The following is a 55,741-nucleotide window of genomic DNA, read 5'->3' as shown; positions in this document are numbered from 1 at the left end:
TACAGGCTGGTCGAGCGCTCGGCGGCGCCGAGGTGCAGCTCGGCGTAGTTCGGCAGCTGCGCGGTCAGCACGGTTCCCACGAACCAGAACCAGGAGACACCGAGGATCGCGTTGCGCACCGCCAGCGTGCGCCGGGTCAGCTTCCAGATGCGGACCGACTCCGGTACAGGGTTCCAGTTGACCTTGAGCCCGGGCGCACCCGCATCGACGCGCGGGATCGTGCGTGCGACCACGTTGCCGATGACCGCCAGCGCGATCACCGAGGCCGCGGCCGCTTCCGCGCCCCACGCGCCGGCGATCTGGAAGACCAGCCCGCCGTAGATCATGCCGGCGAGGATCGACAGCGAGGTGCCCATCTCCACAAGGCCGTTGCCGCCGGTGAGTTCCTCGGGCTTCAGCACCGCCGGCAGGATCGAGTATTTCACCGGCCCGAACAGCGTCGACTGCATGCCGGTGGCGAACAGTGCGACCAGCAGCAGCGGCATGTTGCCGAGCAGGAAGCCGATGCCGGCCAGGGTCATGATCGCGATCTCCATCGTCGTGGTGATCACGATCAGGCGCTGCTTCTCCAGCTTCTCGGCGAACTGGCCTGCGATGGCGGAAAACAGGAAATAGGGCGCGATGAACAGCGCCGGCGCGAGGTTGGTGTAGAGCGTGCGCTGCTCGCTGTCCACGCCCAGGTAGAACAGCAGGCCGATGATGGCCTGCCGGTAGACGTTGTCGTTGAAGGCACCCAGTGCCTGCACGGCGAAGAAGGGCAGGAAGCGCCGCTCGCGCAGCAGCTGGAACTGGGAATAGGCCATGCGGACCCCGGACGGTGTGCGGCGAGCCTAGCGCAAGCCCGCGGAACCGGCCATCGCCCCCGCCCGTCGCTGCTGTGGGGCCAGATACCGACGTCCTTGTGGGGGTAGCGACAGTGAAACATTGATCGCAGCTATAGCTGCTCCCGCAAAGACAGCTGCTCCCGCGGGGGAAACGTTGGTTTCTAGAGGGTGGCGGCGATTTCGGATATCGCCTTGAACGAGCGCAGGCGATGGTCGAAGTCGAACACGTCGGAGACGATCATGAGCTCGTCTGCAGCGGTGCGATCGGTGAGCGCGCGCAGGCCTTCGCGCACGGTGTCGGGGCCGCCGTAGATGCTGTGCGCCAGCATGTGCGAGGCCTGGGCCTTTTCCTGCGGCGTCCAGTACTGCTCGATGTCGTCGATCGGCGGCTTGGTGAGGTCGCGCGCGCCGCGGAAGATCCCGGCGAACGACATCTGCTGCGAGGTGGCGAGGAACTTCGCCTCGTCATCGGTCGGCGCCGCGATCACGTTGACGCCCACCAGCGCATACGGTGTGTCGAGCTGTGCCGAGGGCTGGAAGCGGCTGCGGTAGATCGACAGCGCCTGGTCCAGCATCTGCGGCGCGAAGTGCGAGGCGAAGCCGAAGGGAAGACCGAGTTCTGCCGCGAGCTGGGCGCCGAACAGGCTGGAACCGAGGATCCACAACGGCACTTCCGTGCCCGAGCCGGGCACGGCCTCCACGCGCTGGCCGGGGCGCGTCGGCGACAGCCAGGCCTGGAGCTCCTGCACGTCCTGCGGGAAGCGGTCGCTGCTTGCGGGGTCGCGGCGCAGGGCGCGCACGGTGACCTGGTCGGTGCCGGGCGCGCGGCCCAGGCCGAGGTCGATGCGTCCCGGGAACAGCGTGGCCAGCGTCCCGAACTGTTCGGCGATCACGTAGGGCGCGTGGTTGGGCAGCATGATGCCGCCGGCGCCGACGCGGATCTTCGAACTGCCGCCGGCGACGTGCGCGATCACCAGCGAGGTCGCCGCGGTGCTGACCGCCGGCATGTTGTGGTGCTCGGCGATCCAGAAGCGCTCGTAGCCCCAGCCTTCGGCCTGGCGGGCGAGCTCGCGGGCTTCGTCGAGCGCGGTGCGGATGTCGCCGCCCTCGCGCACGCGGCCGAGTTCGAGGATCGAGAGTCGGGGCATGGCTGGAGTTTCCGTCGCAATACAGGTGGAACGAGCCTAGCGCATGCACACGCACGGCAACGCGACATCACTGCAACGCTGCACCGCCGCGGACTGGCCGTTCAGCCTTGCTCGCGCTCCACCGCCCGCCAGCCGATGTCGTGGCGATGGAAGCCCCCGCGCCACGAGATGCCGGTAACGGCCGCATAGGCCCGCGCCTGTGCATCGGACACGCTGTCGCCCAGTGCGCAGGCGCAGAGCACGCGCCCACCGGCGGTCACCGCGCGTCCGTCCACGAGGCGGGTGCCGGCGTGGAACACCTTCGTGTCGGCGGTCTCCACAGGGGCGATTCCGTCGATGGCGTCGCCGAGCCGTGGCGAGTCGGGATAGCCCTCGGCGGCCATCACCACGCCCAGGGCCGGACGCGGATCCCAGTCGGCTTCGACGCCCGCCAGCACCCCGTCGATCCCGGCTTCGACGAGCGTGGCGAAGTCCGAGCGCAGGCGCATCATGATCGGCTGCGTTTCCGGGTCGCCGAAGCGCACGTTGAATTCGATGACCTTCGGCGCGCCGTCGGCGTCGATCATCAGGCCGGCATAGAGGAATCCGGTGAACGGCACGCCGTCGGCGGCCATGCCCGCGACGGTCGGTTCGATGACCTCGCGCATGATCCGCGCGTGCACCTCGGGCGTGACCACCGGTGCCGGCGAATACGCGCCCATGCCGCCGGTGTTGGGGCCGATGTCACCGTCGCCGACGCGCTTGTGGTCCTGGCTGGTGGCCATGGGCAGCGCGGTGCGACCGTCCACCATGGCGATGAAGCTGGCTTCCTCGCCGTCAAGGAATTCCTCGATCACCACGCGCGCGCCGGCTTCGCCAAAGGCGTTGCCGCCGAGCATGTCGCGCACCGCGTCCTCGGCTTCGTCCAGCGTCATCGCCACGATCACGCCCTTGCCCGCGGCCAGGCCATCGGCCTTGACCACGATCGGCGCGCCGGCCTCGCGCAGGTGCACCAGTGCGGGCTCGACCTCGGTGAACACCGCGTAGTGCGCGGTCGGGATGCCGTGCCCGGCAAGGAAGTCCTTGGCGAAGGCCTTGCTGCCCTCCAGCTGGGCGGCCACGGCGGACGGCCCGAAGATGCGCTGGCCCTCGGCCTGGAAGCGGTCGACGATGCCCGCCACCAGCGGCGCCTCGGGCCCGACCACGGTGAAGGCCACGCCCTGGTCGCGGGCCAGCGCCAGCAGCGCATCGATGTCGGTCGCATTCACCTCGACGTTGCGGCAGCCGGCCTCGGTCGCGGTGCCGGCATTGCCCGGCGCGACCAGCACCTCGGACACCCGCGGCGACTGCGCCAGCCTCCACGCCAGCGCGTGCTCGCGCCCGCCCGAACCGATCACAAGGATTTTCATGTCTTCAGCCCGCCTGCTGGAAAACCTGTTCGAATGGAGGTGTGGCAGCGCAGGGCGGGGCCCGGAGTTCACGCAGCGAACTTCGGGATCGATGCCAGGCGCAGCCGGGAATCAATGCCTGAAGTGTCTGACGCCGGTGAACACCATCGCGATGCCATGCTCGTCGGCGGCGGCAATCACCTCCGCATCGCGCATCGAACCACCCGGCTGGATCACCGCTCGGATGCCCGCCTCGCCGGCGGCATCCAGGCCGTCGCGGAAGGGGAAGAACGCATCGGACGCCATCACCGATCCGGGCACCACCAGGCCCGCGTCCGCGGCCTTGATGCCGGCGATGCGAGCGGAGTACACGCGACTCATCTGCCCGGCGCCGACGCCGACGGTGGCGCTGTCCTTCGCGTATACGATGGCGTTGGACTTCACGTACTTGGCCACGCGCCAGGCGAACAGCAGGTCGCGCAGTTCGGCCTCGGTGGGCGCGCGCCTGGTCACCTGCTTCAGTTCGCCCGCCGTCATGCCTCGGTTGTCCGACGACTGCAGCAGCAGGCCGGAGCCGATGCGCTTGCTGTCGTAACTGTTCATGCCCTCGCCGTGCGGGATGCGCAGCACGCGCACGTTGGCCTTCTTCGCGCAGTACTCGAGCGCCCCTGACTCGTAGTCCGGCGCGATCAGCACCTCGACGAACTGGCGGTCCAGGATCGCCTTCGCCGTGGCCGCGTCCAGCGTGGTGTTGAATGCGAGGATGCCGCCGAATGCCGAGGTCGGGTCGGTGGCATATGCGCGCTCGTAGGCCTCGCCGCAGCCCGCTGCGGTGGCCACGCCGCAGGGGTTGGCGTGCTTCACGATCACGCAGGCGGGCGCGTCGAACTGGCGCACGCACTCCCAGGCCGAATCGGCGTCGGCGAGGTTGTTGTAGCTGAGCTCCTTGCCCTGCAGCTGGGTGAAGGTGGCCAGCGTGCCGGGCACCGGATACATGTCGCGGTAGAAGGCGCCGGACTGGTGCGGGTTCTCGCCGTAGCGCAGGTCCATCACCTTCACGAATGCGGTGCCCATCTGCGCCGGGAATTCGGCGCGCGCCGGCACGTCCGCGGTCGCGTCGCCGATCGCCGACAGGTAGTTGCCGATGGCCGCGTCGTACTGCGCCACGCGGTTGAACGCCGCCACCGAGAGTGCGAAGCGGGTGGCCGCGGACAGCGTACCGTCGTGCGCGTCCAGTTCGTCGGCGATGCCGGCGTACTGCGCCGGATCGGTCGCTACCGCCACGCGCGCGAAGTTCTTCGCCGCCGAGCGCAGCATCGCCGGGCCGCCGATGTCGATGTTCTCGACCGCGTCGGCGAGCGTGCAGTCCGCCTGGGCGGTGACCGACTCGAAGGGATAGAGGTTCAGCACCAGCAGGTCGATGGCGCCGATGCCGTGCTCGGCCATCACCGCATCGTCGACGCCGGCGCGACCGAGCAGGCCGCCGTGCACCACCGGATGCAGGGTCTTGACCCGGCCGTCCATCATTTCCGGGAAGCCGGTGGCGTCCGAGACGTCGCGCACCTCGAGGCCGGCCTCGCGCAGGGTGCGGGCGGTGCCGCCGGTGGAGAGCAGCTCGACGCCGCGCGCCGCAAGGGCCTTGGCGAGTTCAACCAGGCCGGTCTTGTCGGACACGGACAGCAGGGCCCGGCGCAGGGGCAGGCGATCGGTGGTCATTGCACGTGGGGGCAGCGGAGAGGCCCCGATTATACGGCGCGCCGACGACCCGCCCCGGCGTTGCGGGGATCAGACGATCCCGTAGTCGCGCAGTTTGCGGCGCAGGGTCGCGCGGTGGATGCCGAGCATGGCGGCGGCGCGGCTCTGGTTGCCTTCGCAGTGGTTGAGCACTTCCACGAACAGCGGGATCTCGAGCTCGCGCAGGGCGATGCCGTACAGGTTTTCCGCATCGCAGCCGTCGAGGTCGCGGATGTAGCGGCGCACGGAATTCGCCACGTGCTCGCGCAGCGGCGCCCGTTGCGTGCCGCGTGCCTGCGGCTCGTTGCTGTCGGCGGCGTTCAATCGGACCCCTGGACCATGTCGCGCAAGCGCGCGATCGGAAACGAGTCTAACGCGCGGCGCCCGCGCCTGCCATTGGCGCGGGCCCGTCGCGGAAATCGAAGGCGAAGCTGACCGCGCCGGGACCGGGCTCGAGCACGTCCATCCGGATCACGGCGCCCTGGCCGCTGGCGAGCAGGTCCGAGGGTGGCCTGCCGCCCAGGTACTCCGCCGCGGTGAATTCGCGCGTGCCGAGCGGGCGGCCGTCGATGTCGGACAGCGTCAGCACGATCCCCGGCCAAGGCTGCGCCCAGGCGGCGTCGTTGCGGAAGCTGGCGGCGATGCGCAGCGCGTTCGCGGCCCGGGGGTGCGGACGCACGTCGCGTTCGAGCAGGGTGAACGCACCGGCCTCGCGCCAGGGCGGCACGGTGCAGCGCAACAGGCCGCAGGCGCCAGCGACCACCGGCCGCCAGCCCGGGTCGCCGGCCAGCCGCGCGCGATCGGCCAGCAGCCATTGCAGTGCCAGCAGCAGCGCCAGGGCGATGACGGCGGCGGGCAGCGCCCATCCGTGGCCGGCTCGTGCGTCGGGCGCGTCGCCGCGACGGGCGCGGGCGAAGCTCGGGGCCGCACGACTGGCGGCGCGCTGCGTCTTTGGCGGCGGCGGAGCGGCGGTTGGCTGGGCGGCTCCGGCTGCCGGGTCCGGGATGACGGGCTGTCCGGCGTCCGCGGCCGGGTCCCCGGTGGCTGGCTGAAGCGGGCTCGTCGGTGCCGCGTTCGTGGATGGCAGGCCATCCCGGTCCGCCGCAGGTGTCGCGGCGTCATCCGCGGGCACCGGAACCTGCACTGCGCCCCGCGACGCGGCCGGTCCGGGCTCCGGCTTCGGTTCGGGGTCGGGCTCCGGCTCCGGCTCGGGGCCGGCCGGCGGCGGTGCCGGTACCTGCAGCAGCGTGGCGATCGAGATCGCGGGCTGCGCAGCGCCATCGTCCGCCGGATCCGCGGCGCCGGTTCCCGGCATGTCGAATGCCTCCGAGATCGCCGCGGCCACGCCGCTGCGGGCGTCGTCCACCGTGGCCGCCGCGCCCGCGGGAAGGTCGCGCAGCGGCGCCGCGCAGCGGGGGCAGCGTTCCGGGGGCAGGTCGGTGGCCGGGTCGGTGGCGACCAGGCCGCGACAGGAGGGGCAGTTGACGAACATATGCCCTATTCAAGCACGCGCGCTTCGCGGCGGGCAGCCGTCAGCGGCGGCGGATGCCGTCAATGCGAACCCAGTCACCATCGACCGTGACCGAGAGCCCGTCGAACCACTCGCCGTAGCGCGCGAGCAGCGCGTCCTGCTGGCCGACGAGGATGCCTGACAGCGCCAGGCGGCCGCCGGGTCCGACGCGAGCGGCCAACTCGCCGGCGAGCGCATCCAGCGCCGAAGCGAGGATGTTGGCGACCACCACCGGCCAGGTGCCGGCGGGCGCGTCAGCGGGCGCGTGCACCGCCAGACGTTCGCCTACGGCGTTGCGCGCGGCGTTGTCGGCGGTCGCCAGCAGCGCCTGCGGGTCGTTGTCGATGCCGGTGGCGTGGGCGGCGCCGAGCTTGAGCGCGGCCAGTGCGAGGATGCCGCTGCCGCAGCCGAAGTCGAGCACGCGCACGCCGTCCAACAGGCCGTCGCTGGCCAGTCCGTCCAGCCAGCGCAGGCACAGCGCCGTGGTGGGATGGGTGCCGGAGCCGAAAGCCAGACCCGGGTCCAGGCGCACGATGGCGGCGGCGTCGTCGCTCGCGGCGCCGTCGGGCAGCTCGTGGTTCCAGGGCACGATCCAGGTGCGCTCGCCGAAGCGCAGCGGCGCGTACTGGTCCATCCATGCGCGCTCCCAGTCCTGGTCCTCGACGTTGCGGAACGACACCCGGCTCCAGTCCAGGCCGGAGTCGAAGCTCTCCAGTGCAGCGAGCAACAGCAAGGGGTCGGCGTCGTGCGGAAACAGCGCGCTCAGCGAAATCGCCGCCCAGAGGGGTGTCTCGCCGACGCCGGGCTCGAGGATCGCGCGTTCGTTGCCGGTATCGGCGTCCGCATCGAGCATGGTGACCGCCAGCGCGCCGACGTCGTCGAAGGCGTGCTCGTAGCGGGGCTGTTCGGATTCGCGGCAGTGCAGGGTCAGTTCAAGGAAGGGCATCGCGCGGGGCCGGACCGGGGACGCATCATGGTACCGGCCCTCGTGCGGGGCTGCCGGCCCGGGATCGCCCCGGGCCGGCAACGGGCTCAGCCGCCCGGCACCAGGGTCTGGACCTGGAAGGCGGTGCCGCGGCCGGTGCCGTCGGCGCGCAGGGTGGCGGTGCCGCCCACCGGCGACTTCGTGGAAAGCACGGTGAAGGAGTACAGCTCGCCCCAACCCAGCGAGCGGCCGCCGGAACCCGCGCGCCACTCGATGCCGTCGGCGCCGGCCTCGAAGGCCCAGTCGTTCGCCGCATCCAGGTCGCCATCGCGGACCGTGGTGCCGGTGACGAACGCGCCCGAGCCGGTGGCCAGGGCGAAGGCGTCGAAGCCCTGCGTCGAACGGATGCGCAGGTTGGGCGAGTTGCCTTCGGTGTCGGCGAAGGCGAAGTCGAAGTTCATCAGCGCGTAGTGGTACTGCCAGGTGCCCCCTGGCAGGCGCTTGACCTTGACCCCCAGCTTGGCGTGCGAGTCCCCGGACACCAGCTCGGTCATGAGCTTGCGTTCCTTGGTCGGGTTCATGTGCGGGTTGCGCGGGTTCAGCGGCGCGCTGCCGCTGGCGAACCAGCGGTCGATCGCCGAGCCCAGGCGCTCCACGCTGGTCCCGATGTTCCAGATGCTGCCCGTCCACGACGGCGTGGTGAGCTTGGTGGACATCGAGTTGTAGATGTCGATGTCCTTGCGCGCGACGTACCAGGACTCGAACATCCAGGTGGCGCCGGGGTTGGCGGTGGCCGACACCTGCGATTCGCCGACCAGCATGCGGTGGGAATAGTTGTCGCCCGGCGCGGTGTTCTGGGCGCCGTTGCAGTCGGGGTCGAAGATCGAGCCGCAGCGGCCCCAGAGGCCCGGGCCGGGCAGGATCTCGTCGCGCGAGGTCATGCCCTGGGTGTAGTCGTTGTTGCCGACCGAGTAGGTGTCGGTGCAGCCGCGGCCGAGCGCGTGTCCGTGGTGGTCGTTGCTGTCCAGGCAGCTGCCGTTGGTGGTCAGGTAGGCGTGCTTCACGCCGGAGCGGCCGACCTGCTCGAAGCTGCCGTCGGCGTTGGTCCGGTACATGTTCCAGATCAGGTAGGGATGCTGGTCGTTGTTGTACGGCGCCGAATTGCCCGAGAACTTCTGGTGCCAGGGGATGCTGGCCGTCCACATCGCGCGGCTGGTACCCAGAGGGTCGTTGGGCACGGTGGCGTTGATGCTGCCTTCGTTGACGTTGTTCTTCAGCGTGGCCGACGGCGCGATGGCCATGGTCCCGTTGCCCGCGGGCCCGCTGCAGCCCTGGCAGCGCAGGTACTGCGCGAAGGTGCTGAGCATGAAGATGTCGTTCTGGTAGGTGCCGCCGTCGGGCGCGGGATCGCCGTCCCAGGTGATGTGGTTGGCCATCGGCCGGAGGTCGCCGCTGCCGCGCACCTGCACCGGCACGTCGAGCTGCAGCTCGGCGATCGCCATGCCCGCGGCATACGGCGCGCCGATGCGTTGCGCCAGCCGCTCACTGATCCGGATGTCGGAGGAGCCGATGGTGAACGACGGCGGATCGTCCAGCAGTTCGTGCATCACATGGTCGACGTGGAACCAGGCCACGCCCTTGGCGTCGACCAGGTCGAACTCGGGTTCGGCGCCGCGCTTGACCGCGCGCGGGACCAGGCGGAAGCCGTCCAGGTCGATGCTGCCGCCCTTCAGCTGCATCACGTAGCCGCCGCGGGCCTGCAGTGCGCCGCCGGCCATCTGCCGTGCATAGCCGTTGTCCACGAAGAAGCTCATCTGCAGGGCGTCACGCAGCGCGAAGCGCTCGGAGCCGTCGGACGTGAGCTGGCCGTGGACGGAGCCGGGCACGATGCGCATGCCGAGGTCTCCGGCAAGGTCATGGTTCCAGCGGATGCCGATGTCGCCGCCGCCGATGCTCCATGGCCTCGCGGCCTTTTCGGTGGTGGCGCCCTCGGGCGCGGGTGCGGCGGTACGTGGCTGTGCGACTACGATCCCGGCGGTGGCCGTGGCCAGAAGGCCGCCCAACACGACGGTTGCGACCCTGCTCTTGCGAACGCGCATCGATCCTCTCTCCCTTGTCGTTTGTACCGGCCCCCGTGCCCGGTGAACGATCGAGCATATGCGAGCTGGCCGGAGCCACCAAGGTGCGGTGCGACATGGCGCCGCCGCTGGACACGGCGGCGCCTGTTCAGGAGCGACGCTCAGAGAATCGAGAGCGAGGTTTCCTTGCGCTCGGTCAGGCGCTTCTCGAGGTAGTGGATGTTGCGCCCGCCTTCCTCGAAGCCGCGGTCGGCGAGGATCCGCTGCTGCAGCGGGATATTGGTGCGGATGCCGTCGACCACCATCTCGCTGAGCGCGACGCGCATGCGGCAGATCGCCTGCTCGCGGTCGGCGCCGTGGACGATCAGCTTGCCGATCATCGAGTCGTAATTGGACGGCACCCTGTATCCCTCGTAGACGTGGCTGTCCACGCGCACGCCGGGGCCGCCGGGTGCGTGGAAGTGCTGGATCAGCCCGGGCGAGGGCAGGAAGCTGTCCGGGTCCTCGGCGTTGATCCGGCATTCGATGGCATGCCCGCGCAACACCACGTCTTCCTGCCGGATCGACAGCGGGCGGCCGGCGGCGATCAACAGCTGCTCGCGGATCAGGTCGATGCCGGTGACCATCTCGGTGACCGGGTGCTCGACCTGGATGCGGGTGTTCATCTCGATGAAGTAGAAGCGGCCGTCCTCGAACAGGAACTCGAAGGTGCCGGCGCCGCGGTAGCCGATGCGGATGCACGCGTCCACGCAGACCTGGCCGATCTCCGTGCGCATGGCCTCGGTGATGCCCGGTGCCGGCGCTTCCTCGACCACCTTCTGGTGGCGGCGCTGCATCGAACAGTCGCGCTCGCCCAGGTGGATGGCCTTGCCCTGGCCGTCGGCCAGCACCTGGATCTCGATGTGGCGCGGGTTCTCGAGGAACTTCTCCATGTAGACCATGTCGTTGCCGAAGGCCGCCTTGGCCTCCTGCTTGGTGGTCGCCACGGCGCCCGGCAGCGCGGCCTCGGTGTGGACCACGCGCATGCCGCGGCCGCCGCCGCCGCCGGCCGCCTTCACGATCACCGGATAGCCGATCCCGCGCGCAAGCCGGATGTTCTCCGCGGCGTCGTCGCCCAGCGGGCCGTCCGAGCCGGGCACGCAGGGCACGCCGGCGGCCTTCATGGCCTTGATCGCCTCCACCTTGTCGCCCATCAGCCGGATGGTGTCGGCCTTGGGGCCGATGAAGGTGAAGCCCGACTGCTCCACGCGTTCGGCGAAGTCGGCGTTCTCGGCCAGGAAGCCGTAGCCGGGGTGGATCGCCTGGGCGTCGGTGACCTCGGCGGCGGCGATGATGCTGGCCATGTCCAGGTAGCTTTGCGGCGAGGGCGCCGGGCCGATGCACACCGATTCGTCCGCCATGCCGACGTGCTTGAGGTTGCGGTCGACGGTGGAATGCACGGCGACGGTGCGGATGCCCAGCGCGTGGCAGGCGCGCAGGATGCGCAGCGCGATCTCGCCGCGGTTGGCGATGACGACCTTGTCGAGGGGCATGTCGTCCGGCCTCAGCCGATCACGAACAGCGGCTGGTCGAATTCGACCGGCTGTCCGCTCTCGCCGACGATGGCCAGGACCGTGCCGGCGACATCGGCTTCGATCGGGTTGAACATCTTCATGGCTTCGATGATGCCCAGCGTGTCGCCGGCGCTGACCGCCTGGCCGACGGTGACGAAGGGCGGCTTGTCCGGCGCCGGCGACGAGTAGAACGTGCCGACCATCGGCGAGCGCACGACGTGGCCGTCGGGAAGCGCGGGGCCGGTCGGCTCGGCCGGCCGTCCGCCGGTGGCGGCCTGGACGGGCGATTGCATCGGCATCACCGGCTCGGGCTGCGCGCCGGCCTGGATGAACTGGGCCGGTGCCTGCGGCCCATAGCCGCGCGGCGTGCGTGCGAGGCGCACGGATTCCTCGCCTTCCTTGATCTCGATCTCGGCGAGGTTGGAGTCCTCGAGCAGGTCGATCAGCTTCTTGATTTTTCTCAGGTCCATGCGGGCCTCTCAGGTGGTGCCGGCAGGCGCCGGCAGTGGCAATCGGGAAATCGCGGGTCGTGGACGGTGAAACCGGAATCCGGCTCAGTCCGCCCGCGCCAGGCGGGGGAGGGCGGCATCCAGGGCAAGCGCGTAGCTGGCGGCGCCAAAGCCCGCCACCACGCCCACCGCCAGGTCGCTGAAGAAGCTCTGGCGGCGGAAGGGTTCGCGCGCGTGCGGGTTGGACAGGTGCACTTCGATGAAGGGGATCGCGACCGCGGCCAGCGCGTCGCGCAGCGCCACCGAGGTATGGGTGAAGGCGGCCGGGTTGAGCAGGATGAAGCGGGTGCCGTCGCCCGCGGCGGCCTGGACCCGGTCCACCAGCACGTGCTCGGCGTTGGACTGCAGGCTCTCGAACGCCAGCCCCGCCGACTCCGCGCGCGCGCGCAGCCCGGCGTCGATCGCGGCCAGCGTGTCGCGGCCATAGATCTCCGGCTCGCGGCTGCCGAGCAGGTTGAGGTTGGGGCCGTGGAGGACCAGAAGCCTGTCCATCTCCGGTGCGGATCCGCCGTCACGAAAACGGCGGCCAGTCTGCGGCAAGCGGTCGATCGTGTCCAGATCGCCGAAGTTTTGCGAATTAGCGCAGTTTTAAACGTCCGTTTGATCAGTCGCCGCTGCGGGCCCAGGCGTCCAGCTCGCCGTGCACGAACGGGCCGATGCGCTGCTTGAGCAGCCGGCCGTCGGCGGAGACCAGCACGGTATACGGCAGAATCCCGCGCTGGTTGCCGAGCTGGACACCGGAATCGCGCGGACCCGCGGCGTCGATCAGGATCGGATAGCGCACCGGGATGCGCTCCAGGAACTCTTCCACGGCTGCCTGGTCGTCGAGCGCGATGCCGATCACCTGCACGCCGCTGCCACCCTGTTCGGCGGTGAAGCGGTCGAGTTCGGGCATCTCCTCGATGCAGGGGCCGCACCAGCTGGCCCAGAAGTTCACCAGCAGCGGACGGCCGGCAAACTCCGCCGGCAGGGTGCGCGGCGTGCCGGACAGGTCGGGCAGGGTAATGGCGGGAACCTGTTCGCCGCGGCGGGCCACCACGAGGTCGGCGGGCGGCGGCGGCGCCACGGCGTCCATCGCCTGCTGCACCGCGCGCTGGCCGAGCTCGGTGCGCAGCAGGGGGCCGGGGCCGTTGACCGCCAGCCCGGCCACCACGCCAAGGACGCCCGCGGCCAGCGCCACCAGCAGGATGCTGCGCGTGCGCATCAGCGTGCCCCCCGTTCGAGTGCCGCGACCGTGCTGTCGCGGTCGAGCACGGCCGGCAGCACGTGGCCTTCGCCGCCGTCGCGCGGGTAGACCACGTACAGCGGCACGCCCACGGCGCGGTGCTGCTCGAGGAAGGCGCTGATCTCAGGATCGACGTTGGTCCAGTCACCGACCATATAGATGGTCCCGGTGCGGGCCAGGGCGTCCCTGAAAGCGTCGCTGGACAGCGTGCCGCGTTCGTTGGCCTTGCAGGTCACGCACCAGTCGGCGGTCATGTTGACGAACACGGGGGTGCCGGCATCGCGCAGGCTGCGCAGGCGCTCGGCGGAGTAGGGCACGCGGCCGCCCTCGGCCGCGGGTGCCGCGGCAACGGCCGGCGCCGGTATGCGTCCGACCAGCCAGGCAGACGACAGCGCCACCAGCAGCAGCGCGATCGCCGGCAGCCGCCGCAACCAGCCGCCGCGCATGCGCGCGCGCTCCAGCCACCACAGGGCCAGGGCCATCACCGCCACGCCCGCGGCCACCAGCGCCATGGCATCGACGCCGCGCTGGCGCCCCAGTACCCAGGCCAGCCAGATGGCGGTGAGGTACATCGGGAAGGCCAGCACCTGCTTGAGCGTGTCCATCCACGCGCCAGGCTTTGGCAGGCGGTCGGCCAGCGCCGGCACGAAACCGACCAGCAGGAAGGGCAGTGCCAGCCCCAGGCCCAGCGCCAGGAACACCAGCAACGCGGCGGCCGGCGGGGCCGAGAAGGCATAGGCCAGCGCGCCGCCCATGAACGGCGCGATGCAGGGGCTGGCGACCACGCAGGCGAGCACGCCGGTGAAGAAGTCGCCGACCGGTCCGCTGCGCGCGGCCAGCCCCTGGCCGAGGTTGGCGCTGCCGCCGACGCTGAACACGCCCGAGAGGCTCAGGCCGACTGCCGCCATCAGCAGCACCAGTGCGGCCACGAAGCCCGGCTGCTGAAGCTGGAAGCCCCAGCCCATGGCCTGGCCCGCGGCGCGCAGGGCCAGTACGGCCAGGCCGACGACGGCGAACGCGACCAGCACGCCTGCGGTGTACCAGAGCGCCTGCCGGCGGGCGTGGGCGCGGCTGGCGCCGCCCTGCGCCAGGCCCAGCACCTTGAGCGAGAGGATCGGCAACACGCAGGGCATGAGATTGAGCAGGATGCCGCCGGCCAGCGCCAGCAGCAGGGCGCCGGCAAGTCCGGCGCCGGCGCTGCCGGGCGGCCGGCTGCGGACGGCGTTGTCGGCGACCGCGCCGCCGGCCGGGTCCGGCGCGGCGACTGCGGGCGTGCCGGATGCGGGCGCCTCCGCGGCCACGGTTCCCGACGGGTCCCCGTCGCCCCCTGCAATGCGGGCCAGGGCGTTGGCGACGTCGACGCCGGTGCTTTCGGCGTCCGGACCGGTCGCGGGGTCGGCGCTGGCCGTGCCGCGCGCGCCTTCCGGCTGGATCGGCGCGGCCGCGCGACCCGGCGCCACCGAAGCCGTGCCCGCGGGAAGCGACACGTGCACGCTGCGGGTCATCGGCGGATAGCAGATGCCTCCGTCCTGGCAGCCCTGGAAGGTGGCGGTGAGGGTGGCCTCGCGCGGCTCGCCGTGGCTGCGCTGCAGGGGCAGCGGTACGTCGATCCGGTCGAAATAGACCACGACCTCGCCGAAGTATTCATCGTGGTGCGCGACCCCGCGTGGCCAGCGCGGCGCGCCTGCCCGGATGCCATCGGCCTCCAGCCTGAAGCTGCTGCGGTCGCGGTAGAGGTAGTAGCCGGGCGCCGGGGTGAAGCGCATCAGCAGCGTGTCGCCATCGTCGACGATGGCTTCGAACGCGAAGGCCTGCGCGTCGGGCAGCGGCAGCGCGTCGGCCGCGCCGGCGACCGCCGGCAGGGCGCCGCCCGCGCCACCGGTGCCCAGCGACTGGCCCAGCGCGGCGAAGCCGGCGTCGGCCCGGCTCGCCACCGGCCGCGGGCTGGCCGCCGGCAGGTCCACCGCCACCGTGCGCGTTTGCGGCGGGTAGCAGATGCCGAGGTCGGCGCAGCCCTGGTAGCGGATCTTCAGCGTGGTGCGTGGGGAGGTCGCGCTGCCTTCGAGCACGCCGCGCACGCTGCCGCGGTAGGTCTCGACCTCGCCGAAGAATTCGTCCGTGTGGCGCGTGCCCGCGGGAAGCTGCAGGCCCGCGGGGTCTGCGCGAAACCCGTCGTCGACGGGCTCGGCGCCCATGCGGTGGCGATAGAGGTAGTAGCCGTCGGCGATCGTGAACTCGACTTCGATGCGGCCGGGCGCGGTGGCCTTGGCGCGCAGCGCGAAGGCCTCGTCCACCGGCAGCAGGTCGTCCATGTCGACCGCCGCCAGGGCCGCCGCCGGGGCCAGCAGCGCCGCGATCGCCAGCACGGCGGCGTGCGCCAGGCGCCGCCACGCGGGCCTGGCAACTGGCGCCGTGGCGTGGGAGCGGATGCAGGTACGCGGAAGTGCGGTCATCGGGACGGGCAGGCGGCAGGAGCCGCACAGGGTAGCTGACCAGGTCGGGCTGCAGCTTCGCGAGCCCGGAACGCAGAAACCCGGCACCGGCCGGTGGAGGGTCGTTGGGCCTCACGCGTGCCTGATTCCACGCTGGCCAAGGTCGATCGCGATGCCCGGATGGCATCGCTTCCATCTGGTCGCCCGGGAAAAAGGGGTGCCGGATCCGGCACCCCTGTCCTGGTCGACGCCCCGGGAGGCTGGCGTCAGCGCTTCGCCTTCAGCCGGCTTCCGCCTGACAGCGCCGGAGCAGGTGCCGCCGCCCCGGCCGCGTTCTCGCGCTCGCGCGGGTAAAGCCGCGGATTGCGGGGCTGGGCGGCCGGCGGGGTGGCGAGTTCGCAGGTCGCCGGGGCGGTGGATGCGAACAGCGCCTCGGTGCCCCATTCCGGATGGTCGATGAAGGGGTTGCGGTTGCCCTGGTAGGCGGCGACCACCTCGTTGCGCGCGCGTTCGGCATCATCCGGCGGATCGGCGAGATGCCATTCAAGCAGGGTCGAAAGCAGGCCCATGTATGCAGGCGAGGCGCTGGTGCCCACGATCTTGCTGCGGTCGTCGGTGAGCTCGAGGTCGGGCTCGGACTGGCCGGTGGTCGGGTGCTCGCCGCCCTCGTAGCGGATCGCCATGTACATCACCGCACGCGCCATGTCGCCCTTGCGCGCGCCCCAGACCTCGAACGAACCCTGGTTGCCGTTCGAGCCCTGGACCCAGTTCGAATTGCCCGGGTAGGTGCCGGTACCGCCGCCGCGGCCGTTGTTGGACTCGGTCGGCCGCTCGCCGCAGTTCGACGATGCACAGTTGGCGAAGGGCATGTTCCCGCGGTTGCCGTTGTAGACCTCGTCGCTCAGGTAAAGCATGTGGGTGTCGGTGTACGGCGAGTGCGGATAGCCCAGGTCGCCCACGCGATCCGGGAAGCCGAGCGAATTCGGCCAGGTGTGCTCGCGGTTGTACTTGTTGCTGCCGCCGCTGCCGGCGCGGTCGGAGCCCTTGGCGTAGCTGCGGTTGCGGTAGACGTCGAGGATCTTGCCGGCGTCGTTGGGATCCTCGTCGGCGATCTCGAGGATCGTCCAGGTGCTGGTGCCGCTGCCGCTGTAGGGATACGCGACGTGCCCGCGGATGGTCTCGTGCAGCGAGCAGCGCAGCTGTTCCGGACTGGAATCGTTGACCCGGCCGTAGTACTCGCCGCCACCGCCGCTGTCCGAGCTCTTCACGCGGAAGTCGATGACGGTGTCGGCCTCGGGCGCGGCTTCGTCGAGGTCGACGATGAAGTCGGCGTCGACCAGGAGCGAGCAGCTCTGGCTGGGGATCAGCGGAATCGAAGGCGTCAGGGTGAAGCTGGTCGCCTGCGACACGTGGTCGAGCGTGGGCTTGCGGCGCGCCGAACCTTCGCAGGCCAGGGTGAACCCACCCGGCTGCGCGATGACGGGCTCGCTGAAGGTGACCGTGAGCTCGGCCGCGTACGGGAAGTCGCTGGAGCCCTGGGTCGGGAAGGTCTCGACCACGCGCGGCGCGGCATTGCCGGGCTCGCCGAAGGACTGGTCGTTGTTGCAGGCGCCGAATGTCTGGCTGGCGGCCTCGGCCCAGGTGAAGTCGGCGGAGACGTTGCCGGTGCCGCCGAGCTGCAGCGACTGGCCGATCGGCGTGCTGTTGGGCTGCATGACGCCGATGTCGGTGCTGCTCATGCCGGCGGCCGGGCCGTTGCTGGCCACCATCACGCCTTCGTAGCTCAGGAACTGGACGACGTTGCCCTGCGGGTCGACCAGTGCGATGCCGTCGGGCGCGCCGTTCTGCAGGCCGTTCTCGGGGTATTCGATAGTGGCGAAGCGGACCTTGCCACCGCAGGTCGCGAGACTGCCTTCGGACAGGGTGTCGGTGTCGTACGAGGAGCCGTTGCTGCCGTTGTAGAGCACGATCTGGTAGCCGGCGAGGCTTTCTCCGGCGCTGCCGACGACCTCGATCGCCTCGCCGACGTCGGTGTCGACGTTGTCGTAGTGGATTTCGTTGATGAAGACTTCGGCCTGGGCCGGGAACGTGGCGGCCATCGCCAGCGCGATCGCGCAGCAGAGCCGGGAACTGACAGGTCGCATCTGGTACTCCCCTCTTCGTGAACCACGCAATCTAAACGTCAAACATGACGGCTGCCAGACAGGGAAAGCACTATCCCGCCCATCTGCACGCCAGCGCGACGCGGCGAACGTATTCTTGTGGAGCGAATTCCCCCCCAATTCATCCAGGTCATCCCATGTCCTTTCCAATCCGCCCGGCCGCACTCCGCGCCGGACTGGCCGCAGTCCTGTTCGTGCTCGCGCTGCCTGCCGCTGCCGCGACCGGCATCGAGGTCGCCGCCGGCGGCTCCAAGACCACCGAGCGCGAGTTCACCAAGGTGGCCTCGGTCGCCTGGCTGCCGGAACTGCGGGAGCTGGACAACGCGGTACTCCGCGGCGAGGTCGGCGCCATCCACGTCGACGGCCGCGGCCACGTGCGTGGCCGGGACCTGTCCGACAACGTCCTGATCGGCTACGTGGGCCTGCGCTACGAGCGCACCGACAACGGCCTTACGCTTGGTGCCGGCATCGGCGCCCAGTCCGGCGAGACGGACGCCCTGTCCGGCGATCCGCAGTTCGTGACCACCGCCGGCTGGCGGTGGGACCGCTTCTCGCTGCTGCTGCGCCATGTCTCGAACGCCAGCCTGCACGCGCCCAACAACGGCGAGACCATGGTTGTCGGCGCCTGGCGCTTCTGAGCCGGGCCTTTTATTTCCTCCGGGGCCCTTGAACCCCGCGAACGCCCCCCCATCTTGCGGACATCCCGGCACTGCCGGGTTTTCGCGGCGCGCGTTTTGGCACTCGGCAGGGCCGACTGCTAGACTCCGCGACCGATTCGTTTTTTTGTCAAGCAAAATCAATCACTTGTGAGGATTGTCATGAACCTGAAGCCGCTCTACGACCGTGTGGTAGTCAAGCCGATCGAAGCCGACGAGATTTCCGCCGGCGGCATCGTCATCCCCGACAATGCCAAGGAAAAGCCCACCCGCGGCGAAGTGATCGCCATCGGCGAGGGCAAGGCCCTGGACAACGGCAGCGTGCGCGCGCCGAAGGTCAAGGTCGGCGACAAGGTCATCTACGGCCAGTACTCGGGCTCGGCGTACAAGCACGAAGGCACCGAATACAAGATCGTGCGCGAGGACGACATCCTCGCCATCGTCGGCTGAGCGCGCGCCAAGCGCATCGCAACCCCCATTCCCTGATCCATATTCGAGGTAACTGAAATGTCCGCGAAGGAAATCCGCTTCGGCGAAGACGCGCGCGCCAAGATGGTCCGTGGCGTCAACGTGCTTGCCAACGCTGTCAAGGCAACGCTTGGCCCCAAGGGCCGCAACGTCGTGCTCGACAAGAGCTTCGGCGCCCCCACGATCACCAAGGACGGCGTGTCCGTCGCCAAGGAGATCGAGCTGGCCGACAAGTTCGAGAACATGGGCGCGCAGATGGTGAAGGAAGTCGCCTCGCGCACGTCCGACGACGCCGGTGACGGCACCACCACCGCGACCGTCCTGGCCCAGGCGTTCATCCGCGAGGGCATGAAGGCGGTCGCCGCCGGCATGAACCCGATGGACCTCAAGCGCGGCATCGACCAGGCGGTCAAGGCTGCCGTGGAAGAGCTGAAGAGCATCAGCAAGCCGTCGTCGACCTCGAAGGAAATCGCCCAGGTCGGCACCATCTCCGCCAACTCCGACGCCAACATCGGCGACCTGATCGCCCAGGCGATGGACAAGGTCGGCAAGGAAGGCGTGATCACCGTTGAAGAGGGTTCGGGCCTGGACAACGAGCTGGACGTGGTCGAGGGCATGCAGTTCGACCGCGGCTACCTGTCGCCGTACTTCATCAACAACCAGCAGTCGATGTCGGCCGAGCTGGATGATCCCTTCATCCTGCTGCACGACAAGAAGATCTCGAACGTCCGCGACCTGCTGCCCGTCCTCGAGGGCGTGGCCAAGGCCGGCAAGCCGCTGCTGATCGTCGCCGAGGAAGTCGAGGGCGAAGCCCTGGCGACCCTGGTGGTGAACACCATCCGCGGCATCGTCAAGGTCGTGGCCGTGAAGGCCCCGGGCTTCGGCGACCGTCGCAAGGCGATGCTGGAAGACATGGCCATCCTCACCGGCGGCACCGTGATCAGCGAGGAAGTCGGCCTGTCGCTCGAGAAGGCGACCATCAACGACCTGGGCCGCGCGAAGAAGATCCAGGTCACCAAGGAAAACACCACGATCATCGACGGCGCGGGCGAAGGCTCGGGCATCGAAGGCCGCATCAAGCAGATCAAGGCGCAGATCGAAGAGACCTCTTCGGACTACGACCGCGAGAAGCTGCAGGAGCGCGTGGCCAAGCTGGCTGGCGGCGTTGCGGTGATCAAGGTCGGTGCCTCGACCGAGATCGAGATGAAGGAGAAGAAGGCCCGCGTCGAAGACGCCCTGCACGCCACGCGTGCGGCGGTTGAAGAGGGCGTGGTCCCGGGCGGCGGCGTCGCGCTGCTGCGCGCCAAGACCGCGGTCGAGAGCCTGAAGGGTGCCAACGAAGACCAGAACCACGGCATCCAGATCGCCCTGCGCGCGATGGAAGCCCCGCTGCGCGAGATCGTGACCAACGCCGGCGAAGAGCCGTCGGTCATCGTCAACAAGGTCAAGGACGGTTCGGGCAACTTCGGCTACAACGCCGCCAACGGCGAGTTCGGCGACATGATCGAGTTCGGCATCCTGGACCCGACCAAGGTCACCCGCACCGCGTTGCAGAACGCGGCCTCGATCGCCGGCCTGATGATCACCACCGAAGCCATGGTGGCGGAGCTTCCCAAGAAGGAAGAGCCGGCCATGGGCGGCGGCGGCGACATGGGCGGCATGGGCGGCATGGGGTTCTGATCCCAAGCGACCCTGCGTCACCGCAGTAAAACGAGGGCCCCCGCAGCGATGCGGGGGCTTTTTTCGTTTGCGGCGCGAGGCCGCGCCAGGGCATGGCCAGGCAGGCCGGGGCTCAGCGGTCCGAGTGCTCTGGGCCGGAGGGGTCGCCTTCCGCGGGTCCTGGCTCACTCAGGATCCCGGTCGGCTCGGCATCGTCGGGCAGGGGCACGTAGTCCACCTCCGGATCCGCGGCCAGCGCCTTTTCGGCCCGGTCCACGATGATGGCGTGCAGGTCCGAGGTGGACAGGTTGGAGTCTTCCGACAGCTCCCGCAGCTCGGCCGCGTCGCGATCGGTGAATTCCTGCCTGGGGTCGAGGCGGAGCGTGGCCAGAGCGCGCAGCCGCTGCCGGCGCGCCGATTCGGCGGACATGGTTTCGCGTCCGCGCAGCCAGCCCGCTCCCATCGCCACGATCACGCCAAGCCCGAGGTAGCCCAAGGCCGGGTAGACATACGACACCAGTTCGCGAAAGCCGATGAAGCTCAGCCCGAAGCCCACCAGCACCGAGGCGATGTAGACCCTGCGGAACCACTCCGGCCGGCGTCGCGTGAGGCGTTTTCCAAGCGCGTAGAACATGCCCAGCGCGGTGTTGAAGATCATCGCGAACACCACGACCGACATGGCTGCGCCGAGCGTGGGATGGATGGCGTCGACCAGCGCCAGCATCGGCAGTTCATCGCTGCCGACCGTGCGCACCTGCAGGAACAGGGCAACCACCGACAGCGTCAGCAGCACGAGGAAAAGCAGCCCGCCCAGCAGCCCGCCCACGCCTGCCGCGCGCGTGTCGAACACGTCGCCGCCCATGACGATGGCCATCGACACGGCCGTGACCACGCACAGCCCGACATAGTTGAGTGCGCCCACCCACCAGTTGGGCAGGGTGGTCCGGACCTGCGCGGCCGCGACGTTCAGCATCCGGACGTCGGCGTCGGCGGTTGCGATCGACCAGAGCGAGGCGCCCACCAGGAACACGATGATGAAGGGCGTCATGACGCCGATGATGCGGGTGACCTTGGAGACGTCGAACATGCCGGCCACCAGCACCGCGGCGAGGGTGAGCGTGGCGCCGGCCCAGACGGGCCAATCGAACTGCTGGGCCATGTTCGCGCCGCCGCCGGCGAACATCACGAAGCCGATGGCGAACAGCGTGGCAATCGTGACCAGGTCCATGAAGCCGGCCACGGCGCGCGGCGAGACCAGCCGGAACACAGCGGTGTGCTCGGTGGCCTGGGTGTAGCTGCCCAGCTGGAAGGCTGCGATCCCGCTGACCGTCATGATCAGCGATGCGATCACGGCGCCGACGATGCCCATGGTCCCGAAGGCGACGAAGAACTGCATCATCTCCTGCCCGGAGGCGAAGCCGGCGCCCACGATCAGGCCGATGAAGGCCATGGCGATGCCCAAGGCGCGCTTCAACACTGGTTTGGCTCCGCGACGACGAGGGGCTGGTCGAGAGCCTGGACGCGCGGCCGTGACGGACGCGTATCGCGAGCCGGCCGGTCGCGGTGCGACAATCCGCCCTCCCCAGCCCCCGACGGAGCTCTGATGGCCGGCGCCTCCCTGCTCACCCTGCTCGACGACATCGCCACCCTGCTCGACGACGTCTCCATCCTGACCAAGGCCGCCGCGAAGAAGACCGCCGGGGTGATCGGCGACGACCTCGCGCTCAATGCCCAGCAGGTCGCCGGCGTGAAGGCCAACCGCGAGCTGCCAGTGGTCTGGGGCGTGTTCAAGGGCTCGCTGGTCAACAAGCTGATCCTGGTGCCTGCGGCGCTGCTGATCAGCTGGCTTGCGCCCGTGCTGGTGATCCCGCTGATGATGGTCGGCGGCGCCTACCTCAGCTACGAGGGCTTCGAGAAGGTGCTGGAGAAGCTGTTCCACTCCCACGCGAAGCCGGACGCGGAGGCGCGGGCGCAGGCGGTGCTGGCGTCCGGCGAGACCCCGATCGAGATGGAGAAGAAGAAGATCAAGGGTGCGGTGCGCACCGACTTCATCCTCTCCGCCGAGATCATCGTGCTGTCGCTGGCGGTGGTCGCCGAGGAGTCGCTGCTGACGCGGACGGTGGCGCTGTCGCTGATCGCGCTGGGCGTGACGGTCTTCATCTACGGGCTGGTCGCGGCGATCGTGAAGATGGACGACGCCGGCCTCTGGATGGACAAGCGGCCCGGTAAGCTCGTGCCGGCGCTGGGGCGCGCGCTGCTCTACGTGACACCGTGGATGATGAAGGCGCTGGGCATCATCGGCACCATCGCCATGTTCCTGGTGGGTGGCGGCATCTTCGTGCACAACATCGATGCCCTGCACCACCTGGTCGAGGTGATGGAGGGCTGGGGCCTGCCGGGCTTCGTGGCGGACACCGGCGCCAGCCTCGTGGTGGGCATGCTGGTGGGCGCGCTCGTGGTGGGCGCGGCCAGCCTGTTCCACCGGATCCGCGGCAAGGCGCCCGCGGAAGCGCACTGAGGCGTCCGCATGCACGATGACATCCGGCGCGCCCCGCGCGCCACGATCGGCCTTGCCGCGGGCGGCACCGGCGGCCACCTGTTTCCCGCCGAGGCGCTGGCGCGCGAGCTGCAGGCGCGCGGGCATGGCGTGGTCATCTACACGGAAGCGCGCGGCGCCCGTTTCACGCAGGCGCTGGAGGGGCTGCCGCACCTCGTGCTGCCGGCGCGCAGCCTGGCCGGAGGCATCGGCGGCAAGCTCGCGGCGGCCGCGGTGATCCTGCGCGCCACGGCCACGGCGCGCGGGGACATGAAGCGGCGCGGCGTCCGCTTGCTGGCGGGCTTCGGCGGCTATCCAAGCTTCGCGCCGGCGCTGGCCGCGCGCAGCCTCGGCCTGCCGCTGCTGTTGCACGAGCAGGGCTCGCGGCTGAGCCTGGCCAACCGCAGGCTGCTGGGCTTCGCCGATCGCGTGGCGACTTCGTTCGGCGACATCGGAGGCGTCGACGCCGCCGCGCAGGGCAAGCTGGTGGAAACCGGCAACCCGGTGCGCGCGGACATCCTGACGGCGGCCAGCGCGCCGTATCCGCCGCTGGCCGACGACGCGCCGCTGCGCCTGCTGGTGGTGGGCGGCAGCCAGGGTGCCGCGGTCTTCGGCCGCGTCGTGCCGCCGGCGCTGCTGGCCCTGCCCGAGGCACTGCGCAAGCGGCTGCAGGTGTCGCTGCAGTACCGCGGGGACGATGCCGATGCCATCGGCGCGACGCTGCGCGACGCCGGCATCCGGGTGGACCTGCGGCCCTTCTTCGACGACATGGCCGCGCAGCTGGGAGACGCCCATCTGGTCGTGACCCGCGCCGGCGCGACCACCATCGCCGACCTGCTGGTGGTGGGACGTCCCGCGATCCTGGTGCCGATCCCGCAGGGTGGTTCGCGCGATGAGCAGCGTGGCAACGCGCTGGCGCTCGAGCGCATGGGCGCGGGCTGGTGCATGCGCGAGGACGATGGCGGCTTCACCGCCGAAGCCCTGGCGGCGCGCCTGCAGGACCTGTTCGCGGAGGCGGGTGCGCGGGCGGATGCGCGACCCGGCCACGGCGCCGCGGCGTACCAGGACGGCCTGCGCCTTGCCGAAGCCGCCGCGGCGGCCACGCGCCTTGGCCGCCCCGATGCCGCGGCGCGCCTGGCCGACGAAGTGGAGGCCTTGCTGGCCGCACGCGCTCCGATCGGCAACGCGGAAGGCTGACGGGCATGGCCGAGGCCGACGACGTCCTGATCATCGGCGGCGGCCATAACGGCCTGGTCTGCGCCGCCTACCTGGCCGGCGCGGGACTGAAGGTAAGGGTGCTGGAGCGCCGCGGCATCGTCGGCGGCGCCGCGGTGACCGAGGAATTCCATCCCGGCTTCCGCAACTCGGTGGCCAGCTACACGGTGAGCCTGCTCAACCCGCGGGTGATCGCCGACCTGCGCCTTGCAGAGCACGGGCTGCGCGTGGTCGAGCGGCCGTTCTCGAACTTCCTGCCGCTGCCCGACGGCCGCGCCTTCCGCCTGGGCGGCGAGCACGGCCAGGCCGAGGTGGCCAGGTGGTCGGCGCGCGATGCCGAACGGCTGCCGCGGTACTTCGCGATGCTGGAGCGCGTGGTCTCCGTGCTGCGCGAGCTGATGCTGCTCACGCCGCCGAACGTTTCAGATGGCTTCGTGCTGGCCGACTGGCTGGCGTCGGTGTCAGTCGCGCGGCGCCTGCGCCACCTCGACATGCGCGGCCGGCGCGACCTCCTGGACCTGTTCACCAAGTCCGCCGGCGAACTGCTCGACCACTGGTTCGAGTCCGATCCGCTGAAGGCCGCGCTGGGCTGGGATTCGGTCGTCGGCAATTTCGCCAGCCCCTACACGCCCGGCAGTGCCTACGTGCTGCTGCACCACGTGTTCGGCGAGGTCAACGGCAAGCAGGGTGCGTGGGGGCATGCGATCGGCGGCATGGGTGCGATCACGCAGGCGATGGCGGCCGAATGCGCGGTGCGGGGCGTCGTGGTCGAGACCGGGATCGAAGTCGCCCAGCTGCTGCTGGTCGGTGACCGCGCCGTGGGCGTGGCCTTGGCCGACGGCCGCGAGCTGCGTGCCAGGGCAGTCGCCAGCAACCTCAACCCCAAGCTGCTGTACACGAAGCTCGTGCCGCACGCGCAGCTCGACGGGGACACCGCGCAGCGCATCGCGCGCTACCGCTGCGGCTCCGGCACCTTCCGCATGAACGTGGCGCTGTCCGAGCTGCCCGACTTCAGCGCCGCGCCCGGCACAGCGCTGCAGCCGCACCACCAGAGCGGCATCCTGGTCGGACCCTCGCTGCGCTATTTCGAGCAGGCATTTTTCGATGCGAAGTCGAAAGAGCACAACGCTGGCTGGTCGCGCGCCCCGATCGTCGAACTGGTGATCTCGTCGACCCTGGACGACAGCCTCGCGCCTCCGGGCCGGCACGTGGCGAGCCTGTTCTGCCAGCACGTCCATCCGGACGTCGACGGCGGCTGGGACCTGCACCGCGACGCCGTGGCCCGGCTGATGATCGACACCGTCGACGGCGTGGCGCCCAACTTCGCGCGCAGCGTGCTCGGCTACGAGGCGCTGTCGCCGCTGGACCTGGAGCGTCGCTTCGGCCTGGTCGGCGGCGACATCTTCCACGGCTCGCTGGGCCTCGACCAGCTGTTCTCGGCTCGACCGCTGCTGGGGCAGGGAAATTACCGCGGCGCCTTCAAGGGCTTGTACCTGTGCGGTTCCGGCACGCATCCGGGCGGTGGCGTCACCGGCCTTCCGGGGCGCAATGCCGCCCGCGAGCTGCTGCGTGACTTCGGCCGCGGCCCGCTGCCCGTCCGGTCGGCCCGCAATTCCTGAACTGGCGAGTCTCGTTTTGCGCTGCAGCGTGCAAGTTGCATAACGTTTCCTTCACGATCGTCCTGCACCCGACGTGGGGGAGGGAGCAAAGCCCGAAGCGGTCCGCCGTTTCGGGCTTTTTTTTGTCCCGGCCCCGGCAGGTGCGGCGTGCGGCCGGAGCCGGTGCCACAATCGGCGGATGGATCCGGTGACCCCCCAGGACGCCCCCGCGCTGCTTCGCGCCCACGTCGACCGCTTGCTGGCCCTGCTGGACGATGGGCTGGTCCGGCGGGGCGGCGAGCCGCTGCGGCGGGTGGTGGCCGCGAGCGACTTCGCGGCCGGGGTCTTCGCGCGCCAGCCGCGGGTGCTGGAGGCGCTGCTGGAGGATCCGTCCGCGCCCATCGAGCCACCCCGGCTGGATCCGGACGCGCCCGACGCCTGGCCGGGCCAGCTGCGCACCTGGCGGCATGCCGCCTCGGCGCGCCTGGTCTGGCGCGACCTGGCCGGGCTGGACGCGGTGGGCGAGACCCTCGCCGGGAGCACGCGCCTGGCCGAGGCCTGCCTGCAGCTCGGGCTGGCCGCGGTGGAAACCCAGCTGGCCGCGCGCCACGGCGTGGTCCGCGATGGCAGCGGTGCGCCGGTCCGGCTGGTCGTGTTCGCCCTGGGAAAGCTGGGCGGCGGCGAACTGAACTTCAGTTCCGACGTCGACCTCGTCTACGCCTATGCCGAAGCCGGTGAAAGCGACGGCGCGCGTCCGCTCGCCGCCGAGGACTATTTCGCCCGCCTGGGCCGCGCGCTGGCGAAGCTGCTCGACGAGCAGACCGCCGATGGCTTCTGCCACCGCGTCGACCTGCGCCTGCGCCCCTTTGGCAACGCCGGCCGGGTGGCGCTGAGCTTCGCGGCGATGGAGCAGTACTTCCAGCGCGAAGGCCGCGACTGGGAGCGCTACGCCTGGCAGAAGGCGCGGCCGGTAGCGGGCGACATCGACGCCGGCGAGCGCTTCCTGGTGGCGCTGCGGCCCTTCGTGTACCGGCGTTACCTCGATTACGGCGCGCTGGCGGGGCTGCGCGAGATGAAGGCGGCGATCGCGGCCGAAGTCGCGCGCAAGGACCTGGCCGACGACATCAAGCGCGGGCCCGGCGGCATCCGCGAGATCGAGTTCCTGGTGCAGGCGCTGCAGTTGATCCGCGGTGGCCGCGAGGCGGCGCTGCGCGGCCGCAGCCTGCTGCCGATGCTCGATGCCCTGTGCGCCGCGCGCCAGGTCGAGCCGGCTGCCGCGGACGAGCTCGCCGAAGCCTACCTGTTCCTGCGCCGGGTCGAGAACCGGCTGCAGATGCTGCGCGATGCGCAGACCCACGTGCTGCCGACCGGGCCGCTGGACCGGTTGCGCATCGCCGAAGGCCTGGGCCACGCCGACTGGGACGCATTGCTTGCCGCGCTGGAACCGCGGCGCGAACGCGTGGCCGCCGAGTTCGATGCCCTGCTCGCGCATCGCGACGAATCACGCGGCGCTGTCAGCGGCGACCTGGCCGGTTACTGGCGCGCGCTGCCCGAGGGCGGCGACGCCGCGGTGCTGGCCGCGGCCGGCTTCGGCGACGCGGGCGAGGTCGATGCCGCCCTGCGCGACTTCGTGCGCTCGCCCAGCGTGCGCGACCTGTCCGACGCCGCGCGCGCGCGCCTGGACCGGGTGATGCCGGTGATGCTCCAGGCCAGCGCGCCGGCCGATCGCCCGCTGCAGGCCATGCGCCGGCTGCTGGCCCTGCTGCACAACATCCTGCGGCGCGCCAGCTACCTGGCCCTGCTGGACGAACAGCCCGCGGCGCTGTCGCGGCTGATCGACCTGGTGACCCGCAGCGCCTTCCTCGCCGAACGCGTCGCCGCGCACCCGCTGCTGCTGGACGAGCTGCTGGATGCGCGCGTGGACGGACCGATGCCCGGGCGCAGGCAGATCGATGCCGCCTGCGCGGCCGCGCTTCAGCGCGATGACATCGAGGGTGCCTTGTTCACTCTCAACGAGACCCGCCAGGCGCTGAGCTTCCGCATCGCCCTGGCCACGCTGGACGGACGCATGGCCGCCGTCGACAGCGCGCGCCAGCTGACGCAGCTGGCCGACGGCGTGCTCGCCACCGTGGTCGAACTGGCACGGCGCGAGATGCGTCCCGCGCACGGCGTGGTGGCCGGCGCACCGTTCGCCGCCATCGGCTACGGCAGCCTGGGCGGCGAGGAGCTTGGCATCGGCTCCGACCTCGACCTGGTGTTCCTGTACGACGCGCCCGCCGACGCCCTGTCCGACGGCGCGCGCCCGCTCGAAGCGCAGCGCTGGTTCGCGCGCTTCGCGCAGAAGATCGTGCTCCTGCTGGGCACGATCACCGGCGCCGGCCGCCTGTACGAAGTCGACGTCCGCCTGCGTCCGGACGGCGGCAGCGGCCTGCTGGTGTCCTCGCTCTCGGCCTACGGCGAGTACCAGCGCGAGCGCGCCTGGACCTGGGAGCACCAGGCCCTGGTGCGCGCCCGCTGCGTGGCCGGCGACGCGGGCCTGTGCGCTGCGTTCGAAGGCGTGCGCGCGGCGGCGCTGGGGCGCCAGCGCGACTGGCCGGCGCTGGCCGCGGACGTGGCGGCGATGCGTGCGCGCATGCGCGGCGAACTCGACCGCGGCCGCGACGGCCTGTTCGACCTGAAGCAGGGCGAAGGCGGGCTGGTGGACCTGGAGTTCCTGCTGCAGGCGCTGGTGCTCGGTCACGCCGCGGCACATCCGGCGCTGCTCGCGCCGCGGTCGACGCGCGAGCTGGTCCTGGCCTGCCGCGAGGCCGGCCTGCTCGACCCGGCCACCGCCGAAGCGTTGGCCACCGCCCACGGCGAACTGGTGGCGCAGGGCCTGGCGCAGACCCTCGACCGTCGCACGCGCATCGTGCCGCGCAGCGAAACGCTCGACGCCGCGCGCACCGCCATCACCGGCGCCCTACATGCCGCCGGCCTCCAGCAGACCGGACCCTCTTTGTAGGGGCCGCCGCGGGTTCCGGCTCAGCCGGCCGCGTCGATGTCTATGCCGGCCAGCTGCTGCAGCGCCTCGGCGTACTTGGCGCGGGTGCGTTCGATCACGTCCGCGGGCAGGCGCGGACCCGGCGCGGTCTTGTCCCAGTCCAGCGTCTCCAGCCAGTCGCGCACGAACTGCTTGTCGTAGCTCGGCGGGCTGCTGCCGACCTCGTAGGCATCGGCGGGCCAGTAGCGCGAGGAGTCTGGCGTGAGCATCTCGTCCATCACGTACAGGCGGCCGTCGGCGTCGGTACCGAACTCGAACTTGGTGTCGGCCAGGATGATGCCGCGCTCCGCCGCGTAGTCCGCCGCGAAGGCATAGAGGCGCAGGCTCGCGTCGCGCACCTGTTCGGCCAGCTCGGCGCCGATCGTGCGCACCATGGTGTCGAAGTCGATGTTCTCGTCATGGTCGCCGGCGGCGGCCTTGGTCGAAGGGGTGAAGATCGGCTGCGGCAGCCGTTCCGCCTGGCGCAGGCCGTCGGGCAGGGCGATGCCGCTCACGCGCCCGGTGCGCTGGTAGTCCTTCCAGCCGCTGCCGATCAGGTAGCCGCGCGCGATGGCCTCGACCGGCACCGGCTTCAGCCGGCGGGTGACCACCGAACGCAGGCGATAGGTCGCGTGGTCCACGCCTTCGGGCAGTACCGAGGCCACGTCGATGCCGGTGAGGTGGTTGCGCACGAGGTGCTCGGTGCGGTCGAACCAGAAGTTCGAGACCTGGCAGAGCATCTCGCCCTTGCCGGGGATGGGGTCGGGCAGCACCACGTCGAAGGCGCTGAGGCGGTCGGTGGCGACCATCAGCAGCAGCGGGCCGAGCGCATCCGGGCCGGAGCCTGCGGGAAGCGCGTACACGTCGCGGACCTTGCCGCGATGGAGCAGTTCGAGCCCGGGAAGGTGGGCTTCGAGCAGGGTCGTTGCCATGGGTCGTCTTGGGGCCTTCGGGGGGGCATTGTAGCGATGCGCGGTGTTTATGCGACCCGGGACGCTAGAATCACGCGCATGAAGCGCTGGTACGGAAAACTCCTCGGATTCATCGCCGGTTGGCTGCTGATGCGGCATCCGGCCGGTGGCCTCATCGGCCTGCTGATCGGGCACGCGTTCGACAGCGACTGGTTCCGGCGCCCCGACCACGATGCCTGGAGCGTCCTCGGCCTGGGTCCGGAGGCCAGCGAGACCGAGGTCGACCTCGCCTACCGCCGGCTGATGTCGCAGTACCACCCCGACCGCCTGGCCGGCGCCGCGCCGGAGCTGCTGGAACAGGCCCAGCGCAAGGCGGCCGAGATCAACCGCGCCTACGACCGGATCCGCAAGACACGCGGCCGCCGCCAGGGCGGGCCCCGGTAGAATCACCGTTCCCGGTCCGGCGCCCCGGCCAGCGCGCGCGGCCGGCGTCGTCCCTCCGCCACGCTGCGAGTCCGCCATGCTGCCCACCGTCATCGCCCCGTCCATCCTGTCCGCGGACTTCGCCCGCCTTGGCGAGGAGGTGGACAACGTGCTCGCCGCCGGCGCGGACTGGGTGCACTTCGACGTGATGGACAACCATTACGTGCCCAACCTGACCATTGGCCCGCTGGTGTGCAGCGCGCTGCGCAAGCACGGCGTCACCGCGCCGATCGACGTCCACCTGATGGTGTCGCCGGTGGACCGCATCGTCGGCGACTTCGCCGAGGCCGGCGCCACGCTCATCAGCTTCCATCCCGAAGCCAGCCAGCACGTGCACCGCACCATCCAGCTGATCCGCGCGGCGGGCTGCAAGCCAGGCCTGGTGCTGAACCCGGCGACGCCGGTCGACGTGCTGGACTACGTGCTGGACGAACTCGACCTGGTGCTTCTGATGTCGGTGAACCCGGGCTTCGGCGGCCAGGGCTTCATTCCCTCGGCGCTCGACAAGCTGCGCAAGGTGCGCGAGCGCATCGTCGCCAGCGGGCGCGAGGTGCGCCTGGAGATCGACGGCGGGGTGAAGCCCGACAATATCGGCGCGATCGCGGCTGCGGGCGCGGACACCTTCGTCGCAGGCTCGGCGATCTTCGGCACGCCGGACTACGCCGACGTGGTCTCGCGGATGCGCCGCGAGGTCGCCCGGGCGGGCGGCGCCGCCGCCCCGTGAGCGTCCGCCCCGCCTGCGATCGCTGCGTCCGGCCGCAGGCATGAGCGCGCCCCGCTGGCTGCTGGTCATCAACGGCAAGGCCGCGGGCGACGACGCGCTGCGCGAGGCGGTGGAAGCGCTCCGCAAGCGCGGCGTGGACATCGGGGTGCGCGTGACCTGGGAGCACGGCGACGGCGCGCGCTGCGTGGACATCGCGGTCGCGGACGGCGTCGACGCCATCGTTGCCGCCGGCGGTGATGGCACGCTGAGCGAAATCGTGACCGCGCTGGCCGGGCGGAATGCCGGGGCCGGCGCGCTGCCGGCGCTGGGGCTGGTGCCGATGGGCACGGCCAACGATTTCGCCTCGGCCGCGGGCATCCCCGACGCGCCCCTGGCCGCGCTCGAGCTGCTGCTGGCGGAGCCCGCGCGCGACATCGACCTGCTGCGGCTGGAGAGCGCGGACGGGACGCACTGGGCGGCCAACCTCGCCAGTGCCGGCTTCGGCACCCAGGTGACGGTCGATACCGACGAAGGCCTGAAGAAGCTGCTTGGCGGCCTGGCCTACCTGGTGACGGGGCTGGCCCGCCTTGGACGGATCGATCCGATCGCCGCGCGCCTGAGCGGTCCCGGGTTCGAATGGGAAGGTGGATTCATCGCGCTTGGCATCGGCAACGGCCGCCAGGCCGGCGGTGGCCAGGCGCTGTGTCCCGATGCCCTGGTCGACGACGGGCTGCTCGACGTCACCGTCGTCCCCGACCTGGAAGGCGAGGTCGCGGCCACGCTCGGCACGGTGCTGGCCGAAGGTCGCGGTGCCGCGCTTGAACGCGTGGCCGTGCGTGCGCGCCTGCCGTGGCTGGAGATCGAGGCCGTGCAGCCGATGACGATCAACCTCGACGGCGAGCCGGTGGAAGGGCGCCGTTTCCGCGCCGAAACCGTTGCCCGCCGGCTGCGCATGCACCTGCCGTTGGACTGTGCGCTGCTTTCCCGGGGCGACGCCGACGCATCTTCCACGGAGCCACGATGACGCCCGACCAGTTCCACCAGCACGCCGCCGCCGGCCACACCCGCATCCCGGTGCTGCGCGAGGTGCTGTCCGACCTCGACACGCCGCTCTCGGTCTACCTGAAGCTGGCGGACGGCCCGCACAGCTGCCTGTTCGAATCGGTCGAAGGCGGCGAGCGCTTCGGCCGCTACTCGATCATCGGCCTGCCGGCCACCCGCGTGCACGAGTTCCGTGGCCACCGCTACGCGCTGCGCGAGCACGGCGAGATCGTGGACGAGCGCGAGGTCGCCGATCCCCTGGCCGAGGTCGAGCGCCTGCGCGCAGGGCATTCGGTGCCCGAGATCGAAGGCCTGCCGGGTTTCAGCGGTGGGCTGGTGGGCTGGTTCGGCTTCGAGACCATCGGCTACATCGAACCACGCCTGGCCGCGGACGTGGGGCTGCGCGACGACCTCGACACGCCCGATATCCTGCTGATGCAGTGCGACGAACTGGCGGTGTTCGACAACCTGAAGGGCCGCCTGTACCTGGTGGTGCACGCCGATCCGCGCGAGCCGCAGGCGCTGGTGCGCGCACAGCGCCGGCTCGACGCCCTGGTGCACCGCCTGCGCCAGGCCGGCACCGGCTATCCGGAAACCCTGCATCCGGCGGCGCTGGACGAAGGCGACTTCGTCTCCGGCTTCACCCGCGACGGTTTCATCGACGCAGTGGCGAAGGTGAAGGAGTACATCGCCGGCGGCGACGTGTTCCAGGTGGTGCTGTCGCAGCGGCTGTCGGTACCGTTCCAGGCGCGGCCGGTGGATGTCTACCGCGCACTGCGGGCGCTCAATCCGTCGCCGTACATGTACTTCCTCGACGTCGGCGGTACCCAGGTGGTCGGCAGCTCGCCGGAGATCCTGGTGCGCATGCAGGGCGGGGAAATCACCGTGCGTCCGATCGCCGGCACCCGTCCGCGCGGCGCCACGCCGGCCGAGGATGCCGCACTGGAAGCGGAACTGCTGGCCGATCCCAAGGAGCGCGCCGAGCACCTGATGCTGATCGACCTCGGGCGCAACGATGTCGGCCACGTCTCCGCGCCGGGCACGGTCGAGGTCGGCGAGCAGTTCGTGGTGGAGCGCTACAGCCACGTCATGCACATCGTCAGCGAGGTCACGGGCAAGGTGCGCGAGGGCCTGTCGTATACCGATGTGCTGCGCGCGACCTTCCCCGCGGGCACGGTCAGCGGCGCGCCGAAGATCCGCGCGCTGGAGATCATCCGCGAACTGGAGCCGACAAGGCGCAACGTCTATGCCGGCAGCATCGGCTACATCGCCTGGAACGGCGACGCCGACATGGCGATCGCGATCCGCACCGCGGTGATCCAGGACGGCCGCCTGCACGTCCAGGCCGGCGCCGGCATCGTCTACGACTCCGATCCGGTGAAGGAGTGGGAGGAGACGATGAACAAGGGACGCGCGCTGTTCCGGGCGGTGGCGCAGGCGGCGAAGGGGCTCTGAGGCCCCGCCCCGGCACCGCGGTTATCCGGGCGAAGCGTGCCGGTATGGCTGCGGCTCAGGCCTTGACGATGAAGTCGATCACGATCGCGCCGGGCTCGCGCTGGCGGTAGGCGATCTCTACCCGGTCGCCGAAGCGGTCCACCAGCTGCGACAGCAGCGGCAGCGGGTCGTGGTCGTTGACGAAGCGCATCGCCTCGCCCGGCTGCAGGGCGCCCAGCGCGCCGAAGATCGCCGAGTGGCGGAAGCGGCGGGCGATGCCGCGGGCGTCGAACGGGTGCGCGGTGTACTCGGGCGCGATGGTAGCGGCGTCGCTCATGGCGGTCTCCTCGGATCGGACGGTCGGGACCGGAAGCGTGCGCCCGCGATGGGGCCGCCGGCCATGATCCAGGTCAGGGCACCGGCGATCCGCGTTCCCGGCGCGACAGCCGCGCGAAGCCGTGCCAAAGCAGCCACATCGCGCCGGCAAGGTAGGGGATGCAGCTCGGCACCCACATCAACACCCCGGCCAGCTGCTGGTCGGCCATGACGTCGAGGCCGAGCTGCGGCGCGCGCTCGGCATAAACCGGGTAGAGCGGCCGGGTGGCGAAGGTCAGCAGCGCGCCGAGGAAGCCCATCTGCATCATCACCGCCACCATCGCCACCACGCCGGCGCCGGAGCCCACGTGCGGGTCGCGGATGCGACGCCACATGGCTGCCCACAGCCACAGGCCCGATGCGAGGAACGTGCCGTGCATCGCCCAGTGCACCGGATCGCTCTCCAGCGCCGCGGTGGCGGCGACCGGCAGGTGCCAGCCCCAGAGCACCGCGCCGTGGACCACCGAGGCCGCGGTCAGTGAAGCGGCGGCGGCCGTCGACGCCGTGCCCAGGCGCCGGTGCAGCCAGGCCGAGGCGCGCATCGGCAGCGCGTGCGCTGCGACCGCCAGCGGCTTGCCGGCCAGCAGCAGCGGCGGCACGAAGGCGAGCAGCAGCATGTGCTGGGCGATATGCGCGGCCAGCGACCACTCGCCATAGGCGTCCAGCGGCCAAGTGGTCGAAAGCAGCAGCACTACGACGCCGGCCACTGCCACGGCTGCTCCGCCCACGCCGACCCCGGTGCCCACGCCCGCGCGCCGCCACAGCCGCGAAAGCCCCACCGCGTACAGCAGGATCCACGCCGCCAGCGGCAGCAGCAGCCAGGACGTCGGCGTCCACGCGGTGGCAAGCGTGGGCGGGTGGTCATGGCCTGCATGCCCGAACGCGGGTCCGGCCGTGGCGGCCAGGAGGGCCGCGCAGGCGAGGGCGCGTGATCCAGTGCGTGATCCGCGCGACGCACATGCACGCACCGAGAGATTGCCCGTGAACGGGTGGCCCGCCGCGAAGGAAAATGACGGCGCACACGGCCGCTTCGCGCCCGTCAGGACACACTGCGCCGGACCTTCCGGGGAATTGCCATGTACTTCTGGCTGAAGATGCTGCATGTATCGGCGATGGTCCTGTGGTTCGCGGGCCTGTTCTTCCTGCCGCGGCTGATGGTCGCGCACCATCGTGGCGAGCGCGATGCCGCCAGCGTGTACTTCACCGTGGTCGCCAACCGCATCTTCTTCCGCGTGGCCTCGCCGGCCGCGTTGGTCGCCGTGGCGACCGGCATGACGCTGATCGCCTACGGCCCCACCGGCGCGTGGCTGGTGATGAAGCTGGTGCTGGTGGCCATCGTGGTGATGCTGCATCTCTACGCGGGAATGATGCTGTACCAGCTCGGCCAGGGACGCAGCCGCCACGGTGCCGCGTTCTACCGGATCCTTGGCTGGGCGCCGCTGCTGGCGCTGCTCGCGATCGCCGCGCTCACCGGAGCCAAGCCGCTCACCGTCGGCGACCTGCCGGCGCCGCCCGGCGTCGAGACCGGCCCGCGCTGAGGTCGCGTGCCGGGGCAGGCCCGCCTCAGGCCCGCGGCGGCGCATCGGGTCCATCGTCATCCCCGCCGGCACCCCCGGCGACGCCGATGCCGTGGTGGAAGCTCAGTCCGCCGCCCAGCCAGCCGGCTACGCCCACCAGCACCGCCATCAGCGATGACAGCAGCAGGCCCCAGGGCCAGACCGCCGCCACCGGGTCGGGCCAGCGCAGCCAGGCGTTTCCGGCCGCGACCGCGAGCAGCATCACCGCCGCCATCGCATGGCTCCAGGCCGAAACGTGCCGGCGCACGACGGGGATCAGCAGCAGGTCGACCAGGCCCACCGCGCCGGCCACCAGGCCCAGGGCCAGGCCTGCGCCGTTGAGCACCGCGCCGAGCTGGGCCCAGAAGGGCAGGCCGCTCCACAGGAACAGCAGGTCGGCGGGCGCGACCACGATCAGGAACGCGATGGGGAACACCACCAGCATCGGGTGCACCGGATGCTTCAGGATCGCCACCTTGCTCTCGACGGTGCGGCTGGTCTGCGGTGGTTCGGGCGGGCGAAGCGGAGCGGGCATGTCAGGCGCAGCCGGGCAGCAGGAGGACAGGGATGGTGGTGAAGCAGATCGCGACCGCGGCCATGACCGAGAGTGCGCCGGCCACCGCCGCGGCGAAGCGGCGGCGCGCGGCGAGCCTGGGCATCGATGCCTCCGCGCGCGCCGCGTGCCAGCCGCGCCATGCGCGCAGGCCAAGCCATGCGAGCATCGCCATCGCGACCGCGGTCAGGGCCACAAGCCACCAGGCCAGCGCCTCCAGGCCTGCAAAGCGCGGCCCGTCGAGGCCTTCCGCGCAGGCCACGCCCTGCAGCGAATACACCGCCACCAGGTGCAGCGCCCACACCGCCATGGGCGCGCCGATGCCGGTCAGCCTGTAGGGCGAAAGCGCGCCGCTCATATCAGCCTCGGGAACAGGTGCAGCACGGCCCATGCCAACAGGCCCTGCGCCACGGTGTAGCGCCAGAGGGCGGCGGTGACGCGGGCTTCGAGCGGCCGCGCCGCGGTGGCCAGGCCGCGGCGCAGGCGCGCTGCCACGAAGGCCGCGAACAGCATCGCCAGCAGCACGTGCACGATGTGGAATCCCGCCAGCGTCCACGCCACCGAGGCGTAGGCGTGGTCACCCGGTGCGCCGGTCGGTGCCATCGCCCAGGCGTGCGCCGCGACGAAGGCCGCGCCGCACGCGAGGGTGGCGATCCAGCCGGCCGCCGCCTGCACCGGGCGGTCCTTGGCCAGCGTGCGCGAGGCGAAGCGCGTGGTCGCCGCGCAGGCGAGCAGCAGCGCCAGCGACGCAAGCATCGCGGGCCAGCCGGCGAGGCCGATGCCCGCCGGCGGCCAGGTGCCGGTCCCCAGCCACAGGTAGAAGTAGCTGAAGACCAGCGAGGCGAACAGCGAGCCGTCCACCAGGAGCGACATCACCAGCGCCCACCAGCCGGGCGCGTTGCGCGCCGCGCCCTGCGAGGGCAGCACCAGCCCGGGTCCGGCCTCGACCGCGTCCGGGCCGCCGGGGTCGCCCGTCGTCCATGCCCAGCGCCACAGCAGCACCAGCAGCGGCGCCAGCATGAGCAGCGCGCCCCAATACAGCTTGGCGATGAAGCAGGCCAGGAGCGCCGCCAGCACCAGCGCGGCCAGCAGCGGCATCCAGGTCGGGCCGGAGACGCGGATCACCTGCTCCGGCCGCGCGTCGAGCAGGCTCGTTCCGAGCAATTCGCGTATGCCGTGGCGCGCATCGCCCAGGAGCCCGTCCGTCCGCGCGCTGGCTTCGGCCAGCATGGGATCGGCCCACAGCGGATCCCGGCCCCGTACCTGCGGCACCGAGGCGAAATTGAAGTTCGGCACCGGGTGTTCCAGCGCCCACTCCAGCGTGCCGGCGCGCCATGGATTGCGCCGGCTGCGCGGCCCGTGCCGGAAGCTCATCGCCACGTCCAGCAGCACCGCGACCATGCCCACGGCCAGCACGAAGCCCGCCGCCGTGGACACCAGGTTGAGCCAGTGGAAGCCCAGCTCCGGGAGGTAGGTATAGGCCCGCCGCGGCATGCCCAGCAGGCCGGTCAGGTACATCGGCAGGAAGGTCATGTTGAAGCCGATGAAGACCAGCCAGAACGCGGTGCGGCTGAGGCTTTCGGAAGGCTCGCGTCCGCTGGCCAGCGGAAGCCAGTAGTAGAGGCCCGCGAACAGCGGGAACATCAGCCCGCCGATCAGCACGTGGTGCAGGTGCGCGACCACGAAGTGGCTGTCGTGCGCCTGCCAGTCGAAGGGCACCATCGCCACCATCACGCCGGTGAGCCCGCCGGGCACGAAGACGAAGAAGAAGCCGAACAGGTACAGCGTCGGCACGCGCAGCCACGGCCGGCCCGCCCACAGCGTCGCGATCCACGCGAACACCTGGATGCCCATCGGGATCGCGACCGCCATGCTCGCGGCGCTGAAGAAGGCCAGTGCCAGCAGCGGGATGCCGACCGCGAACATGTGGTGCACCCACAGCCCGAAGCTGAGGAAACCGGTGGCCACCAGCGCGAGCACGATCCAGGTGTAGCCGACCATCGGCCGGCGCGCGAAGGTCGACACCACCATCGACACCACGCCCGCCGCCGGCAGGAAGATGATGTAGACCTCCGGGTGGCCGAACAGCCAGAACAGGTGTTGCCACAGCAGCGGATCGCCACCCAGCGCCGGATCGAAGAACACGAACCCGAAGGCGCGCTGGATCTCGAGCAGGATGCTGGCAAGGATGAGTGGCGGGAAGCCGAACACGATCATGAAGCTGGTCACCAGCATCGCCCAGGCGAACAGCGGGATGCGGCGCAGGTCCATGCCCGGCGCGCGGCCGATGAGGATGGCGACGATCATCTCCACCGCGGCGGCGACCGCGGCAATCTCGGAGAAGGTCACGCCGATCAGCCAGAAGTCGGCGTTGAGCCCGGGCGACCAGGTGGCGTCGGTCAGCGGCACGTACATGAACCAGCCCGAGTCCGGGACCGCGTCGAACAGGAAGCTGGAGTACAGGAACAGGCCGCCGAACAGGTAGCACCAGTAGCCGAAGGCCGAGAGCCGCGGGAAGGGCAGGTCGCGCGCGCCGAGCATCTTCGGCACCAGGTACAGCGCGAAGCCTTCCATCACCGGCACCGCGAACAGGAACATCATCGTGGTGCCGTGCATGGTCACGAACTCGGCGTAGCGCTGCGGGTCCAGCACCTCGTTGCCGAACCAGGCCAGCTGCAACCGGATGAACATCGACAGCAGGCCGCCGACCAGGAAGAAGGCCAGGCCGGTGACGATGAAGCGCATGCCGATGGTGGAGTGGTTGACCGCGGTCAGCCGGCCGCGCCAGCCAGGGGGAGTGGACCAGGTGTCGTGGAGCGCCTGGAGACGCTCGTCATCCGGCGTCGCGGCAGGGCTGGCCGAAGCGGTCATTGCGATGTCCCCGCGGCGTCGGCGTCGTCCACGGCGTCGACGCGGCGTGCGCCACCCGAGGCAAGCGCATCCAGCGTCGCGATGGCGGCCGCGTCGGCGCGCGCCACCGCGGCCGGGACGCCGGAGCCGGGCGTGCGTGCGAGCCAGTCGGCGTGGGCGGCATCGTCCTGCACCAGCACTTCGAAGGCCATCCTGGTGTGCCCGGTGCCGCAGTATTCCGCGCACTGGCCGCGGATGCGGCCACCGCCGTCGGCGCGCAGGCGCAGGCGATTCACGCGCCCGGGCACGGCGTCGATCTTGCCGCCCAGGCGTGGGATCCAGAAGGAGTGGATGACGTCGGCGCTGGTGATGCGGAACTCGACCAGGCGCCCGCGCGGCATCGACAGCACGTCGAGCGATTCGCCCACTACACGGCCGGCGTCGTCGTAGTAGCGGAAGTGCCAGCGCCAGCGCCCGGCGACCACGTCCACGCGCGCATCGACCTCCTGGCCGAGCCCGGTGATGCGCGCGCTGGACACCGAGCCGTAGACCAGCAGCCCCGCCAGCAGTACCGGCGGCAGCAGCAGGCCACCTCCGACGATCAGCCGCTGCGGCTTCGCCAGCGCACGCGTGTTGCGGCCGCGGAACAGCGCCCAGCTCACCAGCGCCATGACCAGCAGCCAGACCGCCATCGCGCCCCAGAACATCGCCCACCAGATGCCGGCGATGGCCTCGGCGGCGGGGCCGGCGGGGTCCAGCGTGGACTGCGGGCCGGCGCAGCCGGTTGCCGCCAGCGCGAGCGCGGCCAGCACGGGAAGGCCCTGCAACGGCGGGACGCGGGACACGGTGCTCGCGATGGTGCTCCCCTCGTGTGGATGGCGGTCCCCCCGCGGGCCGCTGCATGCTCCGGGCAGGCTAGCGGCGGCCGTGGGCAGCGAATGTGAACGCGCGTGCGGGCGGGCGTTCGGGGAGAATGTGCGGCCCCCTCCTCCAAACCCACTGGATGCGGCGCACATGCTGCTGATGATCGACAACTACGACAGCTTCACCTTCAACCTCGTGCAGTACCTGCAGGTGCTGGGCGCCGAGGTGGAGGTGGTGCGCAACGATGCGCTGACGGTCGACGACATCGCGCGTCGCCGGCCCAGCCACATCGTGATCTCGCCGGGTCCGTGCACGCCCGACGACGCGGGGGTGTCGGTCGAGATGATCGAACGCCTGGGCGCGACCACGCCGATCCTCGGCGTCTGCCTCGGGCACCAGGCGATCGGCCAGGCCTACGGCGGCCGCGTGGTGCGCGCCGGCCGGATCATGCACGGCAAGACCTCGCCGATCCGCCACGCCGGCCGCGGCGTGTTCGCCGGGCTGCCGGACGCCTACGAGGCCACGCGCTACCATTCGCTGGTGGTGGAGCAGGCAAGCCTGCCGGACTGCCTTGAAGTCACGGCCTGGACCGAGAACGACGATGGCAGCCGCGAGGAGATCATGGGCCTGCGCCACCGCGAGCACCCCGTCCAGGGCGTGCAGTTCCACCCGGAGTCGATCCTCAGCCAGCACGGCCACGCGCTGCTGAAGAATTTCCTCGACGCCTGAGGCAGCCGCCGGACCGGCGCCGCGCGCGGCGCTCCCGCATCCCCCACCGCCGACAGAAGCCAGTTCCCGACATGCCGATCACCCCCCAGGAAGCCCTGCAGCGCACCATCGAGCACCGCGAGATCTTCGAGGACGAGATGTTCGACCTCATGCGCCAGATGATGCGCGGCGAGGTGTCCCCGCAGATGACGGCCGCGATCATGATCGCGCTGCGGGTGAAGAAGGAAACGGTGGGCGAGATCACCGGCGCGGCGCGCGCGATGCGCGAGCTGGCGCGCAAGGTGGACGTCGCGGACCGCACGCACCTGGTCGACATCGTCGGCACCGGCGGCGACGGCGCCAACACCTTCAACATTTCCACGGCCTCGAGTTTCGTGATCGCGGCCGCCGGCGGGCGCGTGGCCAAGCACGGCGGGCGCAGCGTCTCGTCGACCTCGGGCAGCGCCGATGCGTACGAGGCCCTGGGCGCGACGATCGAACTGTCGCCCGGGGCCGTGGCGGAGTCCATCGCGCGCTCGGGCATCGGCTTCATGTATGCGCCGGCCTACCACCCGGCGATGAAGGTCGTTGCGCCCGTGCGTCGCGAGATGGGCGTGCGCACGCTGTTCAACATCCTCGGGCCGCTGACCAATCCGGCCGATGCGCCGGCGATCCTGATGGGCGTGTTCCATCCGGATCTCGTCGGCATCCAGGTGCGGGTGCTGCAGGAGCTGGGCGCCGAACGCGCGCTGGTGGTCTGGGGCCGCGACGGCATGGACGAGATTTCGCTTGGCGCCGGGACGCTGGTTGGCGAGCTGCGCGACGGCAAGGTGCGCGAGTACGAGATCCATCCGGAAGACTTCGGCATCCCGATGGCGGCCAGCCGCAACCTGAGGGTGGATGGCGCGGAGGAGTCGAAGGCCATGGTGCTGGAGGCGATCATCGACGCCGACGGCCTGCCGGGGCGGATCGTGTCGCTCAACGCCGGCGCGGCGCTGTATGTCGCGGGCGTGGCGGATTCGATCGCCAGCGGCGTGGAGCTGGCGCGGGAGACGATCATTTCTGGCGCGGCGAAGGCGAAGCTGGATGAATTCGTCGCCGCCACGCGCGAGCTGGGCGCCGGCGCGATCGCGGCCATGGCCGCTCCCACAGCGGCTCCCGCCACCGCCTCCAGAGCGGCTCCCGCCACCGCTCCCACAGCGGCTCCCATGGTTGCTTCCACAGCGTGCGGGGACTCTTCCGTGGGAGCGGCTACAGCCGCGATCGATGCCGGGGAGCCGGCTGAAGGGAGCACGCCATGAGCACGATCCAGGCGCCGGACGTTCTCGCGCGCATCCTCGCGCGCAAGCTGGAGGAGGTCGCCGAGCGCAACCTGCGCGTGTCGCGTGCCGAGATCTTCATGCGCCTGGCCGACGCGCCGCCGTTGCGCGGATTCGCCGCTGCGCTTGAAGCGAAGATCGCCGCCGGCCACGCCGCGGTGATTGCCGAGGTCAAGAAGGCCAGCCCGTCCAAGGGCGTGATCCGCGAGGATTTCGATCCCGCCGCGATCGCGCGCAGCTACGAGGCCGGCGGCGCGGCCTGCCTCTCGGTGCTCACCGACGTCGACTTCTTCCAGGGCGCCGACGACTACCTCCGGCAGGCGCGCGACGCGTGCTCGCTGCCGGTGCTGCGCAAGGACTTCATCGTCGACGGCTACCAGGTCGACGAGGCCCGCGTGCTTGGCGCCGACTGCGTGCTGCTGATCCTGGCCGGCCTGGACGATGCGCGCCTGCACGACCTGTGCGCGCAGGCGCTGGAGCTGGGCATGGACGTGCTGGCCGAGGTCCACGACGCCGACGAGTTCGAACGCGCCCTGCGCCTGCCGTCGGTCGATGGTCGTGCGCCGCTGCTGGGCATCAACAACCGCGACCTGCGCACCTTTGACGTGTCGCTCGACACCTCGCTCGCGCTCAAGGCGCAGGCGCCGCAGGGCCGCCGCCTGGTGACCGAGAGCGGCGTCATGACCGCGGGCGACGTCGCGCTGCTGCGCGGCGCCGGCATCGATGCCTTCCTGGTGGGCGAGGCCTTCATGCGTGCGCCCGACCCGGGCGTGGCGCTGCGCGGGATGTTCGGCACGTGAGCGGGGACCGGTTCGCGGCCATGGCCGCTCCCACGAAAGCGGGTCACGGTGCTGTTGTGGGAGCCGCTACAGCGGCGAATCCCGGCGAAACGCAGCGCTACGCGGCCCCGCGCGACGACGCCCCCCTGGTCGTCTTCGACTTCGACCACACCCTCTACGACGGCGACTCCGGCAGCCACCTCTTTGCCTGGCTGATCAAGCGCGCCTGGTGGCGCCGTCTGCTGGCGCTGCTCCTGGCGCCGGTCTTCGGGCCGATGGTCGCCTTCCTGCCGACGCGCCGCATCGGCATCTCGGGCTTCGTCTGGGCGGGGACCGTGGGCTTCAGACGCGTGCGCGAGCTCGATGCGCTGATCGATGCCTACGTCGCCGGCCACGTCGAGGGGATCCGCGGCCGCCTGTTGCCGGTGGCGCTGGAGGTCTTCCACGCCCACCGCCAGCGCGGCGACCGCGTGGTGGTGGCGACGGGCGCGCCGCCGGAGCTGGCGCGCGCCATCCTGTCCTTCGTCGCCCACGAGGACGTGCCGGTGGTCGGCACCCTGGCCGGCCCACGCTTCGGCGCCGTGGTCGCCGCGCGCCACTGCCACAACGAAGAAAAAATGCGGATGCTGCGCGAGCGCGGCTGGGGCGACATCGACGCCGCCTATTCCGACTCCTGGGCGGACCTGCCGCTGCTGCTCGGCGCGGGCCGGCCGGTGGTGGTGAATCCGAAGCCGGGCTCGATCGAACGCTTCCGCCGCGCGCTGCCGCCGGGCACGCCGATCCTCAACTGGGGCTGCCCCGGCCGCGGCGGCGAACCGGTCGCGGCCGGCATCGCCGAAGGCGGCACGCTGCCCGCCGACCGCCCCCAAGGGCAGCCGCTGCAGGGCACCGGTTTGTAGAGCAGCCGTTGTAGGGCACCGGTTGCAGGGCACCGGTTGCAGGGCGCCGTTTGTGGCGCAGCCCCTGTAGAGCACCGTAATGGGAGCGGCCTTGTGGGAGCGGCCTTGTGGGAGCGGCTACAGCCGCGATCGTTCAGCCGCAATCGCGGTGGCACCCGCTCCGGCAGGTGTGTGCCGGTCTAGCTCGCCAGCGCGCGCCAGATCTGGACGCTGGAGATCGCCAGCACCAGGCCGCCCACCGCGAACAACACCAGGCGCTCGCGCACGTGGCGCACCAGCAGCGCCGCCATCGGTGCCGCGATCACGCCGCCCACGAGCAGGCCCAGGATCACCTGCCAGTGCTGCAGTCCGATCGAGAGCAGGAACGTGATCGAGATCGCCAGGGTGACCACGAACTCGGCCGCGCTGACCGTGCCGATGCTGGTGCGCGCTTCACCGCCCCGGGCGAGCAGGGTGGACGTGGCCATCGGCCCCCACCCGCCGCCGCCGATGGCGTCGAGCAGTCCTGATACGAAACCGAGCACGCCCACGCGCTTCACCTCGCCCCGCGGCAGCCGGCGCCCCGCGGCGCGCAGCATGATCAGCAGCGCGAGCACGAACAGGTAGCCGTGGATCCATGGCCTGATCGCCTCGCCGTCGATCCGGCTGAGCAGGCTGGCGCCGATGATGCCGCCGACCACGCCGGGCGCCGCAAGGCGCAGCATCAGCCGGCGATCCACGTTGCCGAGGATGCCGTGGGCGGCCCCCGAAACGCCGGTGGTGAACACCTCGGCGGTGTGCACGCTGGCGCTCACCGCCGCCGGCGGCATGCCCATGGCGAGCAGGATCGAGGACGAGACCAGGCCGTAAGCCATGCCCAGCGCGCCGTCGATGAGCTGGGCGCACAGGCCGATGGCCACGAACAGGAGGAAGTGGCTGTCGAGCAGGTCTGCCATGTGCAGGTCGTTCCGGCGTCGTACGGCGCCCGTCCGTGGAAGAGACGCAGGGTACGGCGGCGCTGCGATCGCGGCTATAGCCGCTCCCACGAATCGCCCGGTCCTGGTCGGCGTCGCCGGCCGGCGTCGTGGCCGTGCGGGAACTCAGGCGTCGCCGAGGCGCTTGATGAAGCGCAGGGTGCCGTCGCTGAAGCCGCAGGCCCTGTAGAAGGCGTGGGCATCGGTGCGCTGCGAGCCGCTGGCCAGTTCGACCCGCGCGGCGCCGGCGGCACGCGCGCGGCGTTCGGCTTCGCGCAGCAGCTGGCGGCCCAGGCCGCGGCCCTGGACATCGGGCGAGACCACCAGCGCCGTGATCCGGCAGGTGGTGGTGTCCAGCGGCAGGTAGTACATGAAGTCCAGGGCGACCAGACCGGTGACCATCCCTCCGCAGCGCGCTACCACCAGGGCCTGGCGGTCGTCGCCGCTGATCACGGCGATCCGGCGGGCGGCATCCGCGGTGTCGCAGGGATAGCCGAGTTCGCAGAGCAGGGCGGCGACATCGTCGGCGTCGATCGACGACGCGCAGCGCAGGTCGGCGTCCGGAAGCACCCCGCGGGGCTCGAACGCGACCATCCGGCTCAGCGGGTGCCGAACAGCACGATGGTCTTGCCCCGCGCGTGCAGCTTGCCGTCGATCTGCAGCTTCTTGAGCACGCGTCCGGCCATCTCGCGCGAGCAGCCGACCAGGCGCGCCAGCTCCTGGCGCGAGACCCGAAGCTGGGTGCCGTCGGGATGGCTCATGGCCTCCGGCTCCCGGGTCAGGTCGTGCAGGGTGCGGGTGATGCGGTCGGTGACGTCGAGGAAGGCCAGGCGACCGGCCTTGCGGCTGGTGTCGAGCAGGCGCCGGGAGAGCTGGGCGCCGATCGAGTACATGATCTGCGTGGCGTCGCCCGACAGCGAGCCGTCGAACAGCTGGTACAGACGCTCGTAGCTGATCTCGGCCAGCTCGGTCTGCACCCGCGTGCGCAGGATCACCTCGCGGACGTCGGATTCGATGAAGAGGCCCATCTCGCCAACGAACTCGCCGGGGCCGAAGTAGCCCAGGATCAGTTCGCGGCCGTCGTCCTCCTCGGTAATGATGCTGACCGAGCCGCTGACCACGTAATACATGGTCCCGGCCTGGTCGCCCGGTCGGAAGACCTCGGTGCGGGGCGGATAACGGCGACGATGGCAGTGCGCGAGGAAGCGCTCGATCGTCGCCGGCGATGGCATGAGTGGATGCAGGGGGCGCTTGACGATGCTGATAATGGCCACAGGGCTGATAGTCATGAAGAAGTTAAACGGGGGATGAAGCAAGAGTAGGCCGTCAGGCCGCATCCGGCAAACCGTTGATCCCCCTGGGAGCGCCTCGGGCCGCGGCCCGGTCGCAGCCGCGGCCCCTTTGCCGCATACTCGCGGACTTTCCGCCCGAACCGGGGTCCGCACGACGTGGTCAAACCGCTGCCTCGCTTGAAACTGCAGGGATTCAACAACCTCACCAAGGCCCTGAGCTTCAACATTTACGACGTGTGCTACGCCGTCTCCAAGGACGAGCGCCAGCGCTACATCGAATACATCGACGAGGAATACAACGCCGACCGGCTGACGCAGATCCTGAGCGACGTCGCCGAGATCATCGGTGCCAACATCCTCAACATCGCGCGCCAGGACTACGATCCGCAGGGCGCCTCGGTGACGATCCTGATCTCGGAAGAGCCGGTGATCGACAAGGCCGACGCCAAGGGCGTGATCTCCGACGCGGTGGTCGCGCACCTGGACAAGAGCCACATCACCGTCCACACCTATCCGGAAACGCACCCGCAGGCGGGCATCGCGACCTTCCGCGCCGATATCGACGTCGCCACCTGCGGCGTGATCTCGCCGCTGAAGGCGCTGAACTACCTGATCGAAAGCTTCGAGTCGGACATCGTGATCGCCGACTACCGGGTGCGCGGTTTCACCCGCGACATCAAGGGCAAGAAGCATTTCATCGACCACAAGATCAATTCGATCCAGGACTTCCTGGCCAAGAACATCAAGGCCCGCTACGAGATGTTCGACGTCAACGTCTACCAGGAAAACATCTTCCACACCAAGATGCACCTGAAGGACTTCGACCTCGACCAGTACCTGTTCGAGGAGAAGGCGCGCAACCTGTCGTTCAAGGAGCGGATGAAGATCGAGATGCTGCTCAAGCGCGAGATCGAAGAGCTGTTCCACGGGCGCAACCTGGTGGTGTGAACCTGGCTGGCATCGGGCGCCGGCGGTCTGGCGGCGTTCGACACGGCGCTGGCAGGATGCAGCGACGATCCACGAGTGCGGGACGACCCGCCCGCGGGGCCTGGTTCCGCGCACGAAGACCGACGGCGGTCCGGAGCGAAGGCTCCGGGCCGTTTTTCATTGCACCCACCGAGGAAACGCCCCCATGGCATGGATCTACCTGCTGCTCGCCGGCCTGTTCGAGATCGGCTTCGCGATCGGACTCAAGTACACCGACGGGTTCACGCGCCTGTGGCCCAGCGTGTGGACGGTCGTGACCGCGGCGATCAGCCTGTGGCTGCTGACCCAGGCGCTGAAGGTGATCCCGGTGGGCACCGCGTATGCGACCTGGACCGGGATCGGTGCGGTGGGCGTCGCGACCATCGGCATCCTGGCGCTGGGCGAGAGCGCTTCGCCGGCGCGGCTGGCGTGCATCGGGTTGATCGTTGCCGGCGTGATCGGCCTGAAGCTGGTTTCAGCCTAGAGGCGGTAGGCGACGGTTTTCATGAGCTTCGATGCCGCCGCCATCAGCGTCGGGATCGGCTGCGGCAGCACCCGGGCGCCGGCGGCCTCGGCGTTGTCGGCGTGGCGCGCCTCGTCGGCCTTCATGGTCTCGAGGATGGCGCGGCTGCGCAGGTCGGCCGCCGGCAGGGTCTGCAGGTGCTCCGCCAGATGGGCTTCGACCTGGCGTTCGGTCTCGACCACGAAGCCGAGGTTCCAGCCATCGCCGCGCAGGCCCGCCAGCAGGCCGATGGCGTAGCTGCCGCCATACCAGAGCGGGTTGAAGATGCTCGGGCGGCTGTCGAGTTCGCGCAGGCGGTCGTCGCACCACGCAAGGTGGTCGGTTTCCTCCTGTGCTGCTTCCAGCAGGTGGGCGCGGGTGGCCGGGTCGCGCGCCACCGTCGCCTGGCCGACGTACAGTGCCTGCGCGCAGACCTCGCCGACGTGGTTGATGCGCATCAGGCCCGCCGCGTGGCGGCGCTCGGCGTCGTCGAGCTCGACCTCCGGCTCGCCAGTGCCGGGGTTCGGGCGCTCGGCCCGTGGCCGCCCGGCCACGGTTTCCAGCGCGTTCTGGGCATCCGCCAGCAGGCGGTCGATCGGGGAGAGGGTGCGAGTGATCATGGCTTCATTGTGCGCCGGCTCCGGCAAGTTGCGGTACCTGGCCCGGACCGGTACAATTCCGCCTCTTGCGTTCCCCGAACGTGAAAACGCGAGGCGACGTTCCGCAGGGCGATGGCCCGCGCAACCAGCCCGACCAGTCACCCCTGAGAGTTTCCTGATGAAGACCTTTACCGCCAAGAACGAGACCGTCCAGCGCGACTGGTTCGTGGTCGACGCCACCGGCAAGACCCTCGGCCGCCTGAGCACCGAGATCGCGCGTCGCCTGCGTGGCAAGCACAAGCCCGTCTACACCCCTCACGTCGACACCGGCGATTACATCGTCGTGATCAACGCCGAGAAGATCCACGTCACCGGCAACAAGCTCGCCGACAAGATGTACTACCGCTTCACCGGGTACATCGGCAACCTGAAGTCCGAGACCCTGGGGCAGGCGCTTGAGCGCCACCCCGAGCGCGTCATCGAGCACTCGGTCAAGGGCATGCTCCCGAAGAACACCCTGGGCCGCGCGATGTACCGCAAGCTCAAGGTCTACAAGGGTTCCGAGCATCCCCACGCCGCCCAGCAGCCGCAAGTCCTGGATATCTAAGTCATGGCAATCACCCAGAATTACGGCACCGGCCGTCGCAAGTCCTCCACCGCCCGCGTGTTCCTGCGCCGCGGTACCGGCACCATCACCGTCAACGCGCGTCCGCTCGACGAGTTCTTCGGCCGCGAGACCGCGCGCATGATCGTGCGCCAGCCGCTCGAGCTGACCAAGAACACCGAGAGCTTCGACATCTTCGTGACCACCTCCGGCGGCGGCACCACCGGCCAGGCCGGCGCCATCCGCCTGGGCATCGCCCGCGCGCTGGTGGAGTACGACGAGACCCTGAAGACCGAGCTGCGCAAGGCCGGCTTCATGACCCGCGACGCCCGCGAGGTCGAGCGCAAGAAGGTCGGCCTGCACAAGGCACGCCGCGCCACGCAGTTCTCGAAGCGCTGATCGCTGTATTCAGGATCGCTTCGCGCGATCCTGCGCTACAATTTCCGCATAGCCCCGTCGCCAAGCGGTAAGGCACCTGACTCTGACTCAGGCATTCGGAGGTTCGAATCCTTCCGGGGCTGCCACATCGCAACAAGCCCTGAAGCCCGCCTCGCGCGGGCTTCATGCTTTCCGGGCCCGGCGCCTGACGGTGGCGCCAGACCGGTCGTCCGCGAACCGTCGTCGAGGGCTCCGCCATGGGCGTCATCTTCCCGCCGCCTTACACGCCATCGGGCACGGAATCACAGGCCCTGCGCGACGATGGCTACGCGGTGCTGTCGCCGGACGCGGTGGCGGCGGTCACCGGGCTGCCGGCCGACGCGCTTGCCGCCCTGGACGTGGGCTGGGACGCGCTGCCCGCCGATGAATACCTGCGCGACGGCGGTCGCTACCGCAGTCGCCGGCACTCCTGCTTCGTTGTCGAAGGTGGCCACGTGCGGATGGCGCCGCATCGCGCGCACTGGCAGTCGCTCGACTACAACGCGCTGCACGGCGGCATGGAGCGGATGTACCAGCCGCTGTCGCAGGCGCTGGTGTCGCAGCCGGCGTGGTCGCGCCTGCTGGCCGCACTCGGCGGCCTGTGCAGCGGCGTTCGCGATGCCGGCCCATGGCACGTCGAAGCCCATCAGTTCCGCATCGACACCAGCGACGGCATCGGTCGCCCCACGCCGGAAGGCGCGCATCGCGACGGCGTCGATTTCGTCGCCGTGTTCGTGGTCGGGCGCGAGTCCATCAAGGGCGGCGAGACCCGCGTGTTCGACGCGGCCGGCCCCGACGGCCACCGCTTCACCCTGGAAGCCCCCTGGTCGCTGCTGCTGATGGACGACACCCGCGTCATCCACGAGTCCACCCCGATCCAGCCTCTTGATCCCGACGGTCATGGTCACCGCGACACCCTGGTGCTGACGTATCGCTCGGGTGCGTTCCAGGGGGAGGACTGATGGGCGTCTTTGCCGCGGATTCGCGCGGATCGAGGCGGATGTGCACGGATAGGGCGAGAGCGCTTGCAGCCACGGATTGCGCGGGTAAACGCGGATAGGGCAAGAGCTTTTTTGCCACGGATTTGCGCGGATTGCGCGGATCTTGCCGAGGCACCTTTGCGGGCGCAGGCGCTTATGAAGAAGATCGAGGGACAGGGCGTGGTGTTGCAGGCTGGCCTTGTCCTGATCCGCGTGATCGGCGTAAATCCGTAGCCAAGAAATGCTCTCCCCGCACCGCAGCCGCCGCCCCGCTACAATCCCGGGATTGCGACTTTTGCGGAGCGGTGATGAAGCTGGGTTCTTTGAAGGAAGGCGGGCGCGACGGCACCCTGGTGGTGGTTTCGCGGGATCTGTCGCGCGCGGTGCGCGCCACCGGGATCGCGGGCACGCTGCAACAGGCGCTCGAGGACTGGTCGAGCACCGCCCCGCGTCTGGTCGCGCTGTCCGATGCGCTCGACGCCGACAGCGCCGACGGATCCTTCGACCTCGAGCCGGCGCATCTGGCGGCACCGCTGCCGCGCGCCTACGAATTCCTGGACGGCAGCGCCTACCTGCCGCACGTGGCGCGCGTGCGCCGTGCGCGCGGGGCCGAGGTGCCCGAGTCCTTCTACACCGATCCGCTGATGTACCAGGCGACCAGCGCCGGCTTCCTCGGCCCGCGCGATCCGGTGCGCGTGACCAGCGAAGAGCATGGCATCGACCTCGAGGCCGAGATCGTGGTCATCACCGACGACGTGCCGATGGCGGTCACGCCGGAGCAGGCCGCCGGCCACATCCAGCTCATCGGCCTGGTCAACGACGTCAGCCTGCGCGGCCTGATTCCAGGCGAGCTCGCCAAGGGCTTCGGCTTCCTGCAGTCCAAGCCGCGCTCGGCGCTGTCGCCGGTGTTCGTGACGCCGGACGAGCTGGGCGATGCTTGGCGCGGCAACAAACTGCACCGGCCGCTGGTGACCCACGTCAACGGCGAGTGGTTCGGCGCGCCCGAGGCCGGCGTGGACATGCAGTTCGATTTCGCCCAGCTGGTGGCCCATGCCGCGCGGACGCGGCCGCTTTCGGCCGGAACCATCGTTGGTTCAGGGACGATCGCCAACGAAGATACTTCGCTGGGGGCGTCGTGCTTCGCCGAGAAGCGGACGGTCGAGGCGCTGGAGCACGGCGCGCCGCGGACGCCTTTCATGTCCTTCGGCGACCAGGTCCGCATCGAAATGTTCGACGCGGACGGCGCGTCGATCTTCGGGGCCATCGAGCAGCGCATCGAGCACCAGCCGGCACCGTGAGCCGGGGACGGCCGCGGCGCGAAGCGCGCCGGCCGGTCCGGCCGGGGAGGGCGGGAATGATCAAGGGGAGGGTGCATGGCGGCCGATAGCGACCTGGCGGCGGGTGGAAGCGGGACTGGCAACGGGAATGGCAACGGCGCGCTGTGCCTGCACTCCTACTGGCGCTCGAGCGCCGCCTACCGCGTGCGCATCGCCCTCAACCTCAAGGGCCTGAAGTACGACATCGCGTCGGTCCACCTGGTGCGCGGGGGTGGCGAACAGCACGGCGCCGACTTTGCCGCGCTCAATCCGCAGGAGCTGGTGCCCGTGCTCCAGCACGGCCAGCGCAACCTGCGCCAGTCGCTGGCGATCATCGAATACCTTGACGAAATGTGGCCGGAGCCGCCGCTGCTGCCGGCCACGGCGCGCGACCGCGCGCGGGTGCGGGCGCTGGCGCAGGTGGTGGCCAGCGACATCCATCCGCTCAACAACCTGCGCGTGCTGCAGTACCTCGAGCGCGACTGGGGCGTGCCCCAGCCCGAGCGCGAGGTCTGGGTGAAGCACTGGATCGATTCGGGCTTCCGCGCGCTCGAGGCGCTGCTTGCCGACAATCCGTCCACCGGCGAATTCTGCGACGGCAACCAGCCCACCATCGCCGACTGCTGCGTGGTGCCGCAGGTCTACAACGCGCGGCGCTTCGGCATCGACATGGCCGCGTATCCGATCATCGCCAGCATCGAGCGGCACTGCCTGGCGCTGCCGGCCTTCGACGCCGCGCGCCCGGAGCGGCAGCCCGACGCGCCGGTGGGCTGACGCGGCACTGCAATCGCGGCCATGGCCGCTCCCACATCAACGCGACTTGTGAAGCCGCTATGGCGTCGATCGCGGCATGTCGCTCCGCGACGCGGCGCTGGCTCTCCCCGGCGCGCCGATGGCGAGTCAGCGCTCGCCGGTGTCGAAGATCTCGGCGTAGGGGTCGTGCTCGCCGTCACCGCCTTCGGACAGACGGAACTTGAGGTCGAGGCCGTCGCGCGAGTCGGCGGCGCGCAGTGCGGTCTCGCGCTCGATCCGGCCGTCCTTGTGCAGGCGGAACAGGCACTGGTCGAAGGATTCGATGCCTTCCTCCAGCGACTCCTCCATCGCCTGCTTGATTTCGTGCACCTGGCCGCGACGCAGCAGGTCGCGGATCATCGGCGTGTTGATCAGCACTTCGGTCGCCGGCATGCGGCGGCCGTCGGTGCCCACCACCAGGCGCTGGCTGACCACCGCCTTGAGGTTGAGCGACAGGTTCATCAGCACGTTCTTGTGCGCGGCCTCGGGGAAGAAGTTGAGGATGCGCTCGATGGTCTGGTCGGCGTTGTTGGAGTGCAGCGTGGCCAGGCACAGGTGCCCGGTCTCGGCGAAGGCAATCGCCGCCTCCATCGTGGTCGCGTCCAGGATCTCGCCGATCAGGATCACGTCCGGCGCCTCGCGCATCGCGTTCTTCAGCGCGTTGTGGAAGGCGTGGGTGTCCAGGCCGACCTCGCGCTGGTTCACGATCGACTTCTTGTGCCGGTGCAGGTACTCGATCGGGTCCTCGATGGTGAGGATGTGCCCGGCCGTGGTGCTGTTGCGGTGGTCGATCATCGACGCCAGCGTGGTCGACTTGCCCGAGCCGGTGGAGCCGACGATCAGCACCAGCCCGCGCGGGGCCATGATGATGTCCTTCAGCACCTGCGGCAGCTGCAGTTCCTCGATCGACGGGATCACGCTGCGGATGGCGCGGATCACCATGCCGACCTCGCCGCGCTGCTTGAATACGTTCACGCGGAAGCGGCCGGAATCGGCCAGCGACAGCGCCATGTTCAGCTCCAGGTCGCGCTCGAACTGCGGCACCTGGCCCTCGTCCATCAGCGAATAGGCGATTTTCTTCACCATGCCCGGCGGCAGGCCGGTATTGCCGAGGGGATAGAGCTTGCCCTCGACCTTGATGTACACCGGCGCGCCGGTGGTCAGGAACATGTCGGAGGCGTTCTTCTCCGTCATCAGCTTCAGGAAGTAGCCGATGTCCATCGTGGGATTCCCCTATCGCGCCATGCCGGATGTTTGCGATCCGGACGGATGCTGTTGACAATGGCCGTGCGTCCCCTTTCCCCGCGGCGGCCCCCTTATGCACGCAAGCTTCGCACACTTCCAAATGCGCCTGCATGGCGCATGTCTCGTTCTCGCGCTTGCGCTGGCCGGCTGCGCCAGCCTGCCGCCGCCCACGGCGGAGCTCTCCGCGGCCCAGGCCGCAGTGGCGCGGGCCGATGCGGCCGACGCCCAGCAGTACGCCCCGCAGGACCTGGACCGGGCCCGCACCGCCCTGAGCCGGGCCCAGGCGGCCATGACCGCCGGCAAGGAGCGCGACGCCCGCGCCCTGGCCGGGCTGTCGGAGGCCTCGGCCGACCTCGCCAGCGCGCGCAGCGCCCAGGCGCAGGTCGATGCCACCCTGGCCCAGCGCCGCGCCGAGGTCGCTTCGCTACGCCAGAGCCTGGGCATGGAGGACCGGCCATGAGCCGCCTTGTGCTTGCGGCGACGCTCGCAGCCCTGCTCCTGCCCGGCGCGGCCCTTGCCCAGCAGTCCCGCCCGGCTGCCGAAGACGACGCGAACGCTGCGCTCGCGGCACGCCTGCTGGTGCTCGACGCCGACCCGGAACGCCGGTCCCTGGCCGCCTACGAGCGTCTTCGCGCGCGCCAGGCCGTCGATGCCCTGGCCGCCGCGCGCGGGGCGCAGGCCCGGAAGGACGCGCAACACGTGGCCGAGTGGCGCATCGAGATCGCGGAAATCGCCGCCGCGACCGAGCTGTCGCGGCGCGAGGTGGAGCGCCTGGACCGCGAGCGCAGCGACCTCCTGGTCGAGGCCAGCCGCCAGGATGCCGCCCGTGCCCGCGCCGAGGCCGAGCGCCTGCGCATCCAGGCCCAGATCCAGGCCGAAGAGGCCGAGCGGCTGCGGCTGGAGGCGGAGATCGAGTCCGGTGCCCGCCAGCGTGCCGAAGGCGTGCTGGATGACGTGGCCAGCACGCAGGCCGCGCGCCTGCGGGCCGCGCGCGAGCGCGAGGCCGAGCTGAAGCGCCAGGAAGCCGAGCTGCTGAAGTCCCTCGAAGACCCGCGCTGAGGGCAGCGACCGGCCTCGCGCAGGGTGCCGGGAGGACGTCCCCGAGACCTTCCTGAACCTCTCCCGGACCCTGTCCGCGAGGGCGCGACCGACACCCTTGCCGGCCCTGCCGGGGAGGAGTAGGGTCGAGTCGAGAGGCTGGTTCCGCCCTGCGGTACCGCCTCGCTGAAGGGACGGCATCGTGACGGACAGCAGCGACTCCAATGGGAACGTCGCCGCGGGCAAGCCCCCGCGGAGGTTCCCGAGGGGCCGTGTCTGTGTCCTGTTGCCGCCGTTCCACTCGACACGCCCCGTGCCCCAAGGCCCGGGGCGTTTTTGCATGCCCGCGCGGCACGCATGCGCGGGCCAGGCTGAAGGAGGTCTCCATGTTCGAAGGGCAACCCCAGACGGAACTCGACGCGCTGTTCAGCAAGAATCCCGAGCTCAGGCGCCTGTACCACCACCACAAGGAGCTGGACAAGAAGGTGCTGGACGCCGAACTCGGCGTGCTGCCGATGGACGACACCACGCTGTCGCGGATGAAGCGCGAGAAGCTTGCCGCCAAGGATCGCCTGTCCACGATGTACCAGGCGCTCGACCACTGATCGCTGCATCCCCCACGTAAAGATCGAAAGTTGTTGTCGCGGGCGGCGGCGCCCATCCCATCGTCGGTCGCCGTTGCCCGCCTTGCGTGCACCCGCCTCGAGCCCTTTCGTTGCGCCCCGCGGCCGGCACGGTCCGCCCGGCACGCGCGTGCCTGCACGCGATGCGATAATCGGCGCCCCGTCTTGCACTGACAGGCCGCCAACGCATGCCGATCCACGACTCCGTCCTCGGGCTTATCGCCGACACACCCATCGTCAGGGCGCAGCGCCTCGACGCGGGCCGCTGCGAGCTCTACTTCAAGCTCGAGAGCCAGAATCCGGGCGGGTCGATCAAGGACCGCATCGGCATGAGCATGATCGAGGCCGCCGAGAAGCGCGGCGACATCAGGCCCGGCGACACCCTGGTCGAGGGCACGGCCGGCAACACCGGCATCGGCCTGGCCCTGGTGGCGCAGCAGAAGGGCTACCGCCTGGTGCTGGTCGTCCCGGACAAGATGAGCCGCGAGAAGATCTTCAACCTCAAGGCGATGGGCGCCGAGGTCGTGCTGACCCGCTCGGACGTGGCCAAGGGGCATCCGGACTATTACCAGGACCTGGCCGAGCGCATCGCACGGGAAACGCCGGGCGCCTATTTCATCAACCAGTTCGGCAACCCGGACAACCCGGCCGCGCACGAGTTCGGCACCGGTCCCGAGATCCTGCGGCAGATGGCCGAAGTCGGCGGCGTCGACGCCGTGGTCTTCGGCTGCGGCAGCTCCGGCACCATGAGCGGGCTGTCGCGCTGCTTCGCCGAGCACGCGCCGGACGTCGAGATGATCCTGGCCGACCCGGTGGGGTCGATCCTCGAGGAATACATCAACGAAGGCACGCTCAGCGAGAAGTCCGGCAGCTGGATGGTCGAGGGCATCGGCGAGGATTTCCTGCCGACCATCTCCGACTTCAGCCGCGTGAAGAAGGCCTATGCCATCAGCGACAGGGAAAGCTTCCTGGCCGGGCGCGAACTGCTGGCGACCGAAGGCATCCTCGGCGGCTCGTCCACCGGCACGCTACTGGCCGCGGCGCTGAAGTACTGCCGCGAGCAGACGGAGCCGAAGAAGGTGCTGGTGTTCGTCTGCGACACCGGCAACAAGTACCTGTCGAAGATGTACAACGACTACTGGATGCTCGACAACGGCTTCATCGAGCGCGAGCAGCACGGCGACCTGCGCGACCTGATCCTGCGGCCCTACAGCCAGAAGGACACGGTGGTGGTGGGCCCGAAGGACCTGCTGGTCACCGCCTACCAGCGCATGAAGCTGTACGAGATCTCGCAGCTGCCGGTGATGGACGGCGAGCGCCT

The 55,741-nt window shown here is 70.4% G+C and carries 54 protein-coding genes and 1 tRNA gene (2 of these 55 cut by a window edge); 28 read left to right on the top strand and 27 right to left on the bottom strand.

Annotated features, from left to right (window positions below; translation table 11 throughout):
• The 14 genes from WCE39_RS03485 to WCE39_RS03420 form a co-directional block, all read right to left on the bottom strand.
• Positions 1-803, bottom strand: partial view of an MFS transporter gene (locus WCE39_RS03485; RefSeq protein ID WP_343275326.1) — the beginning only. Its footprint begins 1,108 nt before the window's first position; only the first 803 of its 1,911 coding nucleotides appear in the window; its start codon is at positions 801-803; its stop codon lies beyond the left edge, outside the window.
• A 182-nt stretch (positions 804-985) separates the two neighbouring features.
• Complete coding sequence (locus tag WCE39_RS03480) at positions 986-1,972, bottom strand: LLM class flavin-dependent oxidoreductase (protein WP_343275325.1); 987 nt, start codon at positions 1,970-1,972, stop codon at positions 986-988.
• Between the two features lie 101 nt (positions 1,973-2,073).
• Positions 2,074-3,360, bottom strand: a complete 1,287-nt coding sequence (gene purD, locus WCE39_RS03475; RefSeq protein ID WP_343275324.1) for a phosphoribosylamine--glycine ligase — start codon at positions 3,358-3,360, stop codon at positions 2,074-2,076.
• A gap of 111 nt (positions 3,361-3,471) precedes the next feature.
• Positions 3,472-5,055, bottom strand: coding sequence for a bifunctional phosphoribosylaminoimidazolecarboxamide formyltransferase/IMP cyclohydrolase (purH, locus tag WCE39_RS03470; RefSeq protein ID WP_343275323.1), 1,584 nt, complete (start codon positions 5,053-5,055; stop codon positions 3,472-3,474).
• A gap of 69 nt (positions 5,056-5,124) precedes the next feature.
• Positions 5,125-5,397, bottom strand: a complete 273-nt coding sequence (gene fis, locus WCE39_RS03465; protein ID WP_343275322.1) for a DNA-binding transcriptional regulator Fis — start codon at positions 5,395-5,397, stop codon at positions 5,125-5,127.
• 46 nt (positions 5,398-5,443) lie between these two features.
• Complete coding sequence (locus WCE39_RS03460; RefSeq protein ID WP_343275321.1) at positions 5,444-6,565, bottom strand: DUF3426 domain-containing protein; 1,122 nt, start codon at positions 6,563-6,565, stop codon at positions 5,444-5,446.
• 40 nt (positions 6,566-6,605) lie between these two features.
• The gene (gene prmA, locus WCE39_RS03455; RefSeq protein WP_343275320.1) at positions 6,606-7,529 is read right to left on the bottom strand and encodes a 50S ribosomal protein L11 methyltransferase; all 924 of its coding nucleotides are present in this window, start codon (positions 7,527-7,529) and stop codon (positions 6,606-6,608) included.
• 86 nt (positions 7,530-7,615) lie between these two features.
• Positions 7,616-9,607, bottom strand: coding sequence for a hypothetical protein (locus tag WCE39_RS03450; RefSeq protein WP_343275319.1), 1,992 nt, complete (start codon positions 9,605-9,607; stop codon positions 7,616-7,618).
• Between the two features lie 140 nt (positions 9,608-9,747).
• A complete protein-coding gene (accC, locus tag WCE39_RS03445) occupies positions 9,748-11,118 on the bottom strand; it encodes an acetyl-CoA carboxylase biotin carboxylase subunit (RefSeq protein WP_343275318.1) in 1,371 nt (456 codons plus the stop codon).
• An 11-nt stretch (positions 11,119-11,129) separates the two neighbouring features.
• On the bottom strand, positions 11,130-11,609 hold the full coding sequence (accB, locus tag WCE39_RS03440; RefSeq protein WP_343275317.1) for an acetyl-CoA carboxylase biotin carboxyl carrier protein: 480 nt from the start codon (positions 11,607-11,609) through the stop codon (positions 11,130-11,132).
• An 84-nt stretch (positions 11,610-11,693) separates the two neighbouring features.
• Positions 11,694-12,140, bottom strand: coding sequence for a type II 3-dehydroquinate dehydratase (gene aroQ / locus WCE39_RS03435; RefSeq protein ID WP_343275316.1), 447 nt, complete (start codon positions 12,138-12,140; stop codon positions 11,694-11,696).
• A gap of 112 nt (positions 12,141-12,252) precedes the next feature.
• Positions 12,253-12,852: a TlpA family protein disulfide reductase gene (locus WCE39_RS03430; RefSeq protein ID WP_343275315.1), complete on the bottom strand. Its 600-nt coding sequence runs from the start codon at positions 12,850-12,852 to the stop codon at positions 12,253-12,255.
• A complete protein-coding gene (locus tag WCE39_RS03425) occupies positions 12,852-15,326 on the bottom strand; it encodes a protein-disulfide reductase DsbD domain-containing protein (RefSeq protein WP_449283931.1) in 2,475 nt (824 codons plus the stop codon). The genes WCE39_RS03430 and WCE39_RS03425 overlap by 1 nt, the downstream gene beginning before the upstream one ends.
• 245 nt (positions 15,327-15,571) lie before the next feature.
• A complete protein-coding gene (locus tag WCE39_RS03420; protein ID WP_343275314.1) occupies positions 15,572-17,449 on the bottom strand; it encodes an endonuclease in 1,878 nt (625 codons plus the stop codon).
• 155 nt (positions 17,450-17,604) lie between these two features.
• Between WCE39_RS03420 and WCE39_RS03415 the strand changes: the two genes are divergently transcribed.
• The 3 genes from WCE39_RS03415 (at position 17,605) to groL (ending at position 20,271) form a co-directional block, all read left to right on the top strand.
• A complete protein-coding gene (locus tag WCE39_RS03415; RefSeq protein WP_343275313.1) occupies positions 17,605-18,105 on the top strand; it encodes a hypothetical protein in 501 nt (166 codons plus the stop codon).
• A 180-nt stretch (positions 18,106-18,285) separates the two neighbouring features.
• Entirely contained in the window at positions 18,286-18,573 is a 288-nt protein-coding gene (groES, locus tag WCE39_RS03410) for a co-chaperone GroES (RefSeq protein ID WP_343275312.1), read from the top strand.
• 57 nt (positions 18,574-18,630) lie between these two features.
• Complete coding sequence (gene groL, locus WCE39_RS03405; protein ID WP_343275311.1) at positions 18,631-20,271, top strand: chaperonin GroEL; 1,641 nt, start codon at positions 18,631-18,633, stop codon at positions 20,269-20,271.
• Positions 20,272-20,383: 112 nt separating this feature from the next.
• Here groL and WCE39_RS03400 read toward each other — a convergent pair whose 3' ends face one another.
• Positions 20,384-21,724, bottom strand: a complete 1,341-nt coding sequence (locus WCE39_RS03400; RefSeq protein WP_343275310.1) for a YkvI family membrane protein — start codon at positions 21,722-21,724, stop codon at positions 20,384-20,386.
• Positions 21,725-21,853: 129 nt separating this feature from the next.
• On the opposite strand from WCE39_RS03400, the gene WCE39_RS03395 reads away from it, so the two are divergent.
• The 4 genes from WCE39_RS03395 to glnE all read left to right on the top strand — a co-directional run bounded on the left by WCE39_RS03395 (position 21,854) and on the right by glnE (position 28,600).
• Positions 21,854-22,768, top strand: a complete 915-nt coding sequence (locus tag WCE39_RS03395) for a DUF808 domain-containing protein (protein ID WP_343275309.1) — start codon at positions 21,854-21,856, stop codon at positions 22,766-22,768.
• Between the two features lie 9 nt (positions 22,769-22,777).
• Positions 22,778-23,983, top strand: coding sequence for a UDP-N-acetylglucosamine--N-acetylmuramyl-(pentapeptide) pyrophosphoryl-undecaprenol N-acetylglucosamine transferase (locus WCE39_RS03390; RefSeq protein ID WP_343275308.1), 1,206 nt, complete (start codon positions 22,778-22,780; stop codon positions 23,981-23,983).
• Between the two features lie 5 nt (positions 23,984-23,988).
• Positions 23,989-25,620 (top strand): phytoene desaturase family protein, encoded by a 1,632-nt coding sequence (locus WCE39_RS03385; protein WP_343275307.1) that lies wholly within the window; start codon positions 23,989-23,991, stop codon positions 25,618-25,620.
• 178 nt (positions 25,621-25,798) lie between these two features.
• Positions 25,799-28,600, top strand: coding sequence for a bifunctional [glutamate--ammonia ligase]-adenylyl-L-tyrosine phosphorylase/[glutamate--ammonia-ligase] adenylyltransferase (gene glnE, locus WCE39_RS03380; RefSeq protein WP_452299557.1), 2,802 nt, complete (start codon positions 25,799-25,801; stop codon positions 28,598-28,600).
• Between the two features lie 20 nt (positions 28,601-28,620).
• On the opposite strand, the gene WCE39_RS03375 is transcribed toward glnE, so the two are convergent.
• On the bottom strand, positions 28,621-29,550 hold the full coding sequence (locus tag WCE39_RS03375) for a phosphoribosylaminoimidazolesuccinocarboxamide synthase (protein WP_343275305.1): 930 nt from the start codon (positions 29,548-29,550) through the stop codon (positions 28,621-28,623).
• Between the two features lie 78 nt (positions 29,551-29,628).
• Between WCE39_RS03375 and WCE39_RS03370 the strand changes: the two genes are divergently transcribed.
• The 4 genes from WCE39_RS03370 to trpE all read left to right on the top strand — a co-directional run bounded on the left by WCE39_RS03370 (position 29,629) and on the right by trpE (position 33,211).
• On the top strand, positions 29,629-29,973 hold the full coding sequence (locus WCE39_RS03370) for a J domain-containing protein (RefSeq protein ID WP_343275304.1): 345 nt from the start codon (positions 29,629-29,631) through the stop codon (positions 29,971-29,973).
• Between the two features lie 76 nt (positions 29,974-30,049).
• Positions 30,050-30,736: a ribulose-phosphate 3-epimerase gene (gene rpe, locus WCE39_RS03365; RefSeq protein WP_343275303.1), complete on the top strand. Its 687-nt coding sequence runs from the start codon at positions 30,050-30,052 to the stop codon at positions 30,734-30,736.
• A 40-nt stretch (positions 30,737-30,776) separates the two neighbouring features.
• Positions 30,777-31,739, top strand: a complete 963-nt coding sequence (gene yegS, locus WCE39_RS03360) for a lipid kinase YegS (RefSeq protein WP_343275302.1) — start codon at positions 30,777-30,779, stop codon at positions 31,737-31,739.
• The gene (gene trpE / locus WCE39_RS03355) at positions 31,736-33,211 is read left to right on the top strand and encodes an anthranilate synthase component I (RefSeq protein ID WP_343275301.1); all 1,476 of its coding nucleotides are present in this window, start codon (positions 31,736-31,738) and stop codon (positions 33,209-33,211) included. The genes yegS and trpE overlap by 4 nt, the downstream gene beginning before the upstream one ends.
• A 55-nt stretch (positions 33,212-33,266) precedes the next feature.
• Here trpE and WCE39_RS03350 read toward each other — a convergent pair whose 3' ends face one another.
• A complete protein-coding gene (locus WCE39_RS03350; protein WP_343275300.1) occupies positions 33,267-33,527 on the bottom strand; it encodes a DUF2249 domain-containing protein in 261 nt (86 codons plus the stop codon).
• A 73-nt stretch (positions 33,528-33,600) separates the two neighbouring features.
• Complete coding sequence (locus WCE39_RS03345) at positions 33,601-34,533, bottom strand: cytochrome c oxidase assembly protein (RefSeq protein WP_343275299.1); 933 nt, start codon at positions 34,531-34,533, stop codon at positions 33,601-33,603.
• Positions 34,534-34,641: 108 nt separating this feature from the next.
• Here WCE39_RS03345 and WCE39_RS03340 point away from each other — a divergent pair, with 108 nt between their 5' ends.
• Complete coding sequence (locus WCE39_RS03340; protein ID WP_343275298.1) at positions 34,642-35,103, top strand: CopD family protein; 462 nt, start codon at positions 34,642-34,644, stop codon at positions 35,101-35,103.
• 25 nt (positions 35,104-35,128) lie between these two features.
• Here the strand turns inward: WCE39_RS03340 and WCE39_RS03335 are convergent, their stop codons facing one another.
• The 4 genes from WCE39_RS03335 to WCE39_RS03320 are packed head-to-tail and all read right to left on the bottom strand — an operon-like array spanning position 35,129 to position 39,369.
• Complete coding sequence (locus tag WCE39_RS03335; protein ID WP_343275297.1) at positions 35,129-35,656, bottom strand: DUF2231 domain-containing protein; 528 nt, start codon at positions 35,654-35,656, stop codon at positions 35,129-35,131.
• 1 nt (position 35,657) lies between these two features.
• A complete protein-coding gene (locus tag WCE39_RS03330; RefSeq protein WP_343275296.1) occupies positions 35,658-36,032 on the bottom strand; it encodes a hypothetical protein in 375 nt (124 codons plus the stop codon).
• The gene (ctaD, locus tag WCE39_RS03325) at positions 36,029-38,545 is read right to left on the bottom strand and encodes a cytochrome c oxidase subunit I (protein ID WP_343275295.1); all 2,517 of its coding nucleotides are present in this window, start codon (positions 38,543-38,545) and stop codon (positions 36,029-36,031) included. Before ctaD ends, WCE39_RS03330 begins: the two co-directional genes overlap by 4 nt.
• A complete protein-coding gene (locus WCE39_RS03320; RefSeq protein ID WP_343275294.1) occupies positions 38,542-39,369 on the bottom strand; it encodes a cytochrome c oxidase subunit II in 828 nt (275 codons plus the stop codon). The genes ctaD and WCE39_RS03320 overlap by 4 nt, the downstream gene beginning before the upstream one ends.
• A gap of 169 nt (positions 39,370-39,538) precedes the next feature.
• On the opposite strand from WCE39_RS03320, the gene WCE39_RS03315 reads away from it, so the two are divergent.
• From WCE39_RS03315 to WCE39_RS03300, 4 genes are all read left to right on the top strand, one after another.
• Positions 39,539-40,117 (top strand): anthranilate synthase component II, encoded by a 579-nt coding sequence (locus WCE39_RS03315; protein WP_343275293.1) that lies wholly within the window; start codon positions 39,539-39,541, stop codon positions 40,115-40,117.
• A 71-nt stretch (positions 40,118-40,188) separates the two neighbouring features.
• Positions 40,189-41,397 (top strand): anthranilate phosphoribosyltransferase, encoded by a 1,209-nt coding sequence (gene trpD / locus WCE39_RS03310; RefSeq protein WP_452299556.1) that lies wholly within the window; start codon positions 40,189-40,191, stop codon positions 41,395-41,397.
• A complete protein-coding gene (gene trpC / locus WCE39_RS03305; protein ID WP_343275292.1) occupies positions 41,394-42,215 on the top strand; it encodes an indole-3-glycerol phosphate synthase TrpC in 822 nt (273 codons plus the stop codon). Before trpD ends, trpC begins: the two co-directional genes overlap by 4 nt.
• A gap of 56 nt (positions 42,216-42,271) precedes the next feature.
• Entirely contained in the window at positions 42,272-43,093 is an 822-nt protein-coding gene (locus WCE39_RS03300; protein ID WP_343275291.1) for a haloacid dehalogenase-like hydrolase, read from the top strand.
• A 179-nt stretch (positions 43,094-43,272) separates the two neighbouring features.
• On the opposite strand, the gene WCE39_RS03295 is transcribed toward WCE39_RS03300, so the two are convergent.
• The 3 genes from WCE39_RS03295 to crp form a co-directional block, all read right to left on the bottom strand.
• Positions 43,273-44,028, bottom strand: a complete 756-nt coding sequence (locus tag WCE39_RS03295; RefSeq protein WP_343275290.1) for a sulfite exporter TauE/SafE family protein — start codon at positions 44,026-44,028, stop codon at positions 43,273-43,275.
• A gap of 144 nt (positions 44,029-44,172) precedes the next feature.
• Positions 44,173-44,640 carry a GNAT family N-acetyltransferase gene (locus tag WCE39_RS03290; protein ID WP_343275289.1) on the bottom strand — a complete coding sequence of 156 codons (468 nt, stop codon included), beginning with the start codon at positions 44,638-44,640 and terminating at the stop codon, positions 44,173-44,175.
• Positions 44,641-44,645: 5 nt separating this feature from the next.
• Positions 44,646-45,278, bottom strand: coding sequence for a cAMP-activated global transcriptional regulator CRP (crp, locus tag WCE39_RS03285; protein WP_343255054.1), 633 nt, complete (start codon positions 45,276-45,278; stop codon positions 44,646-44,648).
• Between the two features lie 216 nt (positions 45,279-45,494).
• Between crp and speD the strand changes: the two genes are divergently transcribed.
• Together speD and sugE are read left to right on the top strand one after the other, a co-directional pair.
• Positions 45,495-46,286 (top strand): adenosylmethionine decarboxylase, encoded by a 792-nt coding sequence (gene speD / locus WCE39_RS03280; RefSeq protein ID WP_343275288.1) that lies wholly within the window; start codon positions 45,495-45,497, stop codon positions 46,284-46,286.
• Positions 46,287-46,470: 184 nt separating this feature from the next.
• Positions 46,471-46,788 (top strand): quaternary ammonium compound efflux SMR transporter SugE, encoded by a 318-nt coding sequence (gene sugE, locus WCE39_RS03275; protein ID WP_343255052.1) that lies wholly within the window; start codon positions 46,471-46,473, stop codon positions 46,786-46,788.
• Here the strand turns inward: sugE and coq7 are convergent.
• The gene (gene coq7, locus WCE39_RS03270; RefSeq protein ID WP_343275287.1) at positions 46,785-47,426 is read right to left on the bottom strand and encodes a 2-polyprenyl-3-methyl-6-methoxy-1,4-benzoquinone monooxygenase; all 642 of its coding nucleotides are present in this window, start codon (positions 47,424-47,426) and stop codon (positions 46,785-46,787) included. The genes sugE and coq7 overlap by 4 nt on opposite strands.
• Before the next feature lie 157 nt (positions 47,427-47,583).
• On the opposite strand from coq7, the gene rplM reads away from it, so the two are divergent.
• The 6 genes from rplM to maiA all read left to right on the top strand — a co-directional run bounded on the left by rplM (position 47,584) and on the right by maiA (position 51,496).
• Positions 47,584-48,012, top strand: a complete 429-nt coding sequence (gene rplM / locus WCE39_RS03265; protein ID WP_343275286.1) for a 50S ribosomal protein L13 — start codon at positions 47,584-47,586, stop codon at positions 48,010-48,012.
• 3 nt (positions 48,013-48,015) lie between these two features.
• Complete coding sequence (rpsI, locus tag WCE39_RS03260; RefSeq protein WP_343275285.1) at positions 48,016-48,408, top strand: 30S ribosomal protein S9; 393 nt, start codon at positions 48,016-48,018, stop codon at positions 48,406-48,408.
• Between the two features lie 50 nt (positions 48,409-48,458).
• Positions 48,459-48,533, top strand: a tRNA-Gln gene (locus WCE39_RS03255).
• Positions 48,534-48,644: 111 nt separating this feature from the next.
• The gene (locus WCE39_RS03250; protein WP_343275284.1) at positions 48,645-49,388 is read left to right on the top strand and encodes a 2OG-Fe dioxygenase family protein; all 744 of its coding nucleotides are present in this window, start codon (positions 48,645-48,647) and stop codon (positions 49,386-49,388) included.
• Between the two features lie 326 nt (positions 49,389-49,714).
• Entirely contained in the window at positions 49,715-50,704 is a 990-nt protein-coding gene (locus WCE39_RS03245) for a fumarylacetoacetate hydrolase family protein (RefSeq protein ID WP_343275283.1), read from the top strand.
• A 75-nt stretch (positions 50,705-50,779) separates the two neighbouring features.
• Positions 50,780-51,496, top strand: a complete 717-nt coding sequence (maiA, locus tag WCE39_RS03240; RefSeq protein WP_343275282.1) for a maleylacetoacetate isomerase — start codon at positions 50,780-50,782, stop codon at positions 51,494-51,496.
• 126 nt (positions 51,497-51,622) lie between these two features.
• Here the strand turns inward: maiA and WCE39_RS03235 are convergent, their stop codons facing one another.
• A complete protein-coding gene (locus WCE39_RS03235; RefSeq protein WP_343275281.1) occupies positions 51,623-52,735 on the bottom strand; it encodes a PilT/PilU family type 4a pilus ATPase in 1,113 nt (370 codons plus the stop codon).
• Between the two features lie 124 nt (positions 52,736-52,859).
• Between WCE39_RS03235 and WCE39_RS03230 the strand changes: the two genes are divergently transcribed.
• The 4 genes from WCE39_RS03230 to WCE39_RS03215 form a co-directional block, all read left to right on the top strand.
• Positions 52,860-53,219 carry a DUF4398 domain-containing protein gene (locus WCE39_RS03230; protein ID WP_343275280.1) on the top strand — a complete coding sequence of 120 codons (360 nt, stop codon included), beginning with the start codon at positions 52,860-52,862 and terminating at the stop codon, positions 53,217-53,219.
• Complete coding sequence (locus WCE39_RS03225; RefSeq protein WP_343275279.1) at positions 53,216-53,818, top strand: hypothetical protein; 603 nt, start codon at positions 53,216-53,218, stop codon at positions 53,816-53,818. Before WCE39_RS03230 ends, WCE39_RS03225 begins: the two co-directional genes overlap by 4 nt.
• Before the next feature lie 365 nt (positions 53,819-54,183).
• The gene (locus WCE39_RS03220; protein ID WP_343275278.1) at positions 54,184-54,402 is read left to right on the top strand and encodes a YdcH family protein; all 219 of its coding nucleotides are present in this window, start codon (positions 54,184-54,186) and stop codon (positions 54,400-54,402) included.
• A gap of 206 nt (positions 54,403-54,608) precedes the next feature.
• A protein-coding gene (locus WCE39_RS03215; RefSeq protein ID WP_343275277.1) for a pyridoxal-phosphate dependent enzyme crosses the window boundary here: on the top strand, positions 54,609-55,741 show its 5' portion. It continues 244 nt past the right edge of the window; the window shows 1,133 of its 1,377 coding nt (coding positions 1-1,133); its start codon is at positions 54,609-54,611; the stop codon falls past the right edge of the window.

Origin of the sequence: Luteimonas yanweni (genome assembly GCF_039548475.1) — a bacterium.
GTDB lineage: Bacteria > Pseudomonadota > Gammaproteobacteria > Xanthomonadales > Xanthomonadaceae > Luteimonas.
This window is presented reverse-complemented; position numbering and strand designations above follow the sequence as displayed.

Coding starts and splice junctions, on each gene's coding strand:
- WCE39_RS03375 (WP_343275305.1), bottom strand. CDS start 29,550: ATGGCAACGACCCTGCTCGAAGCCCACCTTCCCGGGCTCGAACTGCTC.
- WCE39_RS03250 (WP_343275284.1), top strand. CDS start 48,645: ATGGGCGTCATCTTCCCGCCGCCTTACACGCCATCGGGCACGGAATCA.
- WCE39_RS03230 (WP_343275280.1), top strand. CDS start 52,860: ATGCGCCTGCATGGCGCATGTCTCGTTCTCGCGCTTGCGCTGGCCGGC.
- rpe (WP_343275303.1), top strand. CDS start 30,050: ATGCTGCCCACCGTCATCGCCCCGTCCATCCTGTCCGCGGACTTCGCC.
- rpsI (WP_343275285.1), top strand. CDS start 48,016: ATGGCAATCACCCAGAATTACGGCACCGGCCGTCGCAAGTCCTCCACC.
- WCE39_RS03395 (WP_343275309.1), top strand. CDS start 21,854: ATGGCCGGCGCCTCCCTGCTCACCCTGCTCGACGACATCGCCACCCTG.
- purD (WP_343275324.1), bottom strand. CDS start 3,360: ATGAAAATCCTTGTGATCGGTTCGGGCGGGCGCGAGCACGCGCTGGCG.
- WCE39_RS03225 (WP_343275279.1), top strand. CDS start 53,216: ATGAGCCGCCTTGTGCTTGCGGCGACGCTCGCAGCCCTGCTCCTGCCC.
- WCE39_RS03295 (WP_343275290.1), bottom strand. CDS start 44,028: ATGGCAGACCTGCTCGACAGCCACTTCCTCCTGTTCGTGGCCATCGGC.
- WCE39_RS03350 (WP_343275300.1), bottom strand. CDS start 33,527: ATGAGCGACGCCGCTACCATCGCGCCCGAGTACACCGCGCACCCGTTC.
- WCE39_RS03235 (WP_343275281.1), bottom strand. CDS start 52,735: ATGGACATCGGCTACTTCCTGAAGCTGATGACGGAGAAGAACGCCTCC.
- trpD (WP_452299556.1), top strand. CDS start 40,189: ATGCCGATCACCCCCCAGGAAGCCCTGCAGCGCACCATCGAGCACCGC.
- coq7 (WP_343275287.1), bottom strand. CDS start 47,426: ATGATCACTCGCACCCTCTCCCCGATCGACCGCCTGCTGGCGGATGCC.
- WCE39_RS03315 (WP_343275293.1), top strand. CDS start 39,539: ATGCTGCTGATGATCGACAACTACGACAGCTTCACCTTCAACCTCGTG.
- ctaD (WP_343275295.1), bottom strand. CDS start 38,545: ATGACCGCTTCGGCCAGCCCTGCCGCGACGCCGGATGACGAGCGTCTC.
- WCE39_RS03460 (WP_343275321.1), bottom strand. CDS start 6,565: ATGTTCGTCAACTGCCCCTCCTGTCGCGGCCTGGTCGCCACCGACCCG.
- trpE (WP_343275301.1), top strand. CDS start 31,736: ATGACGCCCGACCAGTTCCACCAGCACGCCGCCGCCGGCCACACCCGC.
- sugE (WP_343255052.1), top strand. CDS start 46,471: ATGGCATGGATCTACCTGCTGCTCGCCGGCCTGTTCGAGATCGGCTTC.
- rplM (WP_343275286.1), top strand. CDS start 47,584: ATGAAGACCTTTACCGCCAAGAACGAGACCGTCCAGCGCGACTGGTTC.
- purH (WP_343275323.1), bottom strand. CDS start 5,055: ATGACCACCGATCGCCTGCCCCTGCGCCGGGCCCTGCTGTCCGTGTCC.
- prmA (WP_343275320.1), bottom strand. CDS start 7,529: ATGCCCTTCCTTGAACTGACCCTGCACTGCCGCGAATCCGAACAGCCC.
- glnE (WP_452299557.1), top strand. CDS start 25,799: ATGGATCCGGTGACCCCCCAGGACGCCCCCGCGCTGCTTCGCGCCCAC.
- WCE39_RS03480 (WP_343275325.1), bottom strand. CDS start 1,972: ATGCCCCGACTCTCGATCCTCGAACTCGGCCGCGTGCGCGAGGGCGGC.
- WCE39_RS03290 (WP_343275289.1), bottom strand. CDS start 44,640: ATGGTCGCGTTCGAGCCCCGCGGGGTGCTTCCGGACGCCGACCTGCGC.
- crp (WP_343255054.1), bottom strand. CDS start 45,278: ATGCCATCGCCGGCGACGATCGAGCGCTTCCTCGCGCACTGCCATCGT.
- accB (WP_343275317.1), bottom strand. CDS start 11,609: ATGGACCTGAGAAAAATCAAGAAGCTGATCGACCTGCTCGAGGACTCC.
- WCE39_RS03450 (WP_343275319.1), bottom strand. CDS start 9,607: ATGCGCGTTCGCAAGAGCAGGGTCGCAACCGTCGTGTTGGGCGGCCTT.
- WCE39_RS03425 (WP_449283931.1), bottom strand. CDS start 15,326: ATGACCGCACTTCCGCGTACCTGCATCCGCTCCCACGCCACGGCGCCA.
- WCE39_RS03430 (WP_343275315.1), bottom strand. CDS start 12,852: ATGCGCACGCGCAGCATCCTGCTGGTGGCGCTGGCCGCGGGCGTCCTT.
- maiA (WP_343275282.1), top strand. CDS start 50,780: ATGGCGGCCGATAGCGACCTGGCGGCGGGTGGAAGCGGGACTGGCAAC.
- WCE39_RS03220 (WP_343275278.1), top strand. CDS start 54,184: ATGTTCGAAGGGCAACCCCAGACGGAACTCGACGCGCTGTTCAGCAAG.
- WCE39_RS03340 (WP_343275298.1), top strand. CDS start 34,642: ATGTACTTCTGGCTGAAGATGCTGCATGTATCGGCGATGGTCCTGTGG.
- WCE39_RS03390 (WP_343275308.1), top strand. CDS start 22,778: ATGCACGATGACATCCGGCGCGCCCCGCGCGCCACGATCGGCCTTGCC.
- WCE39_RS03415 (WP_343275313.1), top strand. CDS start 17,605: ATGTCCTTTCCAATCCGCCCGGCCGCACTCCGCGCCGGACTGGCCGCA.
- groES (WP_343275312.1), top strand. CDS start 18,286: ATGAACCTGAAGCCGCTCTACGACCGTGTGGTAGTCAAGCCGATCGAA.
- WCE39_RS03245 (WP_343275283.1), top strand. CDS start 49,715: ATGAAGCTGGGTTCTTTGAAGGAAGGCGGGCGCGACGGCACCCTGGTG.
- WCE39_RS03330 (WP_343275296.1), bottom strand. CDS start 36,032: ATGAGCGGCGCGCTTTCGCCCTACAGGCTGACCGGCATCGGCGCGCCC.
- groL (WP_343275311.1), top strand. CDS start 18,631: ATGTCCGCGAAGGAAATCCGCTTCGGCGAAGACGCGCGCGCCAAGATG.
- trpC (WP_343275292.1), top strand. CDS start 41,394: ATGAGCACGATCCAGGCGCCGGACGTTCTCGCGCGCATCCTCGCGCGC.
- aroQ (WP_343275316.1), bottom strand. CDS start 12,140: ATGGACAGGCTTCTGGTCCTCCACGGCCCCAACCTCAACCTGCTCGGC.
- WCE39_RS03335 (WP_343275297.1), bottom strand. CDS start 35,656: ATGCCCGCTCCGCTTCGCCCGCCCGAACCACCGCAGACCAGCCGCACC.
- accC (WP_343275318.1), bottom strand. CDS start 11,118: ATGCCCCTCGACAAGGTCGTCATCGCCAACCGCGGCGAGATCGCGCTG.
- WCE39_RS03420 (WP_343275314.1), bottom strand. CDS start 17,449: ATGCGACCTGTCAGTTCCCGGCTCTGCTGCGCGATCGCGCTGGCGATG.
- yegS (WP_343275302.1), top strand. CDS start 30,777: ATGAGCGCGCCCCGCTGGCTGCTGGTCATCAACGGCAAGGCCGCGGGC.
- WCE39_RS03370 (WP_343275304.1), top strand. CDS start 29,629: ATGAAGCGCTGGTACGGAAAACTCCTCGGATTCATCGCCGGTTGGCTG.
- WCE39_RS03385 (WP_343275307.1), top strand. CDS start 23,989: ATGGCCGAGGCCGACGACGTCCTGATCATCGGCGGCGGCCATAACGGC.